The organism is Acinetobacter calcoaceticus (assembly GCF_900520355.1).
GTDB lineage: Bacteria > Pseudomonadota > Gammaproteobacteria > Pseudomonadales > Moraxellaceae > Acinetobacter > Acinetobacter calcoaceticus_C.
Genome location: NZ_LS999521.1, coordinates 1,152,418 through 1,210,088 on the forward strand (window position 1 = coordinate 1,152,418; position 57,671 = coordinate 1,210,088).

Annotated in this window: 50 protein-coding genes and 1 tRNA gene (1 of these 51 running past the window's edge); 19 read left to right on the forward strand and 32 right to left on the reverse strand. The window is 39.1% G+C overall.

Features of this window, described 5'->3' with window-relative positions; genetic code table 11:
• Positions 1-35: 35 nt before the first annotated feature.
• Entirely contained in the window at positions 36-1,211 is a 1,176-nt protein-coding gene (locus tag AC2117_RS05450; RefSeq protein ID WP_133972452.1) for a S1C family serine protease, read from the forward strand.
• 42 nt (positions 1,212-1,253) lie between these two features.
• On the opposite strand, the gene AC2117_RS05455 is transcribed toward AC2117_RS05450, so the two are convergent.
• The 6 genes from AC2117_RS05455 to ahcY all read right to left on the reverse strand — a co-directional run bounded on the left by AC2117_RS05455 (position 1,254) and on the right by ahcY (position 11,113).
• Positions 1,254-2,492 carry a multifunctional CCA addition/repair protein gene (locus AC2117_RS05455; protein WP_133972454.1) on the reverse strand — a complete coding sequence of 413 codons (1,239 nt, stop codon included), beginning with the start codon at positions 2,490-2,492 and terminating at the stop codon, positions 1,254-1,256.
• A gap of 91 nt (positions 2,493-2,583) precedes the next feature.
• Positions 2,584-4,854 carry an NADP-dependent malic enzyme gene (locus AC2117_RS05460; protein WP_042897242.1) on the reverse strand — a complete coding sequence of 757 codons (2,271 nt, stop codon included), beginning with the start codon at positions 4,852-4,854 and terminating at the stop codon, positions 2,584-2,586.
• Between the two features lie 237 nt (positions 4,855-5,091).
• On the reverse strand, positions 5,092-7,944 hold the full coding sequence (locus AC2117_RS05465) for a putative bifunctional diguanylate cyclase/phosphodiesterase (RefSeq protein ID WP_133972456.1): 2,853 nt from the start codon (positions 7,942-7,944) through the stop codon (positions 5,092-5,094).
• 134 nt (positions 7,945-8,078) lie between these two features.
• Positions 8,079-8,801 carry a 16S rRNA (uracil(1498)-N(3))-methyltransferase gene (locus AC2117_RS05470; RefSeq protein WP_075431479.1) on the reverse strand — a complete coding sequence of 241 codons (723 nt, stop codon included), beginning with the start codon at positions 8,799-8,801 and terminating at the stop codon, positions 8,079-8,081.
• An 18-nt stretch (positions 8,802-8,819) separates the two neighbouring features.
• A complete protein-coding gene (gene metF, locus AC2117_RS05475) occupies positions 8,820-9,656 on the reverse strand; it encodes a methylenetetrahydrofolate reductase [NAD(P)H] (RefSeq protein ID WP_133972458.1) in 837 nt (278 codons plus the stop codon).
• A 74-nt stretch (positions 9,657-9,730) separates the two neighbouring features.
• On the reverse strand, positions 9,731-11,113 hold the full coding sequence (ahcY, locus tag AC2117_RS05480; RefSeq protein WP_042897237.1) for an adenosylhomocysteinase: 1,383 nt from the start codon (positions 11,111-11,113) through the stop codon (positions 9,731-9,733).
• 222 nt (positions 11,114-11,335) lie between these two features.
• Between ahcY and AC2117_RS05485 the strand changes: the two genes are divergently transcribed.
• Positions 11,336-11,872, forward strand: a complete 537-nt coding sequence (locus AC2117_RS05485) for a cysteine peptidase family C39 domain-containing protein (protein ID WP_133972460.1) — start codon at positions 11,336-11,338, stop codon at positions 11,870-11,872.
• 38 nt (positions 11,873-11,910) lie between these two features.
• Here AC2117_RS05485 and AC2117_RS05490 read toward each other — a convergent pair whose 3' ends face one another.
• The 3 genes from AC2117_RS05490 to lipA form a co-directional block, all read right to left on the reverse strand.
• Positions 11,911-12,294, reverse strand: a complete 384-nt coding sequence (locus AC2117_RS05490) for a carboxymuconolactone decarboxylase family protein (RefSeq protein ID WP_133972462.1) — start codon at positions 12,292-12,294, stop codon at positions 11,911-11,913.
• A gap of 106 nt (positions 12,295-12,400) precedes the next feature.
• Positions 12,401-14,863 carry an acyl-CoA dehydrogenase gene (locus tag AC2117_RS05495; RefSeq protein ID WP_133972464.1) on the reverse strand — a complete coding sequence of 821 codons (2,463 nt, stop codon included), beginning with the start codon at positions 14,861-14,863 and terminating at the stop codon, positions 12,401-12,403.
• Positions 14,864-15,144: 281 nt separating this feature from the next.
• Positions 15,145-16,158, reverse strand: coding sequence for a lipoyl synthase (gene lipA, locus AC2117_RS05500; protein WP_004790988.1), 1,014 nt, complete (start codon positions 16,156-16,158; stop codon positions 15,145-15,147).
• Between the two features lie 196 nt (positions 16,159-16,354).
• Here lipA and sthA point away from each other — a divergent pair, with 196 nt between their 5' ends.
• Positions 16,355-17,767, forward strand: coding sequence for a Si-specific NAD(P)(+) transhydrogenase (gene sthA, locus AC2117_RS05505; RefSeq protein ID WP_017387960.1), 1,413 nt, complete (start codon positions 16,355-16,357; stop codon positions 17,765-17,767).
• A 243-nt stretch (positions 17,768-18,010) separates the two neighbouring features.
• Here the strand turns inward: sthA and AC2117_RS05510 are convergent, their stop codons facing one another.
• From AC2117_RS05510 to map, 4 genes are all read right to left on the reverse strand, one after another.
• A complete protein-coding gene (locus AC2117_RS05510; protein WP_133972466.1) occupies positions 18,011-19,225 on the reverse strand; it encodes an MFS transporter in 1,215 nt (404 codons plus the stop codon).
• A gap of 172 nt (positions 19,226-19,397) precedes the next feature.
• Positions 19,398-20,744, reverse strand: coding sequence for an MFS transporter (locus AC2117_RS05515; RefSeq protein WP_133972468.1), 1,347 nt, complete (start codon positions 20,742-20,744; stop codon positions 19,398-19,400).
• A gap of 413 nt (positions 20,745-21,157) precedes the next feature.
• Positions 21,158-22,231 carry an OmpW/AlkL family protein gene (locus tag AC2117_RS05520; protein WP_042897225.1) on the reverse strand — a complete coding sequence of 358 codons (1,074 nt, stop codon included), beginning with the start codon at positions 22,229-22,231 and terminating at the stop codon, positions 21,158-21,160.
• Positions 22,232-22,437: 206 nt separating this feature from the next.
• Positions 22,438-23,262, reverse strand: coding sequence for a type I methionyl aminopeptidase (gene map / locus AC2117_RS05525; protein ID WP_042897223.1), 825 nt, complete (start codon positions 23,260-23,262; stop codon positions 22,438-22,440).
• Between the two features lie 209 nt (positions 23,263-23,471).
• On the opposite strand from map, the gene rpsB reads away from it, so the two are divergent.
• From rpsB to AC2117_RS05555, 6 genes are all read left to right on the forward strand, one after another.
• Entirely contained in the window at positions 23,472-24,224 is a 753-nt protein-coding gene (gene rpsB / locus AC2117_RS05530) for a 30S ribosomal protein S2 (protein ID WP_003650626.1), read from the forward strand.
• A gap of 137 nt (positions 24,225-24,361) precedes the next feature.
• Positions 24,362-25,237 carry a translation elongation factor Ts gene (gene tsf / locus AC2117_RS05535; RefSeq protein WP_042897221.1) on the forward strand — a complete coding sequence of 292 codons (876 nt, stop codon included), beginning with the start codon at positions 24,362-24,364 and terminating at the stop codon, positions 25,235-25,237.
• Between the two features lie 65 nt (positions 25,238-25,302).
• Positions 25,303-25,791, forward strand: a complete 489-nt coding sequence (locus AC2117_RS05540) for a DUF3465 domain-containing protein (RefSeq protein WP_133972470.1) — start codon at positions 25,303-25,305, stop codon at positions 25,789-25,791.
• 105 nt (positions 25,792-25,896) lie between these two features.
• The gene (locus AC2117_RS05545; protein WP_133972472.1) at positions 25,897-26,721 is read left to right on the forward strand and encodes an AraC family transcriptional regulator; all 825 of its coding nucleotides are present in this window, start codon (positions 25,897-25,899) and stop codon (positions 26,719-26,721) included.
• A 93-nt stretch (positions 26,722-26,814) separates the two neighbouring features.
• Complete coding sequence (locus AC2117_RS05550) at positions 26,815-27,531, forward strand: AzlC family ABC transporter permease (protein WP_133972474.1); 717 nt, start codon at positions 26,815-26,817, stop codon at positions 27,529-27,531.
• A 1-nt stretch (position 27,532) separates the two neighbouring features.
• Complete coding sequence (locus AC2117_RS05555) at positions 27,533-27,847, forward strand: AzlD domain-containing protein (RefSeq protein ID WP_133972476.1); 315 nt, start codon at positions 27,533-27,535, stop codon at positions 27,845-27,847.
• 47 nt (positions 27,848-27,894) lie between these two features.
• Here AC2117_RS05555 and AC2117_RS05560 read toward each other — a convergent pair whose 3' ends face one another.
• From AC2117_RS05560 to AC2117_RS05610, 11 genes are all read right to left on the reverse strand, one after another.
• Entirely contained in the window at positions 27,895-28,344 is a 450-nt protein-coding gene (locus AC2117_RS05560) for a DUF962 domain-containing protein (protein ID WP_133972478.1), read from the reverse strand.
• 567 nt (positions 28,345-28,911) lie between these two features.
• Entirely contained in the window at positions 28,912-29,523 is a 612-nt protein-coding gene (locus AC2117_RS05565) for a septal ring lytic transglycosylase RlpA family protein (protein ID WP_004791014.1), read from the reverse strand.
• A 289-nt stretch (positions 29,524-29,812) separates the two neighbouring features.
• Positions 29,813-30,814: a lytic murein transglycosylase B gene (mltB, locus tag AC2117_RS05570; RefSeq protein WP_133972480.1), complete on the reverse strand. Its 1,002-nt coding sequence runs from the start codon at positions 30,812-30,814 to the stop codon at positions 29,813-29,815.
• Between the two features lie 19 nt (positions 30,815-30,833).
• A complete protein-coding gene (gene rodA / locus AC2117_RS05575; protein WP_133972482.1) occupies positions 30,834-31,976 on the reverse strand; it encodes a rod shape-determining protein RodA in 1,143 nt (380 codons plus the stop codon).
• A gap of 127 nt (positions 31,977-32,103) precedes the next feature.
• On the reverse strand, positions 32,104-32,754 hold the full coding sequence (locus tag AC2117_RS05580; protein ID WP_003650645.1) for a hypothetical protein: 651 nt from the start codon (positions 32,752-32,754) through the stop codon (positions 32,104-32,106).
• A 23-nt stretch (positions 32,755-32,777) separates the two neighbouring features.
• Positions 32,778-33,590 (reverse strand): NADPH-dependent 7-cyano-7-deazaguanine reductase QueF, encoded by an 813-nt coding sequence (queF, locus tag AC2117_RS05585; protein ID WP_133972484.1) that lies wholly within the window; start codon positions 33,588-33,590, stop codon positions 32,778-32,780.
• Positions 33,587-34,360 carry an ABC transporter permease gene (locus AC2117_RS05590; RefSeq protein ID WP_133972486.1) on the reverse strand — a complete coding sequence of 258 codons (774 nt, stop codon included), beginning with the start codon at positions 34,358-34,360 and terminating at the stop codon, positions 33,587-33,589. The genes queF and AC2117_RS05590 overlap by 4 nt, the downstream gene beginning before the upstream one ends.
• Positions 34,357-35,292 carry an ABC transporter ATP-binding protein gene (locus AC2117_RS05595; protein WP_003650650.1) on the reverse strand — a complete coding sequence of 312 codons (936 nt, stop codon included), beginning with the start codon at positions 35,290-35,292 and terminating at the stop codon, positions 34,357-34,359. The genes AC2117_RS05590 and AC2117_RS05595 overlap by 4 nt, the downstream gene beginning before the upstream one ends.
• Positions 35,293-35,408: 116 nt before the next feature.
• Positions 35,409-35,485, reverse strand: a tRNA-Arg gene (locus tag AC2117_RS05600).
• Between the two features lie 99 nt (positions 35,486-35,584).
• Positions 35,585-36,217, reverse strand: coding sequence for a hypothetical protein (locus tag AC2117_RS05605; RefSeq protein WP_133972488.1), 633 nt, complete (start codon positions 36,215-36,217; stop codon positions 35,585-35,587).
• A 148-nt stretch (positions 36,218-36,365) separates the two neighbouring features.
• Positions 36,366-37,052, reverse strand: a complete 687-nt coding sequence (locus AC2117_RS05610) for a 3'-5' exonuclease (RefSeq protein ID WP_133972490.1) — start codon at positions 37,050-37,052, stop codon at positions 36,366-36,368.
• Positions 37,053-37,299: 247 nt separating this feature from the next.
• Between AC2117_RS05610 and AC2117_RS05615 the strand changes: the two genes are divergently transcribed.
• On the forward strand, positions 37,300-38,529 hold the full coding sequence (locus AC2117_RS05615; protein ID WP_133972492.1) for an alpha/beta hydrolase: 1,230 nt from the start codon (positions 37,300-37,302) through the stop codon (positions 38,527-38,529).
• A 23-nt stretch (positions 38,530-38,552) separates the two neighbouring features.
• On the opposite strand, the gene AC2117_RS05620 is transcribed toward AC2117_RS05615, so the two are convergent.
• Complete coding sequence (locus AC2117_RS05620) at positions 38,553-38,714, reverse strand: hypothetical protein (protein ID WP_133972494.1); 162 nt, start codon at positions 38,712-38,714, stop codon at positions 38,553-38,555.
• A 59-nt stretch (positions 38,715-38,773) separates the two neighbouring features.
• On the opposite strand from AC2117_RS05620, the gene glyA reads away from it, so the two are divergent.
• Positions 38,774-40,027, forward strand: a complete 1,254-nt coding sequence (glyA, locus tag AC2117_RS05625; RefSeq protein WP_133972496.1) for a serine hydroxymethyltransferase — start codon at positions 38,774-38,776, stop codon at positions 40,025-40,027.
• 62 nt (positions 40,028-40,089) lie between these two features.
• On the opposite strand, the gene AC2117_RS05630 is transcribed toward glyA, so the two are convergent.
• Genes AC2117_RS05630 through adeF form a run of 3 tightly spaced genes read right to left on the reverse strand, consistent with a single transcriptional unit; the run spans position 40,090 to position 45,981 of the window.
• Positions 40,090-41,565 (reverse strand): efflux transporter outer membrane subunit, encoded by a 1,476-nt coding sequence (locus AC2117_RS05630; RefSeq protein WP_133972498.1) that lies wholly within the window; start codon positions 41,563-41,565, stop codon positions 40,090-40,092.
• 12 nt (positions 41,566-41,577) lie between these two features.
• Complete coding sequence (adeG, locus tag AC2117_RS05635) at positions 41,578-44,754, reverse strand: multidrug efflux RND transporter permease subunit AdeG (protein ID WP_133972500.1); 3,177 nt, start codon at positions 44,752-44,754, stop codon at positions 41,578-41,580.
• 6 nt (positions 44,755-44,760) lie between these two features.
• On the reverse strand, positions 44,761-45,981 hold the full coding sequence (gene adeF, locus AC2117_RS05640; RefSeq protein WP_133972501.1) for a multidrug efflux RND transporter periplasmic adaptor subunit AdeF: 1,221 nt from the start codon (positions 45,979-45,981) through the stop codon (positions 44,761-44,763).
• Between the two features lie 197 nt (positions 45,982-46,178).
• Here adeF and AC2117_RS05645 point away from each other — a divergent pair, with 197 nt between their 5' ends.
• The 5 genes from AC2117_RS05645 to AC2117_RS05665 all read left to right on the forward strand — a co-directional run bounded on the left by AC2117_RS05645 (position 46,179) and on the right by AC2117_RS05665 (position 50,444).
• Positions 46,179-47,207 carry a LysR family transcriptional regulator gene (locus AC2117_RS05645; RefSeq protein ID WP_133972503.1) on the forward strand — a complete coding sequence of 343 codons (1,029 nt, stop codon included), beginning with the start codon at positions 46,179-46,181 and terminating at the stop codon, positions 47,205-47,207.
• Positions 47,208-47,381: 174 nt separating this feature from the next.
• Positions 47,382-48,167 (forward strand): ABC transporter substrate-binding protein, encoded by a 786-nt coding sequence (locus AC2117_RS05650; protein ID WP_133972505.1) that lies wholly within the window; start codon positions 47,382-47,384, stop codon positions 48,165-48,167.
• Positions 48,168-48,258: 91 nt separating this feature from the next.
• Entirely contained in the window at positions 48,259-48,948 is a 690-nt protein-coding gene (locus AC2117_RS05655; RefSeq protein ID WP_133972507.1) for an ABC transporter permease, read from the forward strand.
• Positions 48,945-49,658, forward strand: coding sequence for an ABC transporter permease (locus tag AC2117_RS05660; protein ID WP_133972509.1), 714 nt, complete (start codon positions 48,945-48,947; stop codon positions 49,656-49,658). Before AC2117_RS05655 ends, AC2117_RS05660 begins: the two co-directional genes overlap by 4 nt.
• Before the next feature lie 9 nt (positions 49,659-49,667).
• Positions 49,668-50,444 (forward strand): ABC transporter ATP-binding protein, encoded by a 777-nt coding sequence (locus AC2117_RS05665; RefSeq protein ID WP_042897193.1) that lies wholly within the window; start codon positions 49,668-49,670, stop codon positions 50,442-50,444.
• A gap of 73 nt (positions 50,445-50,517) precedes the next feature.
• Here AC2117_RS05665 and abeS read toward each other — a convergent pair whose 3' ends face one another.
• Positions 50,518-50,847 (reverse strand): multidrug efflux SMR transporter AbeS, encoded by a 330-nt coding sequence (abeS, locus tag AC2117_RS05670; protein ID WP_004791191.1) that lies wholly within the window; start codon positions 50,845-50,847, stop codon positions 50,518-50,520.
• Between the two features lie 253 nt (positions 50,848-51,100).
• Entirely contained in the window at positions 51,101-52,561 is a 1,461-nt protein-coding gene (locus AC2117_RS05675; protein ID WP_133972511.1) for a PLP-dependent aminotransferase family protein, read from the reverse strand.
• A gap of 230 nt (positions 52,562-52,791) precedes the next feature.
• Here AC2117_RS05675 and AC2117_RS05680 point away from each other — a divergent pair, with 230 nt between their 5' ends.
• Entirely contained in the window at positions 52,792-53,661 is an 870-nt protein-coding gene (locus AC2117_RS05680) for a PhzF family phenazine biosynthesis protein (protein ID WP_133972513.1), read from the forward strand.
• 52 nt (positions 53,662-53,713) lie between these two features.
• Here the strand turns inward: AC2117_RS05680 and AC2117_RS05685 are convergent, their stop codons facing one another.
• Complete coding sequence (locus tag AC2117_RS05685; protein ID WP_005039353.1) at positions 53,714-54,493, reverse strand: ferredoxin--NADP reductase; 780 nt, start codon at positions 54,491-54,493, stop codon at positions 53,714-53,716.
• A gap of 101 nt (positions 54,494-54,594) precedes the next feature.
• Here AC2117_RS05685 and tsaA point away from each other — a divergent pair, with 101 nt between their 5' ends.
• Positions 54,595-55,329, forward strand: coding sequence for a tRNA (N6-threonylcarbamoyladenosine(37)-N6)-methyltransferase TrmO (tsaA, locus tag AC2117_RS05690; protein ID WP_133972515.1), 735 nt, complete (start codon positions 54,595-54,597; stop codon positions 55,327-55,329).
• Positions 55,330-55,337: 8 nt separating this feature from the next.
• On the opposite strand, the gene AC2117_RS05695 is transcribed toward tsaA, so the two are convergent.
• On the reverse strand, positions 55,338-56,609 hold the full coding sequence (locus AC2117_RS05695; protein ID WP_133972517.1) for an MgtC/SapB family protein: 1,272 nt from the start codon (positions 56,607-56,609) through the stop codon (positions 55,338-55,340).
• Between the two features lie 288 nt (positions 56,610-56,897).
• On the opposite strand from AC2117_RS05695, the gene AC2117_RS05700 reads away from it, so the two are divergent.
• Positions 56,898-57,671, forward strand: the beginning of a protein-coding gene (locus AC2117_RS05700; RefSeq protein ID WP_133972519.1) for a GspE/PulE family protein. The gene runs 984 nt beyond the window's last position; 774 of the gene's 1,758 nt are visible here — the first part of the coding sequence; its start codon is at positions 56,898-56,900; its stop codon lies off the right edge, out of view.

The window sequence follows — 57,671 nt, forward strand, 5'->3', positions numbered from 1 at the left end:
TTAATTAAAAACTTCTTTGCGTAGAGGATATGAACGTGCGCCGCACCTTTACATGGTTACCTTGGGTGTTACTTATTATTGTAATTGCCAGTTTTATTGCATGGCAAAAATACCATCAGCCGAAACCAACTGTTGCAGTTGATGGGGTGCAAATGCCTGCTGAGAAAGTTGAACCACTGGTTAATACTTCACGAACGGGTGGGGTGGTGTCTTATAGTGCAGCGGTAAAAGTTGCAGCTCCAGCAGTCGTCAATATTTTTACGACCCAGAAAGTTAAACAAAATCATCCATTGTTAAGTGATCCAGTATTCCGCGAATTTTTTGGAAATCAGGTTCCTGAACAACAACAGCAAAATGAAAATAGTCTAGGCTCTGGGGTTATTGTACGTGCTGATGGTTATATTCTTACCAATAATCATGTAATTGCTCAGGCCGACCAAATTGTAGTTGCATTACGTGATGGACGCCGTGCAGAAGCAACTATTGTTGGAACAGATCCAGATACGGATTTAGCTGTAATTAAAATCGATTTAGATAAATTACCTGTATTGCCATTTAAGTTGAGTGGGAATGAAGTGGGTGATGTTGTCTTGGCGATTGGTAACCCATTTGGAGTAGGGCAAACGGTAACTCAAGGTATTATTTCTGCTACCGAACGCTCCGATTTAGGCATCAATACCTATGAAGATTTCATTCAAACAGATGCTGCAATTAACCCAGGTAACTCAGGCGGAGCTTTAATTGATGTCGCTGGTAACCTCATTGGGGTAAACACTGCTATTTTCTCTCAGTCAGGTGGCTCTTTAGGCATTGGTTTCGCAATTCCAGCTAAAATCTGCCAACAAGTATTAAACTCGATTTTGAAAGATGGTCGCGTTGTACGTGGATGGTTAGGCATTAGTTTAGTGCCACCTACACAAGAAGATGTATTAGCACCGAAACAACAAATTGGTGTTTTGGTTGCAGATGTCTTGAAAAATGGGCCAGCAGCTTCAGCCGGTATAAAAGTCGGTGATAAGATTGTTCAGGTAAATAATCAACCAATCACTTCGGCATCTCATTTGATTAATTATGTTGCATTACAAGCGCCTAATAGCGAAATTAATGTAATGATTGAGCGAGCTGGGAAGCAAGAAAACTTTGTGGTAACAGTTGGTGAAAGAAAAAACCAAAATAGTCAATCTCAATTTATACCGTTACCTAAACAATAGAGACAAAAAAGCCTCGTAATGAGGCTTTTTTATTGGCTTAAATTAAGAATGTGTAGGGGTTTGATGTTGATGTTTGAACTCAGTTAAAGCATCAATGCGATATTGAATTAACATTTCACCAATTTCAGCACCCTTAATGTTCTCTGGTAAGTCCTGAACTTTAATAGAGCGAACCACTTGCATTGCATCTAACATATATTGAGCTTGAGGATAGGGACGATCTTCTAAGCCTAGTCTTCCTTTAGCATCGCACTCACATGCCTGCACAAAAGCTTCCACTCTCTCAGGACGACGTAATACATCAAGACGTTGTAATAAACGCCATACAGTTCCTGGTTTTAACGACATAATCTGATGACATTTTAAGTGTTCTTTACACACCGATAAAGCCAACTGTCGAGTTTGAGTTGGAACCTTTAAACGTTCACATAATTCGGTAACGGGTTTCACTCCGCGTTCTTCATGCATGATATGGCGAGGAAGTTCGTTAGCTGGAGTTAATGCTTTACCCAAATCATGTACTAAAACAGCAAACCGAACATCAAGCGAGTAGTTTGATTTACACGCTTGCTGTAAAGACATGAGGGTATGTATGCCGCAATCTACTTCGGGGTGATATTCTGGACGCTGTGGTACACCAAACAATGCATCAATTTCAGGGAAAAGATGTTTTAAAGCACCGCAATCCCGTAATGTCTGAAAATAAATATCTGCATGATCTTCTAAAAGAGCGCGTGACGTTTCTTTCCACACACGTTCTGGTGTTAAGGCGTCAAGTTCACCTGATTCCGCCATCGTTTGCATGAGTTGTAAGGTTTCAGGTGCAATATGAAAGCCATATGAAGAATATCGAGCTGCAAAACGTGCGACACGTAAAACACGTAAAGGATCTTCAGCAAAAGCTTCTGAAACATGTCGTAAGGTTTTATTTTCTAAATCAGTCTGACCGCCATAGGGATCATATAATTTGCCATCTTGATCCATTGCTATGGCATTGATGGTTAAATCACGACGAATTAAATCTTCTTCTAAACTTACTGTGGTATCAGTAAAAAACTGAAAACCGTGATAGCCCTTACCGGACTTTCGTTCAGTACGTGCAAGTGCATATTCTTCTTTAGTTTCAGGATGAAGAAACACAGGAAAATCTTTGCCTACAGGTTGAAAACCTTGGGCGAGCATATGTTCAGGTGTTGCTCCGACCACAACATAATCTTTTTCTTGATAGGGATGCCCAAGTAGAGAATCTCGGACGGCACCGCCTACTAAATACACTTGCATGAAAAAACCTCTATTCTTCAAGCAATCATGCTACAGAATAGAGGTTTTCTCAAGTCATTAGATAGGCTTTTCGTAAAAAGCTCTTTCTAAATTATTTTTCTAATTGCTGGATTTCAGCAACAGTTAAAGCAGTCATATTGATAAGACGACGAGTTGTTGCTGTCGGTGTCAAAATATGAACAGGTTTTGCTGCACCAAGCAAAATTGGACCAATAGTAACGTTATTACCAGAAGTTGCTTTTAACAAGTTAAATGAAATATTTGCTGCATCTAGATTTGGCATAATGAGCAAGTTTGCAGAACCTTTAAAACGCGAACCTGGGAACGCAAATTGACGAATATTTTCGTCTAATGCTGCATCACCATGCATTTCACCTTCAACTTCAAGCTCAGGAGCTTGCTCAGATAAAATACGGTAAACTTCACGCATTTTTTGAGCGCTTGAATCGGTTTGGTCGCTACCAAAACTTGAATGAGAAAGCAGGGCTACACGTGGAGTAATACCAAAGCGACGTACTTCTTCAGCTGCCAAAATAGTCATTTCAGCAAGTTGTTCAGCAGTCGGGTTAGTGTTTACATACGTATCTGCGATAAACAAGTTACGATCTTCAAGCATTAATGCATTTAATGTGAAGAAGTTGTTCATGCCTTCTTTAAGGCCAATAACATTGCGTACAAAGTCAAGGTGAATGTTATAGCTACTATACGTACCACATAACATACCATCTGCTTTGCCAAACTTAACGAGAAGAGCCGCGATTAAAGTCGAACGGCGACGAGCTTCACGTTGAGCATATTCAACAGTGATACCTTTGCGTTGCATTGTCTGATGGTAGTCTTTCCAGAACTCTTCATACAATGGATTTTGTTCTTGATCAACAATCTCAATATTTACGCCATGTTGTAAACGGAGGCCTAATTTTTTGATATTTGCTTCAATTACAGCAGTACGACCTACTAAAATTGGTTTAGCTAAATCTTCATCAACAGCAATTTGTACTGCACGTAATACACGTTCGTCTTCACCTTCCGCATATGCAATACGCTTTGGATCAGCTTTTGCTTGAGCAAAAATTGGTTTCATCAAGAATGCAGAGTTATATACAAACTCAGACAATTTTTGACGATATACAGCGAAATCTTCGATAGGACGAGTTGCTACACCTGAGTCCATTGCAGCTTTAGCAACCGCTGGTGCAATTTCTAAAATTAAACGTTGATCAAGTGGGCGTGGAATTAAATAGTCACGACCAAATGAAGCAGATTTTTCACCATATGTTGCTGCATCAGCTTCAATGTGAGCCATACGCGCAATTGCATGTACACATGCAATTTTCATATCTTCATTAATGGTAGTTGCACCAACGTCAAGTGCACCACGGAAAATGTATGGGAAACATAATGCGTTGTTTACTTGGTTTGGATAGTCAGAACGACCAGTTGCCATAATGACGTCAGAGCGTACTTCATGTGCATGTTCAGGTAAAATTTCTGGATCTGGGTTTGCCAAAGCAAAAATAATAGGGTTCTCAGCCATCTGTTTCACCATTTCTTTGGTGAGAATACCAGCAGCAGAAAGACCCAAGAACATATCAGCGCCAGTCATTACTTCATGAAGCTGAGATGCTGTAATATCTTGAACATAACGTTTTTTAGATTCATCAAGCCCTTCGCGAGAAGTCGTTAATAGACCACGAGAATCGGCAACAATAATATTTTCTTTTTTAGCACCAAGCGCACAAAGCAAGTCTAAACATGAAAGTGCTGCTGCACCTGCACCTGAAGCTACGATTTTGATTTCATCAATTTTCTTATTTACAAGTTGCAATGCATTGAGCAAAGCTGAACCTACAATAATACTTGTACCATGTTGATCGTCATGGAATACAGGAATTTTCATGCGTTCACGAAGTTTCTTTTCAATATAGAAACATTCTGGCGCTTTAATGTCTTCGAGGTTGATACCACCGAAAGTTGGCTCAAGAGAGGCAACAATATCGACGATTTTATCTGGATCGTTTTCTGCAATTTCGATGTCAAATACGTCAACACCAGCGAACTTCTTGAAGAGAACGCCTTTACCTTCCATTACAGGTTTAGAAGCCAATGGGCCAATATTACCTAAACCAAGAACAGCGGTACCGTTAGTGACTACAGCAACCAAGTTTCCGCGTGCTGTATATTTAGCAGCAGTTGAAGGATCACGTTCAATCTCTAAACATGGCGCAGCAACTCCGGGTGAGTAGGCTAAAGCCAAATCTCGTTGGTTGACAAGTTGCTTACTTGGGGTGACGCTGATTTTCCCTGGGTTTGGATATTCATGGTAATTTAAAGCGGCCTGTTTTAAAGATTGATCGTCCATCTGAGTCTCTATTTGATACAAAAAAGCAAACTAGTCAAATCACTCATTCAGGGGAAGGCAACTCGGTTCTTTTACTATGCTTTAATTTTTATCAATTAAGAGAATAGTAGACGAATTGCCAATAGCCCTGTAGTGAGCTAAATGCTAAAGAATATAACACTACTTCTTTATTTCTCACAGTCAAAAACGCTCATTTTTGGAAAAAGCAGCATATGTAAAAATCGACCGTTTGAACAACTAAGAAATATGCGAATTTGTTTGTAGATAAGGAATAATCTGCTCAGCAGGGATAGGGCGACTAAAGAAATAGCCTTGTAAAAAATCACATTGCTGTTTTTGTAGATAGGCAACTTGTTCCTCTGTTTCTACGCCTTCGGCAACCAGTTTAAGCCCCATACTTTTACCCATTGCAATCATGGCATTTACAATCGCTTCTTGTTTGTGATCACCGATTTTAGAAATAAAAGCGCGATCAATTTTTAATACATCAATTGGGTATTCTGTCAGATACGCTAAAGATGAATAGCCTGTACCAAAGTCATCTAGGGCGATTGAAATATCTCGTTGTTTTATCGCATGTAATAACGTTTTGACGTTATCAGTATTATCTAAGAGAGCCGACTCAGTAATTTCAAGTTCGAGATCTGCACCTTGTATATTATATTTCTGCAAAATTTCATCAATATCATTGAGTAATAAGCCTCGATGTATTTGCTGGGCAACAATATTTACAGAGACTTGAATATTTGCGTAGCCTGCGTTTTTCCATTCTTGTAATTGTTTTCCAACTTTATCTAAAACGACTTTGCCAATATCTGAAATCAGGCTACTACGCTCAGCAAAAGGTATAAACATATTAGGCATTACTAATCCTTTTTCGGGATGTTGCCAACGAATTAATGCTTCAAAACCTATAATTAATTGATCTTGTAGACTAATTTTGGGCTGGTAATAAATGACAAATTCATTATTTTGAATGGCCTTACGTAACTCTTGTTCTAAGTCAGCAGTTTTATATGGATGTTCTGCTTTATTGCAATAGTAAGAAATGGTATTGCCTCCTAAGCGTTTTGCTTCTGAAAGTGCTTGTTCTGCATGGTTGTTAAGATGATCAATTTGTCGGCCATGCTCAGGAAAGCATGCAACACCGATAGATGCCGTAATAAAATATTCGTGATTATCAATATAAAAAGGTGCGTTAAGTGCTTGTAAGATATTTTGGCAATATTGCTCAATATTTGGATGAATTGGAGAAATTTCATAAATAATTGCGAAATCGTCACTATTTAAATAAGCAACCAAAATTGCATTAATATTGATTAAGCGTAATCTTTGTGCAAACTGTTTAAGAAGTTCATCACCACTATCATTATTTAAAAACTCATTGAAGGCGCGAAAACGGTCAATGTTTACTCGTATTAATGCTAAGTTTTTAATGTTATATGAAGGATTTACAAGATATTGATGTAGTTGATTGTAATAGTAAAGGCGATTAGGCAAGTGGGTGAGACTATCGTAATTTTTCAAATAAGATAGATGCTGTTCTTGACGTTTTTGCTCAGTGAGATCACGTGCAAATCCAATATAATTAGTAATTTGATTGAACTCATCTTTGACTACATTGATGTGCAACCACAAATATACACTTTTACCAGAACTAAACTTTTCATCAAATTGGCCCATATATTCTCCAGTTTCGAGGAGCTGCTGGGTAATTGAGGTATGAAATTGTTGTTGGAGTTCTTTTTGATTAATTGTAATGCTAAACAATTCTTTATTTAGAAGTTCTGTTTTAGAAAATCCGGTTAATTTTTCATAGTAAGGATTAATATCAATATAGTTCAGGTGCTCATCTAAGATAAATATGCCTTCCGCCGCTTGTTCAAGCACAATTGCCGATAGTCGTAAGTGTTCTTGATCTTTTTTCTCTTGATGTATGTCTCGGGTCATACCAACCATTCGAAGCGCTTTTTGTGTTTTGGAATCTCTCGTAATGACACGACCCACATCCTGAATCCATCGCCATGAACCGTCTCGACGTAAAATTCTGAAATTAATATTAAAATGATCTGTAGTTCCTTCCAGATGTTGCTTTAAACGTTCTTCAAAAAGTTTTTTATCACTTGGATGTACGCGGTCTAAAATGCTATTGAGATGAATAACGGTCGTCTGTGTTTGCTTTTGTTGATCGAAAAACGTAATTTCTAATTTTTGATTTTCAATATCCCAGTCCCAAGGCCGAATGCCTGCCGTTTCATGTGCAAAAGCTAAATTGTAGTGATGGTTTTCGAGTTGCTCATTCATTTTGGTGAGATCGTAAGTGCGTTCACGTACCTTTTGTTCAAGCAAATGGTTATTAAACTGAAGCTGTGCTTCAATATCTTTAGATTTATTCACTTCTTGTTGAAGCTGTACACATAACTCTTCAGCCCACTGAGTGTGCTGATCTGAAATTTGAACAAGCTGTTTATTTTTAAATAATAGTTGAGAGATCTTTTGATAGTTACGTTGAGTTGCGTAAGCACAAAAGACCGTTGCTACAAAAGCAAAGTTGTATGCGAAATAAAAAGGTAGTTGAGTAATAGGTGTGTGTGTGAATTGAGCCATTAATAAGGGCAATGTACTTGGGATAAACAGAAAATAAAAATATCGAGGCTGTTGAGTAAGAAAAGTAAGACCAATGATATGAGCTGACGTGATAAACAACGCAATTAAAATATGCGTATCTGGTACTGAAACTAACTCGGGCGGAAGATAAAAATGAATAATTATAATGTTTATCCCAAGTAAAATACCTGAAATGAAACAAGTACCTTGCAGGATAAGATCTGTTTTTTTTATAAAATTAGTCGTACGGTAGTGCGGTAAGATGTTTGGAGTAAATAATAAACAAATAAGAGTTAAGACGGTAACGCCGATAGACCAAGTAAATATTGTTATTGCAGTTGAAAAATAATACGCAAAAATAGCATATGAAATTAGACAGAGTAGTATTAAGCTAATTAAATACCAGCGTATATGTTGAATTGAAAGTTTTAGCTGCTCAATTTTTATTTGATGCTGTAAATATTCTTCCTGAAGCCCAGACATAAGATTTTTCTATCCTATTTTTTTACATATATACAGAAAGAATCTGATTTATCAGTAATAAAGAATTTGAAATTTTATTCATACAACAAAAGTAAATTAACTTTAAATAGCGATTTAATCAATGTTCAATGAACTTAGGTGGATAAAAACCGATAATTTAAAATTGATAAAGCAACGACAGGCGCAGTTTCTGTACGTAAAACACGGTCACCAATACACCAGTTCATAAAACCAGCTTGATTCGCTTGAGTAATTTCATTTTCGCTTAAACCGCCTTCTGGTCCAATCAATAAGGCAAGTTCAGGTTGTATACCAGCTAATACATCTTTTTGTTCTTTTTCTGGGGCTAAAACAAATTTTGAAGCGGGCAGTTGAGTAGAGCTTAGCCATTCACTTAGAGAAATGGGCGCTAACACTTCTGGAACGATGTTAAGACCACATTGTTCACAAGCTGCAATTGCTACAGCTTGCCAATGATCTAATTTTTTTTGATCTCGGTCATACTTTAAGCGCATTTCACAGCGGTCGCTTGTAAGCAATTGAATTTGACTTACCCCAAGTTCAGTTGCTTTCTGAATGGCATAATCCATTCGGTCACCTTTACTCATGACCTGACCAAGAATAGCTTTAAATGGAGCGCTGCGGTTATTGGGGTTAAAATTCTCAATCGTGATAAATGCATTTTTTTTATTAATTTCGGTCAGTGTCGCGAGATATTCACCACCTTGACCATTAAAGAGAATAGCTTGTTCTTGTAATTGTGCACGTAAAACACGCACCCAATGATGAAATACTGATTCAGTTAGTTGAATTGTTGAACCAACTGTAAGTTCAGTTTCGATAAAAAAACGATTCATTGGGTACGCCTTACAAAATTAATTTAAACCAAGATCAACGACGAGTTGACGAGTTGGTTCGACTTGATTCATTGAATAGAAATGTAAGCTTGGTGCACCACCTGTAATCAGGCGTTCACATAGTTTAACAACAACTTCATGACCAAAAGCTTTAATACTCTCACTGTCATCACCATAGGCTTGTAATTGTTTACGAATCCAGCGAGGAATTTCTGCACCAGTACCATCAGCAAAACGAATTAAGTTGCTGGCATTGGTAATAGGCATGATGCCAGGAGCCACCGGAATATAAACTCCAGCTTTTTCTAAGCGCTCCATGAAATAAAAGTATGAGTCTGGATTAAAGAAGAATTGAGTAATTCCTGCATTAGCGCCAGCTTGTACTTTTTCAATAAAACGTTGGATATCTGAATCAAGGTTCTCAGCTTGAGGATGCATTTCTGGATAAGCTGCAACTTCAATATGAAAATGATCACCTGAATGCTGACGAATGAAGCGTACTAAATCCTGAGCATACGGAAGTTCGCCCAGTCCGACTTGGCCAGAAGGCAAATCACCTCGTAGAGCGACAATACGGTTAATGCCTTGCGCTTTATAGAGGTCGAGTAGCTCAGCAATACGCGCTTTATCATCACCAATACAAGAAAGGTGAGGAGCAACTGGTGTACCTTTGCCATTGAAATCGTCAATAGCAGCAAGAGTACGTTCACGAGTAGAACCACCAGCACCATAGGTAATCGAGAAGAAATCTGGATTTAAGGGTTGTAATTCTTGATGAACAATACGAAGTTTTTCAGCACCGGCATCAGTTTTCGGTGGGAAAAACTCAAAAGAAATGGGTATCCGTTTAGTCATGTCAAATCCTTGTAAACAGCGAAACAATATTTTTAGAAAAAAGGGCAGTCGGTTCACCGTCTGCCCTTAAGTTCTTAGTATTTGTAAGCGTCAGACTTGAATGGTCCCTCAACAGCAACACCTAAATAGCCAGCTTGCTCTTGAGTTAATTGAGTAAGTACACCACCAAAACCTGCAACCATTGCCGCAGCAACTTCTTCGTCAAGTTTCTTAGGAAGAACTTCTACACGAATTTTTGCAGTTTTTTCGTTTGCAGGAAGGTCAGCAAATTTCTCTTGGAATAAGTGAATTTGACCTAACACTTGGTTAGCAAAAGAACCGTCCATCACGCGTGATGGGTGACCAGTTGCATTACCTAGGTTTACAAGGCGACCTTCAGAAAGAAGAATGAGGTAGTTATTTTCATCTTCAGAACGATAAACTTGGTGAACTTGTGGCTTAACTTCAACCCACTTGTAACCACGTAAGTAAGCAGTATCAATTTCCGTGTCGAAGTGACCGATGTTACATACAACTGCACCAGCTTTTAAGCTATCTAACATTGCAGCATCACATACGTGGTAGTTACCAGTAGTAGTTACAACAAGGTCAGTGTTGCCAAGTAAGTCTTGGTTAATATCTTCTTTTTTGCCTGTTTGTACGCCATTTTTGTATGGAGATACAACTTCATAGCCGTCCATACATGCTTGCATTGCACAAATTGGGTCAACTTCAGTTACACGAACGATCATGCCTTCTTGACGTAAAGATTGAGCAGAACCTTTACCAACATCACCATAACCGATCACAAGCGCACGGCGACCAGACAAAAGCATGTCAGTTGCGCGTTTGATTGCATCATTTAATGAGTGACGGCAACCATATTTGTTGTCGTTTTTAGACTTAGTAACTGAGTCATTTACGTTGATTGCAGGTACTTTCAAAGAACCGTCTTTCCACATTTCGATAAGACGTTGAACACCTGTTGTGGTTTCTTCAGTAATACCATGAATGCGTTCTAAAAGAGCTGGATATTTGTCATGAACAAGAGCAGTTAAGTCACCGCCGTCATCCAAGATCATGTTGGCATCCCAAGGTTGACCATTAACATTAACTTGTTGTTCAAGGCACCACATATATTCTTCTTCAGTTTCACCTTTCCAAGCAAAAACTGGAATACCGCGAGCAGCAATTGCAGCAGCAGCATGGTCTTGAGTTGAGAAAATGTTACATGAAGTCCAACGAACTTCAGCACCTAATTCAATAAGCGTTTCAATAAGAACCGCTGTTTGAATGGTCATATGAATACAACCAAGGATTTTTGCACCAGCGAGTGGTTTAGACGCTGCATAACGTTTACGTAAACCAATTAAAGCTGGCATTTCTGCTTCAGCAAGTTTGATTTCTTTACGACCGTAGTCAGCAAGTGAGATGTCAGCAACTTTGTAATCTGTAAATGAAGCATTAACCGCGTTCATCAGGATCTCCTAGGGAAAAAATAGTATGGATCGTTCTGTTCGCGGATGCCGTTGTTGGTTAAAACGAGTGTTTAACCGATTGTCGAGCCTGGCAAATTGATCTTTAGTGCCGATCACTTGTCGCAGCATCCCTCGACTAGCGAAACATTGTACTTGGAAAAGCTTTTAGTGCCAATCCAGTTTTGTTTATTATCTGCTTAATTACGACTTTAGATTTAAATTATGGCCTTAAATATTCCCGAATCTTTGGCAAACCTCGAAGCGAATAGCGGTGTTTTTGCGGTTTGGATGGTACTTCGGCATCATGGGGTTCAAATTGATATTTCCGAGCTTATTCAAATTTGTCGATACGATGAAGACGGCACCTATACAATTGCCTTGGCTGTTGCTTTAAAGAAATTTGGGTTTGATGTGTCATTTTATTCGGATAAAGATCCAAATATTAGCCCAAGCGAGCGCATGAGTTATAAAGAAGCAAATGTATTGAAAATACCAACGAGCCCAGCGTTAAGCTATCAGGATATTCAAGCTGCAATTCAAAATGGAAAAATGGTCATTGTCTATTACGACACTTTAGCAGGAGTGGGGAACCAGTCACTTGTATATTCTATAGATCAAAATGAAATCTGCTTTTTTGATAGTTTTGAACCGATGTCAGCGGCAGTCTTTGAAAAGCAACGTCAAGTGGAAGGCATTTGTCGTCAGGCTATCGTGATTGATGATCGTAATTTTCAGATGCATTCAATCAAATTAAATTAGATAAAAAAGAGCCAGTAGAGTGCTGGCTCATATTAAAGTTATTTTTGTTGATATTCTTGAATTATTTCTAAAGCAGCACGAAAAGCCTCTTGTGTAGCAGGCGCACCGCAATATGGCAGGCTATGTAATAACGTTTCTTGAATTTCTTCAACTGTACAGCCATTGTTGAGCGCACCACGAACATGTCCTTTGAGTTCAGTTGGTGACTTAAGTGCAGTTAACATTGCCAAAGTAATTAATGAACGATATTTGCGCGGTAATACGCCTTCACGTTGCCAAGTTGAACCCCATGCATGTTCATTAATCCAGTCTTGCAATGGCTGGGTAAACGGAACAGTATTGTCTTGCGCACGTTTTACAAAAGTCTCTCCCATCACTTCGGTGCGAACTTTTAATCCATTTTCGTAATCTTGCTTAGACATTAATTTCTCCTAAAAATAAAAGCGTCGATTGACGCTTTTATGGCTGTTTATTAATTAATGCGAATCAAAAGTGATTGCAATAGTGAATTAGTGGAGGCATCAGTCACTAAATTTGATGAGGGTTCGATAAAGGAAGATCTTTATCTAAATTTTCATCAAAAACATCTGTAAGCATGCTGTCGAATCGAATTGCGTTGTATTGCAATAATTGTTGAGCTTCGCTTTCAGAAATGAAACCTTCTTTTGTAGCGTGTTCAATATTCTCTTCGAAAGTAAGTCCTTTAAATTTCCCTTTAGATTCAGCTTTTTTAAACTTATCCCAAAGTGGTTCAAGGGTTCGTAAAATTTGGAATGCATGTTCTAAACGACCAGTCACATCATCGGCTTTGGTTGAATAAAATACGTGATGTTTGAGTTGTTCTCTAAAAGGATGCTCTTGCATCATGAGTTCAGCAACTTGCTTTTTTAACTCATCATCGGGTTTCGAAATCACACGACCAAAAGGGAAACAGATCCATTTCACAAATGCTGCGGGAAGTTTAGCTGGGAAGTTTTCAAATAAACCCCAAAATGCTTCCTGAATATTCAAGAAAGCTTTTTGCAGAGCTAATTTAGCGTGAAGTTGTTCAGCTTCAGTCTTTTGACCAGCTTCATAAAATTTTAAAATCGCAGTAGAAATAAAGAGGTGGGCATGAATATCGGCCAAACGACCTGACAACATTTCTTTGCGTTTTAAGTCTCCGGCAAGTAAGCCAAGTGACATATCTGCAACCAAAGCAAAATTGGCGCTAAAACGGTTAATTGTTTTATAGTAAATGGCAGTAAATTGATCTACTGACTGCGGAGCATCGCTTGAGCCACCTGTCCAACCATAAGCAAATGATTTTGCTCCGCGGTTAAAGGTATAGGCTAAATGTTTAAATAACAGGTCATCGAATTTTTTAACTGAAGTGCTTTTATCTTCTGACTGAAGTAGTTGTAACTCTTCAAAAAGATAAGGATGACAACGCATTGAACCTTGACCAAAAATCATCAATGAACGAGTTAAAATATTTGCGCCTTCGACTGTAATTGCAATTGGAATAGCTTGATAGGTAAGTGCAAGGAAGTTGCGTGGTCCAAGTTGAATTGCACGTCCTCCGGCAATATCCATTCCGTGATTAACCACTTTACGCATCGTTTCAGTTGCATAGTATTTTGCCATGGCAGTCATCACGGCGGGTGTTCCCCCTTGATTTAGACCACACGTAACTAAATAACGGAATGCTTCAAGCATATAAGCATCACTTGCAATTTCACTGGTCGCTTCTTGGACACCTTCAAATTTACCAACAGAGATATTAAATTGCTGGCGAATTTTCGCAAAAGCTCCCACAGTTAAATAGCTCATTTCACCTGCAGCGGTTGCTAGGGCTGGAAGGGAAATACCACGGCCAACGCCTAAGCACTCCATCAGCATTCGCCAGCCTTTACCGGCATTTTCTTGCCCACCAATAATCCAGTCAATTGGAATAAAAACATCTTCTCCTTCTACGGTTCCATTCATAAATGGAGAACCTGGGAAATGACGTGCTCCTATTTTTACGCCTGCATGGCTTGCAGGAATTAATGCACAGGTAATACCGTATTCGGTTTTATTCTTATCGCCGAGTAATCCTTCAGGGTCATACAGTTTAAATGCAAGACCTACGACTGTGGCAATTGGGGCAAGCGTAATCCAGCGTTTAGAGAAATTCATGCGCAGGCCAAGAACTTGAGCACCTTCATATTCGCCGTAACAAACAACGCCTGAATCTGGAATGGCACCTGCATCTGAACCTGCTTCTGGACTGGTTAAACCAAAGCAAGGAATTTCTTCACCTTTGGCAAGGCCGGGCAGATACTGCTGCTTTTGTGCATCTGTACCGTAATGCATGAGCAGCTCACCCGGTCCCAACGAGTTTGGAACCATACAACTCACCGCGGTGGTGAGTGAGCGTGAAGCAATTTTGCTCATAATGCGACTTTGTGCGAATGAGCTAAATTCTTTACCACCAAACGATTTCGGAATAATGAGGCCTAAAAAACCTTTATCTTTAATAAATTGCCAAACTTCAGGAGGGAGATCTTTTAAGTGATGATGAATTTCCCATTCATTTAGCATGCTACAAAGCAATTCAACTTCATTATCAATGAAACTTTGCTCTTCTTCTGACAACGTTGGGTAGGGATACTTTTCAAATTGAGACCAATCAGGTGCTCCCATAAATAACTCTTTTTCCCACCAACTGGTACCAGCCTCTAAAGCCTCTTGTTCTGTGGTACTAATGCTCGGCATTGAATTCGCTAAAGTCTTATAAGCAGGCTTGGTAATCAGGTTAAACCGTAATGGTTCAACTAAAATAATGATGCTGAGCGCAATAATTGGAATACCTAAAAGCAGAGACCACGGTGTTAGCAAGAATGCCGAAAGTATGGCAATAATAATGGCCACACCGCTACCAAGAACTTTATTTAAGTTAAAATAGAAAATTGCCCATACTGCAATAAGCTGAATAATAATACTTAATATAAAGAGTAGGAAAATCATACTTGCTCCTTACTAGATAAGCCCTCAGGTGGATGACGTTACAAAAGCGAGGAGATATTTAAGGCTTAACTAGCTGTTTAGTTGCTGTTTAAATTTGAGTTTTTATGTCGCAAATATTGATGTATATGCTAGAGCAGGGATATATCGTACTTTTAGGTATAAGATATTTTTGAGTGAAAGTGTAAGGCGTTATTTTATTGATTTGTCAAGAAATGTTATTGATTTTCTTATACAAATAAAAAGCCCTCTGTGTTAGAGGGCTTTTATAGATATTTAATTTATTAAGCTTCGACGGTTTGAACAGCAATTTTTTTAGCTGGATCTACTTTACGACGAACTTCTGGTACTGGCTCACCATGGTATTGACGGTCAGCAAAGTAACTTGAACGAACCATTGGCGCAGACCAAATATTTCTAAAGCCAAGTTTGCGGCCATGCTCTGCATAACGTTCAAACTCTTCTGGCGTTACAAAGCGGTCAATTGGCGCGTGTTGCTTAGAAGGCTGTAAATATTGACCAATAGTGACATAGTCAACATCGTGAGCGCGTAAATCATCAAGTAATGCAATGACTTCTTCTTCAGTTTCACCAATACCAACCATCAAACCACATTTTGTTGGAATGTCTGGACAATATTCTTTAAACATTTTAAGTAAGGTTAAAGAATGTTGATAGTCTGAACCTGGACGCATTGCTTTATATAAGCGAGGTACAGTTTCAATGTTATGGTTAAATACGTCTGGCGGACATTCGGTCATAATGCGTAAAGCAATATCCATACGTCCACGGAAGTCAGGTACTAAAATTTCAAGCAATGTAGTCGGGCTAAGCGCACGAGCTTCTTTAATACAGTCCACAAAATGTTGTGCACCGCCGTCAAGCAAGTCATCACGGTCAACCGAAGTAATTACTGCGTACTTGAGTTTCAGATTGGAAATGGTTTCCGCCATGTGACGAGGTTCGTCAGCATCTAAGGCATTTGGACGACCATGTGCAACATCACAGAAAGGGCAACGACGTGTACAAATATCGCCCATAATCATGAATGTTGCCGTACCGCCACCAAAACATTCTGGGAGGTTAGGACAAGCTGCTTCTTCACAAACGGTATGGAGTTTTTGAGCACGTAAAGTCGTTTTAATACGCTGAACTTCTTCTGGTGCCGTCATCTTGACACGAATCCAGTCAGGTTTACGCGGCACTTCAACCGTAGGTACAACTTTTACAGGAATTCTTGCGACTTTTTCTGCGCCACGAAGTTTTACACCCTGTTCAGGTTTACGGTGTTCTGACATATTTAACTTTTCCACTCGTTTATAGAGACATTGACATTGTATTATAGCGAAGTTCTTCAGTTAATAGCGGAAAATAACTATTCATATAATAAATGTGGTTATTCAGAAATATAGGGTTGAGAAATACATAAATTCACCGCATATTAGTCATAATCTATTATAAAATATGGTCATTCAAGAGAGGAAGGAGCTTTCAATGCCACGTAAAAAAGAGGTCGTTAGTGGGAATTTCGTTAAATACGATGCGGTAGTTCTCGGTTCTGGACCTGCAGGTGAAGGCGCGGCAATGAAGCTTGCAAAAGCGGGTAAGCGTGTTGCAATTGTAGATGTGCGTGATCAACTTGGTGGTAACTGTGCCCACGTAGGGACAATTCCAAGTAAAGCATTACGTCAAACAGTTTCTAGTATTATTCGCTATCAACGTGATCCAATGTTTCAAAAAGTAGGTGAATGGAAACAGTTCACCATGAAACAGGTGTTGCGTAATGCTCATAAAGTGATTCAACAACAAGTTGATACACATACACGTTTTTATGACCGTAACAAGATTGGTGTCTTCCACGGGCGGGCATATATTCAAGATAAAAATACAGTTTTAGTTTTCAGTCATGAAGGCATTAAAGAAACGATTATCTGTAAACAGGTTGTGATTGCGACAGGTAGCCGTCCTTATCATCCACAAGGTCTTGATTTTGACCATCCTCGCGTATTCGATTCAGATAAAATTCTTGATCTTGATTACTCAATTCAAAAAATCATCATTTATGGCGCTGGTGTTATTGGCTGTGAATATGCCTCAATCTTTATTGGTTTAGATCATAAAGTTGACTTGATTAACACACAGCAAAAACTATTAAGCTATTTAGATGATGAAATTGCTGATGCTTTGTCTTATCACTTACGCGAACAAGGTGTATTGATTCGCCACAATGAACAAATGGACCATCTTGAAACGTTTGATGATCACGTTGTTCTACATTTACAAAGTGGTAAAAAGATTAAAGCCGATGCGATTCTTTGGTGTAATGGTCGTTCAGGTAATACAGAAGGCTTAGGTCTTGAGAACGTTGGATTAGTTCCAAACAACCGTGGTCAACTTTCAGTAAATGATCAATACCAGACTGAAGTTGAAAACATCTATGCTGCTGGTGACGTTATTGGTTGGCCTTCACTAGCTTCGGCTGCTTATGACCAAGGGCGCTGTGCTGGCGCAAACATGAGTGGTGAAGATGCTAAACCAGTACGTGATATTCCTACAGGTATTTATACCATTCCGGAAATCTCATCAATTGGTAAAAATGAACAGGAATTAACGGAAGAGAAAATTCCGTATGAAGTGGGTCAAGCTTCTTTCCGTCATTTAGCTCGTGCACAAATTACAGGTGATACGGTAGGCGAGTTAAAGATTCTTTTCCATCGTGACACTATGGAAATTTTAGGTATTCACTGTTTTGGTAATAACGCTGCTGAAATTATCCACATTGGGCAAGCAGTTATGCACAGCCCAAACAATACCTTGAAATATTTTGTTGAAACGACATTTAACTATCCAACAATGGCTGAAGCATATCGCGTAGCTGCGCTCAACGGTATGAATCGCTTATTTTGATTTTAAATAAGTTTTTAAGAAAAGAGCCCGCAAATCTGCGGGCTTTTTTCTTTTCATTAGATCATACGATTTTTATATTTTTATGACAGTTTTAGAGATTTATTTATATACTTTATATTCTAGTGAGCACAAAATGCTTGGTTAAAATATTCAAACAAATCAGGTGTCTGCTTCCATAGAATAATAGAGAGAACTAAAAAACTGCCTATTAGTGCAATCATAATTGTTTTCAAAAGTAAGGCATTATGCGTCATGGATAACGGCATCCTCATTCACAAAGAAATGTACGATTACCCCTAGTATACTTAAGGCTATAGAACATAACCAAATCGCATTGTAATTACCTGTTAAGTCATGGTTAACGCCGCCAAGCCAGCCACCAAAGAAAGAACCAACTTGATGAGTGAAAAATACAATACCACTCAGCATCGATAGATATTTTACCCCAAACATATTTGCCACAATGCCATTTGTGAGCGGAACTGTAGAGAGCCATAAAAGGCCCATAATGACCCCAAAAGCATATACCGTATAAGTGCTTAACGGTAATAATAAAAAAGCAATGATCGCGATGCCACGGCTACCGTAAAGCGCCATTAATAATTTAGGTTTTGAAAAGCGGTCGCCTAACCAACCCGCGCCATAGGTTCCCACAATATTGAATAGGCCAATTAAAGCGAGGAATACAGTACCAGTAGTTGCATCAAATCCGTGATCAATTAAATAGCCGGGTAAATGCACACCCAAGAAGACGACTTGGAATCCACACACTAAAAAGCCTAAAGCTAACCACCAGAAGGGCTTATGTCTTTTGGCAATGTTAAGAACTTGTTTAAATGTGAACTGAGGCTGTGTAATTGCTTTTGGCGTTTGATTGCTAGGCCCTTTTAACATCCATGCTAGCGGAATAATAAGAGCAATTAACAACGCACTCACCATTAAGGCTGCTGACCATCCGACATTTTTGAGTAAGAGAAGGGTAGATGGCAGCATAATAAACTGACCAAAAGAACCAGCTGCACTTGCAATCCCCATTGCCATACTTCTTTTTTCTGGTGGAGCAGCTCGACCTACTGCACTGAGTAAGACTGTAAAAGAAGTCGCTGATAAAGCTATACCAATAATCAGCCCCAGACTTAAATTTAAGATTAATACGTTTGAACTAAAGGCCATTAAGAGTAGGCCAAGGGTATAAAGGAGTCCGCCAACCGCAACCACAATTTTACTGCCATATTTGTCTGCAATTGCGCCTGTAAAAGGTTGAACGACTCCCCAGATCAGGTTTTGCATGGCAATCGCGAGACTAAAAACATGTTGGCCCCAGCCAAATTCGTGGCTCATCGGTACGAGATAAAGTCCAAAACCATGCCTAACGCCTAAAGAAAGTGCCAAAATAATTGCACTTCCAATCAACATATAAATGAGGGGCTGGGAAAAGTGATTGCCAGTTTTAGTCATGATTAATGGAAAATTATAATAATGTGATCATTTATTGTAGAAGATATATCGAGTAATATCGATATGTCTGGAAAGAATATTTAAGAAGAATTAAAAAGTTCGTAAGGGTCGTATTTTATGATGAGAAAATTAAAGAAGCAGAAATCATTTTGATCTCTGCTTCTTATAAGAATTAAGCTGCGGAATTACGTTCAAGTAATGCTTGTTCAAAAAGAACTTGTTCCTTTTCTTTATGTTCGGTTGTGAAGCGAATTAAAATTACGCTACAGCCTGCGACCATAACCAGCCCCCCTAAAATAAACAAGCAAGTTTGAACATCAAGTAAGCCTTTAAGTAGGAAACCTGCTGCGACGGCACCAACATTGCCACCTGCACCAATAATTCCTGCCACACCACCTAATGCATTACGATCAATAAATGGTACGAGTGCGTAAGTTGCTCCACACGCCATATGTGTAAAGAGTGCAAAAATAGTCATCGAGATAATTGCGAGCGCAACAGCATTCATTTGTGAGAAGAGTATTAAGAATAGACCCTCACCTACAATCATAAGTACAAGTACCTTCGTGCGACCATCTAATCCTTTCTTGAGTGCAACTTTATCGGAAATGATACCGCCAAGAGCACGAGCAAATAATGCCAGCAGACCAAAGATTCCTGCAGTTAACCCAGCCGTTTTTAAATCCATTTTAAACTGATCAACATAGTACATTGCTGCAACGTTATGGATAAAAATCTCAATACCGAAACTTGCACCATATGCCAGAAATAAAATCCAGACACGATAGTTACGAGCGGCTTGCATTAAAATGGCCGTACCGCCTTTTTTACCACTACCGACCTCAATACCTTGTGCACGAACTTCTTTAAAGTTTCCTTGAGGACAATCTTGAGTTAATTTCCAGTAAAGAATGCCAACAATAACCATCATTACGCCAGGTACGATTAGTGCCACGCGCCATCCCATAGTTTGTTCAACACCAAACATCACAATTGCACCGAGCAATAAAGGCATTAAGGCTTGTGTTGCACCACCGCCAGCATTTCCCCAACCAGCTGAAGCTGCGTTTGCTGTACCGACTATATTAGGAGCAAACATTACACTTGTATGATATTGAGTAATTACGAAGCTTGCACCAATAGCACCGATAAGTAATCGAAAGAACAGAAAAGATTCATAACTATTGGCAGCAGCTACACCAAATACTGGAATACTGCCAACTAACAGGAGAGTGGTGTACGTAATACGTGGGCCATATTTGTCACAGAGTGGTCCGACAATAAGCCGAACTAAAATCGTAATAGCAACGGCAGCAATATTAATATTGGCAATTTGATCTTTTGTTAATCCAAATTCACCTTTAATAACGGGCATTAATGGTGCACACGCAAACCATGCGAAGAAACAAACAAAGAAAGCGAGCCATGTCATGTGGAAGGCACGCATTGCTGGAGTTGAAAAACTGAATAATTTAATCTCAGTTGCTTTTTTTGCATTTAGATTTACATTTGAAGACATACGCCGTCCCCCTGAACTGAACGAAATTTTAATTTGCATGGGCAATTTATTGCCTATCTGCAGACCGATCAGAGCGGACATCGTTGGCCGTCTTGGTGTATTCATTGAATCAACATTGATTCATCATGCAATGAATAAAGCAAAGGGCGTGCCAAAAAATGAATTTTACTAAAAAGGAAAAATTACTTTCTAATTTTATTGAGTTAGTTTGTGAATATAAAATAATAAAAAGATCACGAAAAATGGAGGAGAAGTAATACGAGAGTAAGAAGGTTGGTTTATCTATAGTTTTTATAAAAAATGCTCATTTTTTTAGCATTTTGATTTAAAAAGAAGCAATTTCTAGGCGGAATAAATTGAAAGAAAGCTATAAAAACGTGCATAAGTTTTTATAGCTTTATATCTAGCTGAGTTTAGAAGCGATAACCAATACCGGCGTAACCTAGAATTGGGTTAATTTCGATATCCGCTTTTGCATTGATTAATTCGCCGTATTTAGCGTCGTTGACTGTAATGGTCGTATCTGTTTTCAAATGGGCATAAGAGACAGAGCCAACGGCATACCATTTGTCATTAAAGTCGTAAGTAAAGCCTGCGGTCGCAACAGGTGCAATCGCATCAGATGCTTCCAGTTCTACTTTAGGGTCACCAGTGCTAGTTTTTCTTTCTAAAGCAGCCCCAGCTTTACCATCTTTAATATTTACGATCATATGACCAGCATTGACTAAATCTTTCTCAATCGCTGGGTTCATTTCTAATTCGCTAAAATAGGCATACATCACACCTAGACCAACATATGGTCTAAATTTATTTACACCAGTTTTGCCGAAATGGTATTGAAACTCAAAGGCAGGTGTCCAGGCGCGTGCTGAAGCAGCGCTGCCATGTCCTTCAAGGTCTGTAATGAAAAGATTATTATTAAGCTCCATAGAACCAGCAATTCCTCCCGCTGGTGTAGCGGTAGCTGAAAAAGGAGCATAAATTTTACCTTTACCTTGTAAATCAACTTTAGGGGGGATACCAGCTTTTAACTCCAATGAAAAGTTATCTGTAAAAAAGTAATTGCTCATGAGTCCTAAAGTCGTAACATCATCCGCCTCTAAGCCAGTATTCTCGGCCTCCCATTGACTTAAACCGCGAACTTCAGCTGTTCCGCTTAACCAAGATGGAATTTCATCGGCACCTAATCCACCAAGAGTATCAATAAGTTTTTCAAGCACAATATTACTATTATCATCTGAAATATTGTCCTGAATGGTTTTGATTTTAATATCTCCAACCTTAGATTTCTCATTCTCTTTAACAGAAGTATTAATTCTGAAAGGTTGAGCTTTTCCTGTGGGCTTGACATATAAGGGACCAGCAGAGACTGAAAAACGTTTGAAGCCATCACCATCTTTTAAGCTAAAATATGGAGATGCGGCGGAGGTAACTGTTGGCAGAGCAAAAAAGGCAGCTGTCATACAAAATAATGACTTTTTCATCATAAATGGACTCCATGTCCGGCATTTGTTTACTGATTTTTATTGAGCCAACCATACCGCGTTTTATTAAAATGATTGTTTATTAAAAATTAATAATTGTAATTTTTTTGAAATAATTGTTTATATTTGGCAATATTTGTTAATTAAAAATACATAATAAATAATAAAAGGCTACATAAAGTAGCCTTTTATTAAATGTAATTAAATGATTAGTTGAAGCGAGATAAGTCTTCTTCAGGGCGCGCAGTTAAAACTTCAATGCCCGTTTGAGTCACTAAAATAGTATGTTCATATTGAGCTGAAAGTTTATGGTCTTTCGTTACAACAGTCCATTTGTCACCTAATAGTTTAGTTTGCCATACGCCTGCATTTACCATAGGTTCAATGGTAAAAGTCATACCTGCTTCCAGACGCATTCCTGTACCAGCTTGACCATAATGTAATACTTGAGGCTCATCATGGAAAACAGTTCCAATACCGTGGCCACAATATTCTCGCACTACACTAAAGCGTTCTGACTCTACATATTTTTGGATTGCGTGGCCGATATCACCTAAATATGAACCATCTCTAACTGTTGCCATCCCTCGATACATTGCTTCTTGAGCAACTTTACATAGACGATTAGCCAAAATAGAAGTTTCGCCACCGACGACATACATCATATTTGTATCGCCGTGATAGCCATCTTTAATAACAGTTACGTCAATATTAAGAATATCGCCATTTTTTAAAGTTTTATTTTCAGAAGGAATACCATGACAGACAACATGGTTAACCGAAGTACAAATAGAGTGCTGAAAAGCAGGGCGTCCAGGAGCTCCACCATAGCCGACACAGGCAGGAATAGCATGTTGCACATTTTCAATGTGATTGCGGCAAATAGTATCAAGTTCAAGTGTACTTACACCTGCCTTAATATGGGGCTTGATCATCTCTAGAACTTCAGCCGCCAGTCGTCCTGCAATGCGCATTTTTTCAATTTCATCTGGAGTTTTAATTAATCGACGTGGAGCTGTATAAGTACTGTTCATGATCTCTAAAAACTTTTGGTAATTTACAAGTGTCTATGGTATAAATAGCCGCCCATTTTATCAAATGCTTTTCGTGAATATCTTTTACGAACAATTTTGATAGATGGCGTAAAAATCCGCACATATATCGTCACATTACTCTGGGTGCCTGTAAAAGGGTGGAGAATGCGGATATATGGAGGCCTAACCCAAACTTTAAGGTATAGAAAATGGCAGATTACAACGTAAGTATGCGTGACCTTCTTCAAGCTGGCGCGCACTTTGGTCACCAAACACGTTTCTGGAACCCAAAAATGCGTCAATACATTTTTGGCGCGCGCAACAAAATTCACATCATCAACCTTGAGCATACTGTTCCTGCGTTAAATGATGCTTTGAACTTCGCTAACCAATTAGCAAGCAAAAAGAACAAAGTTTTGTTCGTTGGTACAAAACGTGCTGCTTCTAACATCATCCGTGAACAAGCGCAACGTGCGGGTCAACCATATGTTGATCACCGTTGGTTAGGTGGTATGTTGACGAACTGGAAAACTCTTCGCCAATCTATCAACCGTTTAAAAGACCTTCAAACTCAATCTCAAGATGGTACTTTTGCTAAGCTTACTAAACGTGAAGCTTTAGAGCGTACTCGTGAGATGGAAAAACTTGAACGTGCTTTAGGCGGCGTTAAAAACATGGGTGGTTTACCTGACGCATTATTCGTAATTGACGTTGATCACGAATCAATTGCGATTAAAGAAGCTAAAAACCTTGGTATTCCAGTAATCGGTATCGTTGATACAAACTCTAACCCAGACAACGTAGACTACGTTATTCCTGGTAATGACGATGCAATCCGTGCGGTTACACTTTATGCTTCTGCTATGGCTGATGCGATTCTTGCTGGTAAAGAATATGCTCAATCACAAGCAAATGCACAAGCTAAAGGCGAAGAAGCTGCTAAAGAAGCTCCAGAGGCTTAATGCGTTTTGACGCAGGCTTGTCATTTTTGCGACATGTAATGGTGGCAAATTAAGCGTCGAGAGTGCAAACGGCCCAGAGTTTCTTTGGGCCGTTTTTGTTGAAAAGATTTATTTTCTACCGTATTTAGGAGAACAACATGACTGCAGTTACTGCGAGCATGGTAAAAGAATTACGTGACCGTACTGGTCTTGCAATGATGGAATGCAAAAAAGCATTAACAGAATCTAATGGTGATGTTGAATTAGCGATTGATAACCTTCGTAAATCAGGTCAAGCAAAAGCTGCTAAAAAAGCAGGTAACATTGCTGCTGACGGTGCAATCACAATCGTTCAAGAAGGCAATAAAGCGATTCTTTTAGAAGTAAACTGTCAAACTGACTTCGTTGCTAAAGACGAAAACTTTGCTGGTTTCTCTGCTAAAGTTGCTGCTGCTGCACTTGCTGCAAATGAAACTGATGCGACTAAAATTGCTGAATTGAAACTTGAAGATGGTGCTACTGTTGAAGAAGCACGTATTGCTCTTGTTCAAAAAATCGGTGAAAACATCCAAGTTCGTCGCGCGAAAATCGTTGAAGGCGAAAGCTTGGCTATCTACAAACACGGTTTAAAAATCGGTGTTGTAGTTTCTTATACAGGTGATGCTGATACTGGTAAAGGTATTGCAATGCACGTTGCTGCATTCAACCCAGTTGCTGTAAATGCTGAAGCTGTTCCTGCTGATCTTATCGCTAAAGAAAAAGAAATTGCTGAAGCGAAAGCGTTAGAATCTGGCAAACCAGCTAATATCGTTGAAAAAATGGTAACTGGTTCTGTTGATAAATATTTGAACGAAGTTGCTCTTGACCGTCAAATGTACGTTATTGACAACGACAAAAAAGTTGCTGATGTATTAAAAGCAACTGGTACTACTGTTGTTAACTTCGTACGTTTCGAAGTTGGTGAAGGTATCGAGAAGAAAGTAGAACTTAGCTTCGCTGAAGAAGTTGCTGCTGCTCAAGCTGCTGCGAAGTAATTCGTATCACGATAAAAAAAGCCCCTTTGGGGCTTTTTTTATCTCAACTAAAATGAGGGTATATAATGATAAATAAAAAAAATCTTAGTATTGGCGGTGTCATTATTTTATTGATCGCTGCATATTTTGGTCTGGATTTATCTGGGTATAAGCAGAATCAATCGCCATTATCAACCATACCTGAAGCTCAACATACTGAAACTACACAATCAAGCAATGATAAGGTCGACACAATAAAAGCTGCTTATGCGCAGAGACAAAGTAATGTTCAAGTGCAGGGAAGTGGTCGAGTAAAAGCAATTTTAAGAGATGATAATGATGGGTCGAGACACCAGAAATTTATTCTTGTTTTAGAAAATGGCCTTTCAATTTTAGTCGCACATAATATTGATTTAGCAAATAAAATTCCTAATTTGAAAAAAGGTGACATGGTAGAGTTTTATGGCGAATATGAATATAACCCTAAAGGTGGTGTATTACACTGGACTCATCGTGATCCACAAACTCGTCATGAAAGCGGTTGGCTTAAACATGATGGGCAAATCTATCAATAAAGCCAAATAAACGAATAAAAATATTGTTCTTTATAGAGCAATTTTATTCTATTCAGTTTCTTAAAACATGCTATGGTTTTTTTATTGAATAGATGAGACGTATTTATGCAGCGGGAGCAAGCCGATTATCTGCATGTGCGGGAGCTGGGTGGTTTAGAGTTACTAAAAGCACATTATCACCAAACACAATTTTCGAAGCATACTCATGAAGGGTATTGTATCGGTGTGATTGAAGAGGGCGCACAGTCTTTTTTTCGGACGGGCCAGCTACATGTAGCTCCTAAAGGCGATATTATTTTAGTAAACGCTGATGAGATTCATACGGGCTCATCTGCTGTTGAGTCGGGTTGGCGATATCGGGCGATTTACCCCACACCTGAAATGTTGGCAGAAGTCAGCCAAGATTTCTTTGAAAATTCACGTGGGGCGCCATGGTTTCCTCAAGCTGTGATTCGTGACTTAGGTTTGGCCCAACAACTTTGTTTACTTTTTGATTTATTAGAACAAAAAGATAATTTCTTGTTAAAAGAAACAATGTATTTGTCTACTTTAGCCTGTTTAATGAAACGACATGGTAAATCAAATCACACTTTTTGTGAGTTGCCTGAGGCATATTCCAAAATATTAAAAGTTAAAGAATTACTAGTAGAAATGCCTGAAACGAATTTTTCTTTGCAAGATCTGGCTAACATGGTGGGATTGAGTGCATGGCATTTCTTAAGACAATTTAAAAAATATGTGGGCTTGCCACCTCATGCATGGCTTGTTCAAGCACGCTTACAAAAAGCAAGGCAATTATTAAAACAGGGTGACCAAATTGCCATGGTGGCGCAGCAATGTGGCTTTTCTGATCAAAGTCATTTTAATCGCCACTTTAAAAAAGCTATGGGGGTGACACCAACTCAATATGTAGCTAGTCTAAATAACTAAATTATTAAAAAATTATTTACAGCAATTTTATTCAATATAAGTCGGCCTTCATCAAGCATGTTGTAGAGATGCTTCTTATATTGGATTTTATATATGAATATTCAGCTTAATCAGACGGTTGGGTTTCCAAAAAATAAGCCATCTTATCTCTTTTTACGTGGCGCAATGGATATTTTACCATTGTCAATTTCTGTCATTCCATGGGCAATTTTAGCAGGCTCTATGGCAATTCATGCAGGTTTATCTTTTTATAAAGCACTTGCGATGTCAGGAATTATCTTTGCTGGAGCAGCTCAATTAGTTAGTTTAAGCATGGTAATGGAAGGCGCATCCGCTTTTACAATTTATGTGACTATTTTCTTTTTAACGGCTCAGCATTTTATTTATGCATTAACTTTAAGAAATGACATTTCTATTTTGCCTCTTTCGAAACGGTTAAGTTTGGGCTTTTTATTAACAGATGAATTATTTGCGGTGTGTGCATCTGGTGAAAAAAGGCAGCCAGAATATTTGTTGGGTGCAGGTCTATCTTTTTATTTATTCTGGGTAGTGTTTAGCTTGGTAGGAATACTTTTGGCAACAGTGATTCCTAATTTATTAAATTATCATTTAGATTTTTCAATTGTGGCTATTTTTATTGCCATGATAGTGCCGTTATGTAAGGGGTTGCCAGTAGTCGCTGGTATTTTAGTGACTTGTTTAAGCGGGTTTTTCTTTAAATTTTATCAAGTTGAAGGGGCGATTTTACTTTCAGGGTTAATAGGGATGTTGGTTGCTGTGTTAACTGAAAAAATAGGTAAGGAGCAGTAATATGTCTTGGTTTGTGATTTTAGGCTTGGCAGCAATCGTTTTTTTTAATCGTTACTATTTTTTAGAACCGAATGTTAAAGTTAAACTGCCCCTTGTTATGAATAAAATGCTTAATTATTCTGCGCCTTGTTTGTTAACAGCAATTTGTATTCCAGTTGTTTTCTTTGATGGCGATAATTTAAAGGGAATTGTAGATAATCCTTATATTTATGCAGCAATCTTTTGTCTTGTGATTTCCATTTATTTAAAAAGAGTACTTTTAAGTGTTATCGCTAGTTTGGTTTTTTTCTATTTTATAAATTTTCTAATAAATTAGTAAAATGTAAAAAGCTGAATCGAGATGATCCAGCTTTAATTTAACGATTAGGAAAGAGCGTGTTTTTGTCTGCTTTTCCATTTAGGTAAGACTTTTCCTAGATAGGCATCCATGCACCAAACCGGTCCAATCAGTAGAAATTGTAAGTCTTTAAAGAAAGATGGTTTTTTGCCTTCGATTTTATGTCCATAAAACTGTCCGACCCAAGCAACCACAAAAATAGCGATATAAAATCCTACTCCTACAGGTAGGGTGTAAATGAGCCACGCCATAACGACCAGTAAAGCAGCCATTGCAACAGCAAGTACAAGATCTAAACGTGCATAAAATACTAAAGTGAGTACAAGTAATAGAGCGGTAAGTAAAGTGCTGAAATGGGCAATGATTCCAATAATAGAAAATAAAATGGCGGGAACGCAGAGCCAGTGAATTTGTTTATTGGTTGGGTTTTGATGGCTTTCGCTATATTCATCAAACCATTCTGTAATGGATTTCATTAATGGCACACTCCTTGTTTTAGCTTTGATTTATTTTTTCTGAGTATATTTTATCCTGTTCTTAAGGTGGGCGACAAGAAACCGATACTATTCAACTATAGAGCTTGGTAATGGAGGCTTTTAAAAGCATGAGAAAAACGTAATGCCTTGCTTATAGAAAAAGTACTCAATGTAGTCTTGAGAATGATGCAATTTTTCAGAATATTTTTTATAGGTTACGAGATGATGAAATCATCAAAAAAAGTGTGATTTTGAGATAGGTGGGAAAATTGTATGAAAAAGCTCTGCTCATCTACTCTAAAAACGCCATAAATAGCCCTAATTTTAGAAAAATGGTACTAGGGTAGCGCGAATTTAATAAAGTTGCTCTAAACGCAATTTAGAAGCAAAATAAGCTTGGATAAAATAAACCTACTTTTTTGTGTAAAAAATATTCAAATTTAAGGTTGGGGAAGGGCTAAAAAAAGAAATTTTTTAACTTAAGTTAGAAATTATTTTTATAGTTTAAAACATAAAAAAGCCGCATAAAAAAATGCGGCTTTTTACATGAACTCTAGAGGCTATAACTTATGAAGTTGGACCATCAACACGTTCAATATTTACTTTTGCAGTTCCAGCATTGGTAATGCCAAGACGTTTAGCTGCACCGTATGATAGGTCAAGTACACGATTGCCATGGAAAGGACCACGGTCATTTACTTTTACAACCACACTTTTACCATTGTCTTTATTAGTTACACGGATGTAACAGTTCAATGGTAGGCTACGGTGAGCAGCAGTTAGAGCATTCATATCGAATGTGTCACCACTTGCTGTTTTGCGTCCATGGAATTGACGACCATACCATGAAGCCATGCCAGTTTGGCTAAACTTACGAACAGTGTTTGAAGCTACTGTGTTAAGTTTTTCAATCACTGAAGGCTCATCTTCAGGGATTTCAATTTTTGCTGCGATCGCTTGACGACGGATTTGATCGCCAGAACGTTCAGTGATTGAAAGACTGTTAATGTTAGAAAAACGAGAATTAAAATTTTGAGTATCTTTACTCAATACACGAGCTGCTAAATTAGAGCCATCTACATCACTATTTAATGATGATGATTGCACCATTTCAGCGTGCAATGGGGCTATGCTTAAACTAGCCGTCAGTGCAAGAACGTATTTCAGCGATAACTGCATTTGTATAAACTCCTGAGAACATGTACTTTTTTCTTTCAGCTATGGGCTGAAATTTAAAGTGAACATGTCTGATTATTCACTTTTGCAATTGCTACATTGGGGTGGATAATATTCATCGCTTACGGAGAGTGTCTAGTCTTTAACGAGAAATCGTTACAAAAAGGGCAAAAACTTACAGTTATGGGTTAAAAAATAATCAAAAGTGTAACAAAATATTAAATTTGTGCGTATTGTGATCTATTTAACAAAAATATTTATTGACTTTTACATAACTTATAAAAAAGCTAGCCTATCGGCTAGCCACTTCAGTGCCTAATAACCATACAGCAGTCGCATACATACGGCTCTTATTATAGGTCGTAATTACTTGGAAATTCGGGTAAGTTAAATAGTAAATTGGACCGTTATAGTCTTGTAATTGAATAACATTCACCATATCCAGATCATCAATTTTAACTAAAGGATTTAATGGTGAGACACCTAGTGTCTTTAATGCACCATATGGAAAAGGCTGAGTTAAATCTTTAGCAATAATACTTTCCGGATTTGATCCCGTGTAACGTGCCATAAAGCCGATAGGTTGATCGCGTTGCCATCCTTGTTTTGCTAAGTAGTTTGCGATTGAACCAATTGCATCTTCCGCAGAGTTTCTTAAGTCGATATGCCCATTACCGTCATAATCGACACCATATTTACTAATATTGCTCGGCATAAATTGTGGATAGCCAATTGCACCTGCGTATGAACCTACAATACTATTTGTTGGGTAGCCTTCTTTATAAGTCCATGCAATAAGGGCAGCTAGCTCATCACCAAAATATTCAGCGCGGCGAGGGTAGCCAAAAGCAAGTGTGGCTAAGGCATCACGTGTAATAAAAGAACCTTTATTCGCGCCATAACCTGTCTCAACACCCAAAATACCTAAAATGACAGCCTGAGGTACACCATATTGTTGTTCAGCACGGTTTAAAGCATCTGTATATTGGTTTTTGAAACGGACACCACGTTGAATTGTTCCTTCAACCAGAAACATAGAACGATAGTCATACCAAGGTTTACTTTCACCTGGTCGAGTCATAATATTTAGAATGTTTGGTAAATTTTTTGCACCATTCATGGCCGCATCAACCTGATCGCCACTTAACCCATAAGCGCTCATGGTTTTTTGTTTAAAATTTACATAATCAGGATGTGTTGCAAAATCGTTGGCCTGAGCGAAGTGACTTGTACTGATTAAACCAGTACACAAAGCGAGCATTTTTAAAGTTTTATTTAAGTGTTGAGACAACATATCGTTTTTAAATTCCAGATTATCGATGTGTATGAATGGACATGACTAAACCAAAAGTGGCCATTAAAGTAATAATAGCTGTTCCGCCATAACTCATAAAAGGTAAAGGAACACCTACTACAGGTAAAATACCACTGACCATTCCCGCATTTACAAATACATAAACAAAAAAAGACAAACCAAAGGCGCCAGCAACTAAACGTCCATAGTTATGGAAGCTTTGTAAACCGATTTGGAATGTTCTAAAAATAATAGCAAAATAAAGAATAACTAAAATAAGTACACCGATGAGCCCAAATTCTTCGGAATACGCAGCAATAATAAAGTCGGTATGACCTTCGGGTAAAAAGTGCAAATGTGATTGAGTCCCTTCAAGAAATCCTTTACCTGAAAAACCACCAGAACCAATTGCAGTTTTAGATTGAATAATATTCCAACCTGTACCGAGCGCATCTGCCTCTGGATCAAGCAACGTTAAAACCCTTTGGCGTTGATAGTCGTGTAAAAGAAATTCCCAAGCAATCGGAATAATGACCGCAGCGCAGGCTCCTGCGGCACCGATCATACGCCATGATAGCCCACTTAAAAATAAGACAAATATGCCGCTTGCTAGTACTAAAAGAGATGTCCCTAAATCCGGTTGTTCTGCAATTAATAAAAAAGGAATACCAATTAATATTAATGATAAAACAACTTGTGAAAAGCTAGGGGGAAGGGGTTTTCGTGCTAAAAACCATGCAACCATCATGGGCATGCCGATTTTCATGAACTCACTGGGTTGGACACTTCCGACACCGGGAATATCAATCCAGCGCTGAGCACCCATTCGGACTTCACCAAACACCATGACTGCCACAAGTGAAAATAAGCCAAACAAATAAAAATATGGTGAAAAAGCTTGATAGACCTTGGGCGGAATTTGGGCTAGACCAAACATAACTAAAAAGCCAATACCAAAACTCATGGCTTGTTTACTCACTAACCCCACATCCTGTGCAGAAGCACTATATAGTACGGTTAAACCTAATAAAGCATTTAAGAGTAGAAATAGGCATAACCAAGGGTCAACATGGAGTTGTTGCCACTTCGATGGTTGCATAGCGGTGCTAAGACCATCTCGAGGAGCTTGGCGTAAAAATTTATATTGTGGGCTAGGAGACATGCGGCGTTAACTAAGGTCAATCAGTGCTTGGCGCATGCTAACATAAACTTGGTTAATGGCAATGTATATCAATATTTTGCAATAAAAAAACCTAGCTCGCGCTAGGTTTCCGATAGTCTATTTTTTATTAGTTAAAGAATAGGCCATCATGATATTCAGCCATCGCTTTCAGTTCAGTGCGATTTAAGCTTGGAATCAGTTTATCGATTGCAATGTGAACAGCTTTTGTTACGGCTGCTGCACCAATATCGGCTGCTTTGCGCTTAATCATGCCGAGGTCTAATGTTTTATTAAAATCAGACATGAAGTGTTTGATCATGGCATCACCAAATTGCTTATATAATTCAGCTAAAGCAGCTTTATTAATATCATTGCCAGCTTCAAGCTCAGCAAAGTTATGCTTAAGGTTAGTCACTAAACCTGCATCTAAATTTACGCCTACTTTATATTGGCCTTGTGGGTCTTTAAATAAGCTTTTTTCAGAAAACTCTACTGACTGTTTAACCACATCATTTGGCGCTTTGCTTAACAATTGCTTTAAAAGAACAGCAACAGTTGATTTGACATAGCCTGCTAGTTTTTCGGCAGTATCACGTTTTTCACTTGCAGGGAAATGCTGAACTAACTTAATTAAGACATTATTAATAATTTCTTCATTCAGTTGTAAAGCAATCTTATCGCGAAGTGGATATAAAGGTTCACTAGAATTTTTATTCGCAATTCCAGTCTGCATATCGTTTAATAAGCCTTCAGAAGGGGTAAAACCAAAAAACGGCATGGTGTATCCTCAAATTATTCGTTTTATTGTCGTGCCAATCGAATCGGTTTTGGCATCCATGAAAGATCCGATACTCGGCAGGGGTTAATATCAAGTCCGCCGCGACGAGTATAAGTTGCATAAACCATCAGCTTTTCAGGCTCTAGATTTTGCCAAATATCGGCAAATATCTGCTCGACACACTGTTCGTGAAAGCCGTTATGCTGACGGTACGAGATAATATAAGCTAAAACACTACGATAACAAGGTTTTTTGCCTTTAAAACGGATAAAAACTGTACCCCAATCAGGCTGTCCAGTGACTGGGCAGTTACTTCTCAAAAGATGAGAATACAGTTCAATTTCAACTTCTTCACCCGACTCATCTCGTTTTAAAAGAGTCGCATCTGGATGTTGTTCTAAACGTTCTGGAGCAAGGTTATCAACACAAATACCTTGAGGCTTAGAAATCTCTAAATCATCTACTTGAAATAGGGTTAACTCAACTTTTGCACCAGCCGCAGCAGAGAGATCTTTTTCAACCGTTTCAATAAATGATTGTTTAGACTCAAACTGAGTGAAATTAAGACTATTAAAGTAAAGTTTTAATGACTTTGACTCAATTAAATTCGGTGAAGATGCAGGTAGCGTAATTCTGCCAATTGCAACTTGCGGAATAGCATGAGCATTTAACCATGAGATTTCAAAAACATGCCACCAATCTTTACCTTGGGTAATGCCTTCAATATGCGAGTAGCTTTCACGAGACTGAGCACGGGCAATTGGAAATAAAACATCAGGTTGATAATTAGTTGGATATTGGGTTTCTTTCCCCAATAAGGACTGTTCGACACTCATTCACGCATTCCTGAACCACGAGCAAGTAAATAGTAAGCAATTCCGTAAAGTAGAACACAGCATGATGTCACAATGATTAAAGAGAATGAAACATTCACATCGCTATGACCTAAAATGCCGAAACGGAAAGCATTAACCATGTAAACAATAGGGTTAATTAAAGAAAGTTTTTGCCAAAAAGGACTAAGTGCACTAATGGCATAAAACACACCACCTAAATAGGTTAAAGGTGTAAGAACAAAGGTTGGAATAATAGAAATATCATCAAATGATTTTGCATAGACTGCATTAATAAAACCACCTAATGAGAAAAGAACCGAAGTAATTAAGACTGTATATATAGTTACAAACCAGTTATGTATGAAAAGGTCAGTAAAGAACATGCTCATTGCAGTCACAATTGTACCAACCAATACCCCACGGCAAATACCACCAATCACGTAGCCCCATAAAATAATATGTAGTGGCACGGGACTCATAATGAGTTCTTCAATACTTTTTTGGAATTTTACACTAAAGAAACTGGAAGACACGTTGGCATAACTATTAGTAATGACAGCCATCATAATTAAGCCGGGCACAATAAATTGCATATAACTCACGCCACCCATTTGCCCAATGCGTGAACCGACCAAATTACCAAAAATGACGAAGTACAAACTCATTGTAATTGCCGGTGGTAATAAGGTTTGTGGCCAAATGCGTAGAAAACGGCGTACCTCTTTACGAACGATGGTCCAGAGAGCAATTTGCAGTTGGCTAAAATTCATTTTGCCTCTCCTTCAAGATTTTTCTCGACCATTTTGACAAATAATTCTTCTAAACGGTTCGATTTATTACGCATACTATGAACACGAATACCTTGAGATTCTAATAACTGAAATAGATCATTTAATGTATGCGCTCTATCCATCGTTACTTCTAAAGTATTGCTATCAATTAAGTTGAACTTGACACCAATAATGTTTAACTGGAGCGGCCCAATCGGTTCGGCTAAATCGAAGATAAATGATTCTTCATTGAGCTGATTAAGGAAGCTCTTCATGCTGGTATCTTCTTTAATTACACCGCGATCAATAATTGCAATGCGACGACACAACATTTCTGCTTCTTCTAAATAGTGAGTCGTTAAAATAATAGAAGTACCGCTTTCGTTCATTTCGGTCAGAAAATCCCACATAGAACGGCGCAATTCGATATCTACACCAGCAGTAGGTTCATCTAGAATAAGAAGTTTAGGCTCATGCATCATGGCACGGGCAATCATCAGACGACGCTTCATTCCACCAGACAGCATACGCGCTTGTATATTGCGTTTTTCCCACAGACCGAGTTTTTCTAAATAATGTTCGGCACGTTTTTCTGCAATCTTTTTATGGATACCGTAATAGCCAGCTTGAGTGACTAAAATATCGAATGTTTTTTCAAACTGGCCAAAGTTAAATTCTTGAGGAACGACGCCAAGCTGCTGTTTTGCTAGAGATGGGTGAGTGTCAAGATTATGCCCAAAAATCTCAACTGTTCCTGAGGTTTTTTTCGTGAGCGAGCTGATAATACCAATGGTTGTTGATTTGCCGGCACCATTTGGGCCTAACAACGCATAAAATTCACCTTCAGGCACAGTGAGGTTAATACCTTTTAACGCCTGAAAACCATTACGATATGTTTTGGACAAATCTCTTAAAACCAAAGCATCAGTCATGAAATTCTCACATTATGAAAGAGGGGTATATTTTGAGCGATAATGATTAATAAACCAAGTAAAATAGTCGGAATTTTATAAAATTAAGATAAATTTAGAAATTATTATATAAAAGCTGGTGCGCCCGGCGGGGATCGAACCCACGACCCCAGGTTTCGGAAACCTGTACTCTATCCAACTGAGCTACGAGCGCATGCTGGGGCACATCATAGGAAAAAAACACTTGCAGGTAAAGCATGAAATACATGCAAAATGAGTTTAATGCTTAATTAAACAGCATTTTCTTTAATATTTATATGCTTTGTTGAATAAGCCGAATTGAATAGTTAATTGTATGCAAGGCGTGGGCAAGTTGATTAGGAGAAATACGTGATTCCTGCAAACTGGTAATCCATTGTATTTGGCATATTTTAAGCTCTTGTATTGTTGTAATTTTCTCTATTTTTAAAATAAGCGGTTTAGTCATAAGCCCACAATGGTCGGCAAGTGTTTTTATCATTAACTGTTGTATTTCTTCGAAAGAAAGAGCCTCAGAAGATATTACTGGTTGAAAATATGTAGTACTGGGCTGATCTAAAGTTTTTTGCTCGGAAAGCTGGATTTCTCCAACAAGATGAGCGGAATGCGGCATAGAGCTATCAACAGATTCTTTTTGATTTTCTTCTACTTTATTTATGGCTGATGTTTTAAAAATAATTTCTTCACCAGTAGATGTTTCGGTAGAAGCAATTGGGGCAATAAGTTTTAATTCAATAAGCTGTTGAATCAGTTCTGGAGATGCAATACGTTTTTTAAATTCACCATTTAAGTTTTGAAAATCTTCATGGTCTATTAATAGTAATAAACGTCTTTGTTTTGCATTTAAAACAATATTGCGTTGTTGAAGCGCAACTCTTCCCAAATTGGTTCTATAAAAACCAGCCATTACTTTTCCCCAATATAAAAAATAAATCAGACTGTTCAATCTTCTGAGTCGAACAGTACTGTTTTTAATAAAATATAAATGGGGTTAACAATAAAACCTAAAAATGACAATATGATGAATAATCTATAAATATCATTTGGTTAAATTATTAAAAGGCACTTTCTAATGCTTTGCGAAGATAGACATCAAGCTCATCTTGGCGTAATAACCATTGAATATAGTCTTTAGGAAGTTCAGCAATTGCTGTGCCTTTATGTTTACCAAAGTTAACCGTAGTAGGGATACGTGCTTCTTCAGAAACTCGGTAAAGCTCTTCAATATCTTGAATATTTAAATGATAGACAATATGCATCAAAATATTAGCAGTTAAAATAATATCGGCATCGGCACGGTGAGCACCTTTAAGCATTTCCCGAGCTTTACTGCTGCCTTGAGAAATCATATAGATCAGTGCTGAGATATTATGAGCTTCTGCATCTGCCCAAACTTTGCGCGCTAAAGCTAAAGTACAAATCGGTTTAATATTCGATACATCTACGCCACAACGAGCAATCGCGGCAATATCGTAATCAATATTATGACCAATAATATAAGTCGTACTTTCTGGCAATTTAAAGGTTTTATAGTGTGGCTGGTTTTCTAAATCTGTTTCTAATATGTGGTGTACTGCCATCGCAGCATAAGAGATAGGGGCACCGACCTGATAGAGCTGATCAAACAATTTGCTTTTATCTAAGGTGAGCTTGCCTCCATTAAGTTCAATCGGGGCGTACGCAATTTCAATAGGCAAACCATTTAGTGTATGAGTTTCTGTATCTAAAATAATGGCTTGCATATTTGGCCCTTCAAACAATTACGAATAGTTATGAATGGTAACAGCTGGCTATTCACTTTAAAACCTGAAGTAATATAGAAAGCAGTCTACAAGGGTAATTTAGATTAAAAAATTAGAATATTCAGTGTATATTTTCATCAAATATAACTTGCGGAAAATAAAGATTAGGCGTAATTCTTTTTAAGACATTTAAAATGTTGATTAAAAAACTAAAGCACAACAAAAATGGAATTTAAGGGATATAGCAATGAAAATGAAACTATTAATGACGAGCGTTCTTAGCACGAGTTTATTTTTAGTCGCCTGTGGAGGAGGGAGCAGTGATGATGACTCACCAATTGTTGATCCATCAGGTACTCCAAACAATAATATTCAAAATCCAGTTGTTAAAGTTGATGCTTACACAAGTACCAATTTAGGATCAGTTGCTGCTGAAAGTAGTATTTTGACTTATAAAATGTTGGGCCAAAGTGGACAAGAAGTGCAGGCAACTAGTCTAGTATTCACACCAAATACACCGCCACCAGTAGGTGGTTGGCCAATTGTGGTTTGGGCACATGGAACCACAGGTGTTGCAGATGCTTGTGCGCCAAGTAAAGCCGCTTTAGCAGACAGTACAAAAGATTTAATTAGTAAATTACTTGCAGCAGGTTATGTTGTTGTAGCACCTGACTATGAAGGCTTGGGGACACCAGGAATCCACCCATTTTTAAATGTTAAAAGCGAGGCCTTTTCAATTACAGATGCTGTGGTTGCAGCGCGTAACTACTTAACACAACGTAATTTGTTAACGTCAAAAAAATGGATGACAGTAGGGCATTCACAAGGTGGGCATGCTGCGCTGGGTGCTGCGCAATATGCGAGTCGTGCGCAGCTAGACTATAAAGGTACGGTAGCGGTAGCGCCAGCCTCTAATTTGGGTTTTATTTTAATTGCTGGAGAGCAATCTGTTGCGAATGCAACCTTGGATAAAAAGATCCCAATGTATGCACAACTTAATACATATACAGCTTTGGTTACAGCAGGGATGCGTAACACACAGCCGAGCTTTGATTATGGGCAAGTATTTACTTCGCAAATCTCAGGTATTGCAGCACAAGCAGAAACGATTTGTTCTGGACCATTGGGGCAAGCCTTTGGAGCTGACATGACAGATTATGCTACAAAACATAATGGAACACTGGATGACTACACACGCACACAGCCTAATTTTATGGCCGTACCGTTAGTTAAAACCTTTTTAGATAAAGATTCGCAGCCGCTACAAGCCAAAGTCACTACACCAATCATTATTTATCAAGGGTTGGGCGATACCACAGTACCTAAAGTAGCAACGGATATCTTGATATCTAATGCCACAGTAGTAGGTACTAAAATTAATAGTTATGTGACGGGTAACTGGGACCATGGGACAGCAATGAGTAGTAATGTGGACAACATTGTTGGCAATGTTCAAATTTTACTAACAGCGCAATAGAGCTATTGATATTTAAAGTATTTTTAACAATGTTGTAAGATAAAGTTAATGATGGGAAATTTAAAAATATAAGCTTTAAGCGAGCTTTTTAATTGATTTATAAACAATGGCTCATTTTTTATAAAACTTGAGCCATTTTTATTTAAAACTGAGCTAACTTGATTCTGTTTAATTATAAACTTCATGCTACAATATGTCGCAATCTTAGCACGGCTTAAAAGCCCTACTTATAGGACCCCCGCTAATGTTTGCCAATATTTCCATTTCTGAATTTGATCCAGAATTAGCTCAAGCAATTGCTTCTGAAGGTGAGCGTCAAGAAGCACATATCGAGTTAATTGCATCTGAAAACTATTGCTCTCCTGCTGTGATGGAAGCGCAAGGATCAAAACTTACGAACAAATATGCAGAAGGTTATCCAGGTAAACGCTATTATGGCGGTTGCGAATATGTGGATGTCATTGAGCAAATGGCGATTGATCGTGCTAAAGAACTTTTTGGTGCAGATTACGCAAACGTTCAACCACACGCTGGCTCACAAGCTAACTCTGCTGTTTATCTAGCGCTTCTTAACCCAGGCGATACTGTTTTAGGTATGAGCTTGGCTCACGGTGGTCACTTGACTCACGGTGCAAAAGTAAGCTTCTCTGGTAAAACTTATAATGCAGTTCAATACGGTCTAAACTCTGAAACAGGTGAGATCGATTATGAAGAAGTTGAACGTTTAGCATTAGAGCACAAGCCACGTATGATCGTTGCTGGTTTCTCTGCTTACAGCCGTGTTGTGGATTGGCAACGTTTCCGTGACATCGCGGACAAAGTTGGCGCTTACCTGTTTGTTGATATGGCTCACGTTGCAGGTCTAGTTGCTGCTGGTGTATATCCAAACCCAGTGCAAATTGCTGACGTAACAACAACTACGACTCACAAAACACTTCGTGGTCCGCGTTCTGGTTTAATCCTTGCGAAAGCGAATGAAGAAATCGAGAAAAAACTTCAATCAGCTGTATTCCCTGGTAACCAAGGTGGTCCATTGATGCATGCGATTGCTGCTAAAGCAATCTGCTTCAAAGAAGCGATGTCTGATGACTTTAAAACTTACCAACAACAAGTTGTGAAAAATGCTCAAGCTATGGCTGAAGTATTAATCGCTCGTGGTTATGACGTTGTTTCTGGCGGTACTGACAATCACTTGTTCTTGTTATCTTTAATCAAACAAGACGTAACTGGTAAAGAAGCTGATGCTTGGTTAGGTGCTGCTCACATTACTGTTAACAAAAACTCAGTTCCAAATGACCCACGTTCTCCATTTGTGACTTCTGGTATCCGTATCGGTACTCCAGCGGTAACAACTCGTGGTTTCGGTGAAGCTGAAGTTCGTGAACTTGCTGGTTGGATTGCTGATGTAATCGACAGCAAAGGTGACGAAAAAGTTATTGCTGACGTAAAAGCGAAAGTTGAAACTGTTTGTGCAAAATTCCCTGTATATGCACAATAAGTTGTAGATATAAAAAAAGCGCCATATGGCGCTTTTTTTATATCAAGTTAATTATGTGAGAATTAACTTTTAGATTTTACCGATGACTCGGTATTATGCCATCCACCACCTAATGCGCGGATTAAATCTACACTGGCAATGACTCTACTACCATTAAGTTGAGCAGAAAGTTGCTCTTGTTGCAAAATAGTACGGTCAGAATCAATTACATCTAGATAGCTGATAGCGCCTTCTCGATAACGTAAATGTGAGAGTTGATTTGCGTGACGTGAAGAAGAGAGGGCTTGATTCTGAGCTTGAATTTGCTGATCAAGAATACGTTGATCGGACAAACCATTTTCAACTTCACGAAATGCATTCAGCACTGTTTGTCTATAATTTGCGATGCTTTCTTCATAAGCTGCTCGCGCTTGAGCAACTCCAGCTTTACGCTGCCCCCCGTCAAATAGCGGTAAAGATAAGATTGTACCCGCGACTGGACCAAGCAAAAATGTACGACTCGACCATTTGCCTAAATCACCTAAACTTGATGACTCATAGCCAAGAGCGCCTGTCAGATCTAACTTGGGGAAAAAAGCAGCGCGAGCAATGCCAATTCGGGCATTATCTGCTGCCATTGCGCGTTCTGCGGCGGCAATATCTGGCCTCCGCTCAAGTAAAGCAGAGGGTAAACCGGCTGGAAGGCGAATACTGTTTGTAGTTAATGGCTGAGCGGCTAAGCTGAAGTCAGCTGGTGTTTTCCCTAGCAATACTGCAAGCGCATGTTCTGCACTTGCTCGATTACGAGCAATATTTAACGCATTGGTTTGGGCTGTAGCCAGTTCAGTTTGTGCACGGAAAACATCTAGCTCGCTGACTAGACCATTACGAAAACGTGTTTGAATTAAGTCTCGTGTCTCGCCAAGCAGCTTAATAGTACGATTATAAATTGCTTGTTCAGCGTCTAACTGACGAATCAGAAAATAACCTTGAGCAACATCTGCTTGTAACGCTAAAAGTGCCGACTGATATAAAGCTTCTTGTTGCTGTACATCGGCCGTCGCTGCGTTAACGCTACTGGCAATACGACCAAATAAATCAAGTTCATATGAAACATTTGCTTGAGCACGCCATAATGTTTGTGCAGATGTATGAGCATTTTCATCTAAACCTAATGAAGCAGGAGAAGGCTTTTGTCGTGTCGGTCCAAAGCCAGCACCAATACTAGGCAAGCGTTCTGCTTGCGCAGCCGATCTTAAAGCGCGTGAAGCCTGAATATTAGCTGCTGCGGCTTTAAGGCTCTGATTCCCAGCAATTGCTTGTTGCTCTAGTTCGTTTAACTGCGCATCATTAAAAACACGCCACCATTCGCCACGAGATTGTGCATCGGCAGGTTGAGCAATTTTCCAGTTGTTATCTTCAAGTTTTTGGTCAGATTCTTTAAATTTAACAGGAACTATGACTTTTGCAGGTTGATATTCCAGAGCCAATGAGCAGCCTGCAAGGAGCAGGCTGCTCATGAGTGAGGACACTAACCATTTTTGTTTCAATGCTGTCATCAAATGTCCTCCTTAGTGATCATGTGGGTTGGCTAGTGGTGCTTCATGAACAGCGGCCGAGTGCAATTTATGTTTACTCAATGTACGAATCAGGACATAAAATGCTGGGGTCAGGAATAATCCAAACAGTGTCACGCCGATCATGCCGAAGAACACAGCAACACCCATGGCATGGCGCATTTCAGATCCGGCACCCGTAGAAGTGACTAACGGTACAACACCCATAATGAAGGCAATTGAAGTCATTAAAATTGGGCGTAAACGTAATCGACTTGCTTCAACCGCCGCTTTAAACGCAGTTGCGCCTTGCATTTCGAGTTCTCGTGCAAACTCGACAATTAAGATGGCATTTTTACAGGCCAGCCCGACCAGTACCATTAGACCAATTTGAGTAAAGATATTGTTATCTCCACCTGTCAGCCAGACACCTGTCAGAGCTGCCAAGATTCCCATTGGTACAATCAAAATCACAGCTAAAGGTAAAGTTAGACTTTCATATTGAGCCGCCAATACCAAAAATACGAGTAATACACTAATCGGGAAGACCCAAAGTCCTGCATTACCTGCCAAGATTTTTTGGTAAGTTAAATCAGTCCATTCAAATTTAATGCCACGCGGTAAGGTCTGTGTAGCAATACGTTCAGCAGCAGCCTCGGCTTGGCTAGATGAATAGCCCGGTGCAGGACCGCCGTTAATATCAGCTGAGGTATAGCCGTTATAGCGGACAACCATTTCAGGGCCGTAAGTTTGGGTCACATTTACCAATGAAGATAACGGAACCATTTGCCCAGCACTGTTACGAGTTTTAAGTTGCAAAATATCTTCAGGATTAGAACGGAAAGGTGCATCGGCTTGAGCACGAACCTGATAAACACGGCCAAAGCGGTTGAAGTCGTTAACGTACTGTGAACCTAAATAAATCTGCATGGTATTGAAGACATCGGTTACAGCGACACCTTGCTGCTTAGCTTTAACACGATCTAAATCTACATTAAGTTGAGGCACATTAATTTGATAACTTGAGAACATTGGACCAAGTTCAGGGGCTGATTGTGCTGCTTTCATAAAGTTTTGAGCAGCATCATTCAAGGCTGAATAGCCTAAGGCACCTCGGTCTTCAAGTTGAAGTTTAAAGCCGCCCATGGTACCTAAACCCATTACCGGTGGCGGTGGGAAAACTGCAATATAAGCATCTTGAATTGCTGAATATTTCTGGTTGAGAGCGCCTGCAATTGCATTCGCAGATAAGTCTTTGGCCTTACGTTCATCAAATGGTTTTAATGTCACAAAGACAATACCAGCGCTTGAACTGTTGGTAAAACCGTTAATGGATAGGCCAGGGAAGGCAACCGCACTTTCTACACCAGGTTGTTTAAGTGCAGCGTCACTCATTTTACGAATAACAGCTTCGGTACGGTCTAAAGATGCACCATTCGGTAGTTGGGCAAAGCTAATTAAATATTGTTTATCTTGTGCCGGTACGAAACCACCAGGGACAATATAAGAAATACCTATTGTTAACCCAAGAAGAGCAGCATAGACACCCATTGCTGAGGCTTTATGAGTTATGACACGGCTCACGCCCTGGCTGTAACGATCAGAAGTGCGCGAAAATACGCGGTTAAACAGTGCAAAGAAACGGCCGAACACACGGTTCATAATGCGAGTTAATGCATCAGGTTTGGCATCATGTCCTTTAAGTAACATAGCTGCCAAAGCTGGGGAAAGTGTAAGCGAGTTAAATGCCGAAATGACTGTTGAAATAGCAATAGTCATAGCAAATTGTTTATAAAACTGGCCCGTTAAACCTGTCATAAAGGCAAGCGGAACAAAAACAGCAACAAGAGTTAAAGCAATCGCAATAATTGGCCCACTTACTTCTCGCATAGCACGATAGGTTGCGTCTCTTGGGCTTAAACCAGCTTCAATATTCCTCTCGACATTTTCGACGACCACAATCGCGTCATCGACTACAATTCCGATGGCAAGTACCATCCCAAACAGTGACAGTGCATTGATGGAATAACCAAAGGCAAGCATAAGTGCAAATGTACCAATAATAGAAACCGGTACTGCAAGCAATGGAATGATAGAGGCACGCCATGTTTGTAAGAATAAAATCACAACTAAAACGACAAGTGCGATGGCTTCAAGCAGGGTATGAACAACTGCTTTAATACTTGCACGAACGAATTGAGTTGGGTCGTAAACAATGTCGTATTTAATGGAAGATGGAAAATCTTTTGAAAGTTCCTTCATTGTGCTGCGCACTTGATCAGAAACTTGTAAAGCGTTAGCACCCGGTGCTTGGAAAATTGGAATCGCAACAGCTTGCTTATTATCTAACAATGAACGCAAGCCATATTGTGAGGCTGCAAGTTCAACACGTGCAACATCACCCAATCGGGTTACTGCGCCATCGGGTGCAGTTTTTAAGATGATATCTGCGAACTCTTGTTCGGTGGTTAAACGACCTTGAGCATTGACTGAAAGTTGTACAGGTGAATTGGTTGGTGCGGCACCAATCGTACCTGCTGCAACCTGAATATTTTGTTCACGGATTGAATTTACAATTTCAGTTGCTGTAAGGTTGCGCTGAGCCACTTTTTGCGGGTCGAGCCACACACGCATGGCGTAGTCACCAGAACCGAATAAACCCACTTCACCTACGCCTTGTAAACGTGCCAGACGGTCTTTGACGTTAAGTACGGCATAGTTACGTAAGTAAGTCATGTCATAGCGGTTATCTGGTGAAGTCAGATGCACAACCATGGTTAATGTGGGGGAGCTTTTTAGGGTTGTTACCCCTAAACGCTGTACGTCTTCGGGTAAACGAGGCAATGCTTGCGACACACGGTTTTGAACCAGTTGTTGGGCTTTGTCCGGGTCGATACCAAGTTTGAAGTTCACCGTAATGGTTAAGTTACCGTCACTGTTGGCCTGTGACTGCATATATAGCATGTCTTCTACGCCATTGATCGATTCTTCAAGTGGAGAGGCAACGGTTTCAGCAATGACTTTTGGGTTTGCACCTGGATATTGAGCACGCACCACCACAGATGGCGGAACAACTTCTGGATATTCAGAAATTGGTAACTGGAATACCGAAAGTAAACCAGCAAGTAGAAGTAATACTGATAGCACACCCGCAAAGATTGGCCGATCAATAAAAAATTTAGAAATATTCATATTTTATTAACCTTTTGCCGGAGTTGATGTTTTTTCTGTTGGCTGAGGTTGAGCGGGATTGGTGTTAGCAGTAATTTGTGCATTCGGCATTGGAACGAGATGCGGTGTAACAGGGTCACCGGGTCGAATACGTTGTAGACCATTCACCACTACACGGTCACCCGCTTGTAAACCGCTATTGATAATTTGTAAGCCATCTTGCTGTGTACCAAGCTTCACTTCGCGATAAGCCGTTTGATTTTTAGCATCGACAACCACAACAAAACGTTTATCTTGATCGACCCCAATAGCTGTTGGACTAATCAGAATTGCTGAACGAGGTTGGCCTCCACCAAGACGAATTCGAGCATATAAACCAGGAAGTAAAACCCCATTTGGATTATCGAAAGTCGCACGAACACGAATCGTACCTGAGGTTGTATCTAGGTTGTTGTCGATTGAGTTGATGGTTCCCTCACGAGAAAATCCAGTTTCATTGGCAAGTCCCATATAGACAGGAACTTGTGCAGAGTTGCGCTGATTGCTGATGTATTTGAGGTAGGTTTGTTCATCAACATCGAAAGATGCATAAAGTCGGGATACAGACACTAAACTTGTTAAAACTTGTGCTCCGTTACCAGCAGAAACCACGTTGCCCACGGTCACTTCCGCACGAGAAATTCGGCCGCTGACTGGTGCAGTAATACGCGTGTACTCAAGATTTAGGTGTGCAGATTGAACAGCTGCTCTGGCTGCTTGTAGGTTAGCACTGGCTGAGCGCGCATCATTTTCTGCCAGATCAAGCTCTTGGCGTGATACAGCATTACTTTGGATTAGACGCTGAATGCGGGAAAGATTGGTTGCAGTGTAGGTGACTTGTGCTTCAGCTGAAGCGAGTTGAGCTTTGGCACGATTCAGTTCTGCTTCAAATGGGCGAGGGTCAATTATAAAAAGTAAATCGCCTTTTCTAACCAGACTGCCATCTTTGAAGTGTACAGCAATGAGTTTTCCTGAAACCTGAGGCCGAATATCGACTTGATCAATGGCTTCTAAGCGACCGGAATATTCTTGCCAATCAGTAATGGTTTTGCTGATGACATTAGAAATATCAACAGTAGCTGCTTGTTGGGCTGTGGTCGGTGCAGCTTTTGCATCGGCATTTTCATGTAAGAACATAAAACTGCCACCCGTTGCCAAAATGGCGACAAAGATGGCAGACAGCGCGAACTGTTTGCGAGAAAATGACATGAGGTGCTCCTACTTATTTGGATACCTGTTTTCAGACTTTTAGTTATGGTCCGTATGGGAGAAACAGGGTTTATGGGATGAACGGAGCATAAAAGTTTGTCAATCACGAATAAATATATTAAATTCGATAACACTATTCGTATTTTTATAACAATTGATGTGTTTGAATTAAAAAATGCATTGATAGGAGTGTGCGTGTGGATCTATTTCATGCCATGAAAGTATTTAACAAAGTTGTCGAAACAAATAGTTTCAGTTTAGCGGCTGACAGTTTAGGGCTACCGCGTGCTTCTGTGACAACAACTATTCAGGGTTTAGAGAAACATTTACAAGTTCGGTTATTGAACCGAACCACCCGTAAACTCAGTTTGACACCCGATGGCGCGGTTTATTATGAACGTACTTCGCGAATTTTAGCCGATGTTGAAGATGTTGAATCGAATTTTCATGATTCGGAACGTGGCCCACGAGGCCGACTACGCATTGATGTTAAAGCCTCGATTGGGCGGCTGATTCTCATTCCGATGCTTTGTGATTTTCATGCCAAGTATCCCGATATTGATTTGGTGATTGGAATGAGTGATCGCCCAGTCGATTTGGTGCAAGATGCGGTGGACTGTGTTATTCGTATTGGTCAGTTAAAAGATTCAAGTTTAGTTGCCCGTCGTATCGGAACAATTCAGTGTGTGACCGTTGCTGCACCTCGTTACTTGGCGGAACATGGCGAACCGGAAACTATTGATGACTTAAAAAAACATCAGGTCGTGCATTACTTTAATAGTCGTACCGGACGTAATATCGACTGGGATTTTATGGTTGATGATGAGATTCATAGCGTTGGCGTGAAAGGGCGTGTTTCTGTCAACGATGGTGATTCATATGTCGATTTGGCTGTACAGGGTTTTGGCTTAATTCAGTGCCCATATTATATGGTGGCGAAACATCTGGAGGATGGCTCGCTCAAGGAAGTGCTGACTGAATGGTTGCCAGCACCCATGCCAATTTCAGTCGTATATCTACAAAACCGTCATTTATCGCCTAAAGTTCGTGTGTTTGTTGATTGGGTTGCCGAATTATTTGCAGGTTGTCCATTGTTGAGTGGTTGCTCAATGGTATGGGATCAGAAATGTGAATTTGCCAGCGCCAAAGAACATAACCATGAATACACCATTCGGACATTGGTCGAAAATGAAAATATGGCAGAGGCTTATACACTCAAAAACTAACTTCTCAGTTTGAATGATTTTTCAACATTTAATCGGTTAATAAGATCTGCTGTTTTGACAACTTCCTGATTTTTTAACTTATGGTATAAAAATTGCAATTATTTCGGCAGAAGAGTAAGTTTGAAATACTCAAGTTTTTATCACCTTATTTGGATTTCAAGGAGAAGCTTCAAGATGGCAAGCTTTATGAAAAAAATGTTCGTTTCAACAACCTTAGTTCTGGCTGCTGTTGCGACTAATGTGCAAGCAAAGGATTGGAAGGTGATTCGTTTTGGTACTGAGTCCTCTTATGCGCCGTTTGAATATAAAACACCAGATGGCAAGTTAACTGGTTTTGATGTTGATTTAGGTAATGCCGTTTGTGCAAAACTTAAAGCCAAATGTGTTTGGGTTGAAAACTCTTTTGATGGGATGATTCCAGCACTTAAAGCGAAAAAATTTGATGGCATTCTTTCATCAATGACGGTGACTGATGAACGTGCAAAACAAATTTTGTTTAGTAGCAAAATCTACAATACGCCAACGCGCATGGTTGCAAAAAAAGGCTCGCCGTTATTGCCGACAGCTGCCTCTTTGAAAGGTAAACGTGTAGGTGTACAACAGGGCACAATTCAAGAAACTTATGCTAAAACCTATTGGGCACCAAAAGGTGTAACCGTTGTACCTTATCCAGTCCAAGATTTGATTTACCAAGACATGATGTCAGGTCGTTTAGATGCAACGTTACAAGATGCAATCATGGTTGATGGTGCTTTCTTAAAACAACCAAAAGGCAAAAACTTCAGCTTTGTGGGTGGCAATGTAGTTGATGCGAAAACACTGGGTGTAGGCGCAGCGATTGGCTTACGCAAAGAAGATGCAGATTTGAAAGCGAATATTGATAAAGCACTCGCAGCAATCATTGCGGATGGTACATACAAGAAACTAGAGAAAAAATATTTCTCCTTTAACATTTACTAATGATGTGAAAAATGTCGGCTGAGTGCCGACATTTTTAAATCTATTCTCATCTCATCAATATTAGATATTGTTTTTAAGGAGAAGATGAGTCATGTTTTTATCTGGCTATGGGCCACTCCTTCTCAGCGGGACATGGATGACCCTCCAGCTTGCGCTGTTGTCACTTTTGCTTTCTGTCATTATTGGCTTAATTGGTGCGAGCTCAAAACTCTCTAGTGTTAAAGCCTTACGTTATATTGCGACCGCCTATACCACGCTCATTCGTAGTGTGCCTGACTTGGTGATTATGCTGCTGTTATTTTATAGCTTGCAGTTGGGTCTAAACCAAATTACTGAATCACTGCAAATGGACCAAATTGATATCAACCCATTTGTGGCTGGGGTGATTACTTTAGCGTTCATTTATGGTGCATATTTTACCGAGACCTTTCGTGGTGCATTTCAATCGGTTCCAACAGGGCAAATTGAAGCAGCAATGGCCTATGGTATGACCCCTTGGCAGGTTTTTCGCCGTGTATTATTCCCTCAAATGATGCGTTTTGCATTGCCAGGCATCGGTAACAACTGGCAGGTCTTGATTAAGGCAACTGCACTGGTTTCAATTATTGGCCTGACTGACATTGTAAAAATTACACAAGATGCAGGTAGAGGTACCATGCAGCTGTTCTTTTTCAGCATCGTGGCTGCTGCGATTTATTTGGCAATTACCACAGTGTCGAACCTGATTTTAATGTGGCTTGAACGTCGTTATTCTGCTGGTGTGAGGAAGGGACAATTATGATTGAAATCCTTCAACAATATTGGCAGGCATACCTTTGGACAGATGGTTTACAAATAACCGGAGTAGCGATGACTGCTTGGTTATTGGTGCTTTCTATTGGTATTGGTTTTGTGCTTGCTGTGCCTTTGTCACTTGCACGAGTATCAGAAAATCTTTGGTTGCGTGGTCCAGTTTGGTTGTTCACATATGTTTTTCGTGGCACACCACTGTACATCCAATTGCTGATTATTTACTCAGGTATCTACAGCTTTGATTACATCCATGAACATCAGACGCTTGATGCGTTTTTTCGAGAGGGTATAAATTGCACCATTTTGGCATTCGCGCTCAATACTGGTGCATATACGACTGAAATCTTCGCTGGGGCGATTCGTTCTATTCCACATGGCGAGATTGAAGCTGCACAAGCTTTTGGAATGTCAAAATGGAAACGTTATACCCGCATTATTATTCCGTCGATGTTGCGCCGTGCTTTACCATTTTATGGGAATGAAGTCATTTTGATGTTGCACGCGACAACCATTGCATTTACAGCAACTGTTCCTGACATTTTAAAAATTGCACGTGATGTGAATGCGGCAACCTATAACACCTTCAATGCTTTTGGAATTGCCGCAGTGTTGTATGCGATGCTGGCATTTATTTTGATTTGGCTGTTTCGTCGGCTTGAAAAACGTTGGTTGGCATTTTTAAAGCCATCGAATCATTAGGAGACATAAATGGAACACGTTGCAAAACTAGTGATTCGCGATTTACATAAGACATTTGGTGATCATGAAGTACTTAAAGGAATATCACTTGATGCAAATGCTGGTGATGTGATTAGTATCATCGGTTCATCTGGTTCAGGTAAAAGTACCTTACTGCGCTGTATCAACTTTTTAGAACAACCGAGCAATGGCACCATTAAGCTTAATGGTGAAAAACTACGCACAGTCTTTGATAAAAAAGGCAATTTAAAAGTGGTTGACCCAAAGCAACTACAAAAAATGCGTACCCAGCTCATGATGGTATTCCAGCATTTTAATTTATGGTCGCACATGACGGTGCTGGAAAATATCATTGAAGGGCCAATTCATGTACTTGGGGTAAAACGTGCTGAGGCAGAAGAACGAGCACGGAAATATCTACGTAAAGTTGGATTGCCTGAAAACGTTGAAAGTAAATATCCTGCATTTTTATCTGGTGGTCAGCAGCAGCGTGTAGCGATTGCTCGTGCTTTGGCGATGGAACCGGAAGTCATGTTGTTTGATGAACCAACCAGCGCGCTTGACCCAGAGTTGGTGGGTGAAGTACTAAAAGTAATGCAGGGTTTGGCTGAAGAAGGACGTACTATGATTGTGGTAACACATGAAATGGGCTTTGCACGTCATGTGTCTAATCAAGTGATTTTTTTGCATCAAGGGAAAATTGAAGAACAGGGCCATCCTGATGAAGTACTCAATAACCCGAAAAGTGAACGTTTAAAGCAATTTTTAACGGGTAGTTTAAAATAAGCTGTTCATACCGAGTATGGTGAAATTTTTTACAAAGGATTCTCACCGTACTCGGTTGCTTTTTAATTATATTTTATAAATGAGTATTTTTAGAAAATACATTAATAATCACGATACCTGCAATCATTAGAGTTAAACCAATGCAGGCTGCTAAGTCTAAATGCTGTTTATAGAATATCCAGCCAATGGCTGAAATTAAAATAATACCTGCACCAGACCAAATGGCATATGCAATTCCGATTGGAATCGTTTTTAGCGTAAGGGACAATAAATAAAAAGCAATTGCATAGCCTACAACTGTAATGATAGATGGAATCGGAACAGTAAAACCTTGAGATGCTTTTAAGGCTGAAGTTGCAATGACTTCACAAGCAATCGCAATTGCTAAATAAAGATAAGACATGGAGAGCTGCGCCAGAATGAGTTTTAATCAATCTATATGAAATGTTGAAATGGTTTGACCAGTTTTAACGATTATTTAATTTTTTTGGTACAAAAATATTAGTAAATCAAACTGAACTGATAAATTGATTTTATCACTAGCAAAGCAATATAAACCATTAATAAAAACTAATCGCCAATGGTTAAAGCGCCATGTTTAATCGACAGCATAAGCTAGGATTGATGCTCTCATATCTCTCTTCGCATGCTGTAAATTATGAATGAGTAGCGATTTTTCCTATATTGTTTTGGGTGGCAAGCATATTTTTTGCTAGCTCTCCTAAGCGCATCAAAGCGTTTAACATTTTTGGGTTCAACTCAAAACACGCTGCAATACGTAAACAATGACTAAAACGCTTATCAGCCGAACATAAAATTCCTGGCATACATAAGATTGTTTCATCCATTGCCTGATGAAACAATTCTAATGTGTCGATAGATTCAGGTAGTTCTAGCCATAAAATAAATCCAGCTTGTGGGCGACTGACTCGAGTACCGAGCGGGAAATAACGACAAATATAAGACTTGATGGTGTCAATTTGTTGTTGATAGCGTTTTTTGAGTTGACGTAAATGTAGGTCATAACCGCCATTTTCTAAGAAAAGTCCTAAAGTTTCGGTGAGTAAAACTGGTTCTGCAACAGTTGACGTAAATTTTAGTTGCTGCACAATATTACGGAAGCGCCCAGCTTCTAACCAACCAATTCGATAGTCAGGTGCCACAGTCTTGGTATAGCTACTACATACTAGTACCCATCCATTTTGATCAAATGCCTTAATGTTGGGTAAGAGGGGTTCGGCTAGTTGCAATTCGGCATACATCGCATCTTCAATAACAGGAACTTGAAACTGATTAGCGAGCTCTGCCAAGCGACGGCGGCTACTTTCGGGCATACTAAAACCGAGAGGATTATGTCCTGTCGGAATCGTTAATATGGCTTGTACACTTTGTGATTTTAAGAGCTCCTCAAGCGTATCTAGACACATGCCTGTATGTGGCGAAGTCGGTACTTCTACAATTTTTCGGCCTAAATTATAAAGGAGCGGGTACAAATTATGAAAAGTAGGAATCTCAAGGGCTACGGTGTCACCAGCTTGAGTGGTGGCCATAATTGCGAGACTTAAAGCTTCCATCGTGCCGTGAGTCAGCACAATATCATCTGCTGAAAGAAACATACCGAGTTGTAAGCTTCGTCTAGCAATTTGTGTACGTAGTCGTGTTGACCCAGGTGGTAAGGTATAGCTTTTAAAAATATCTGGTTGTGTTCGTAAAACCTGTGCAGTTAAGCGTTTTAAACGTTCAATTGGGTAGAAATTTTCCCCTGAGGGGCAAGCTAGGGCCAGATTAATATAGGCTGGGTCCATTTGCTTTTTAACGATTTGTGCGAGAAAACAGCTAATTCCTGAAAGTGGCACTTTTTCTTCACTCACATAACGCTCTTCGAGTTCTGGCAAATTTGAAGGTGCATGACAAACATAGTAACCAGATTGAGGTCGAACGGAAATCAAACCTTGATCTTCAAGCTGACGATACGCTTCTTTTACGGTATTAATGCTGACCTGATAATGGTTTGCACAGTCTCGTATTGAAGGTAGACGCGAACCAATAGGTTGCCGCCCATTCTGAATTTGAAGGGTTAAGTCATCACTTACTTTTTTATATTTGTACATATCAATTCATTAAAAAGCCAAAGCAATGGGTACACTTTATAGTGATCTGTTATTTATCTCAAATATTGTGATTACTTTAGATTGGTCTGTTTAATCGAGTTCTGAACTTAAAAACTGTGTCTATTATTTTTCATATTAACTGATACTGTAACCATTAAAAATAAATCAGTAAGATCAAAAAATGGTAAGGAATTAAAACCATAATTTTTTAATATCAAAATGAGTAGGAGTGGTCTATGTCCGTTGTAGCATTTAAACAAGTTGATGTTTTTACTTCACAAGTATTTAAAGGAAATCCTGTCGCGGTGATTATGGACGCTAGTACCTTAACATCTGAACAAATGCAGGCGATTGCCAATTGGACCAATCTCTCTGAAACTACATTTGTATTGCCTGCTACAGATTCGCAAGCCGATTATCAGGTTCGAATTTTTACTCCGCAAAGTGAATTACCATTTGCAGGCCATCCTACAATCGGCACAGCCCATGCTTTACTTGAAGCTGGTCTAATTTCGGCTAAAGAAGGGAAATTGGTACAGCAATGTGGTGCAGGTTTAGTTGCTCTTACGGTAAGTGAATTAAATCATATTTCCTTTGAACTACCACAACCTAAAATTACACCTTTAGATCAAACCCAGACTGAAAAACTAGCAGCGATTTTAAAATGTGAAATTAATACGCAATGGAATGCCACATTAGTTGATGTAGGCGCACGCTGGGTTGTCTTGCAAGCTGTAAACGCGCAAGCTGTTTTAGATAGCCAACCAGACTTCGCTGCTCTAAAAGAACATGATTTAGAAATGAAAGTTGGGGGAGCGACGGTTTATGGTTTTTATGAAAATAATGATGAGCAAAAATATATAGAAGTTCGCTCATTTGCTCCTTCAATTGGAGTAAATGAAGATCCAGTTTGTGGTAGTGGTAATGGCAGCGTAGCGTCTTTTATTCGTTACCATGGTATTTTGCCAGCACAGAACGATGTAGTTCTTTCTTCACAAGGTCGCGTTTTAGGACGTGACGGACAGCTTCAACTAAATTTATATCAAGATAAAATTTTAGTAGGTGGAACTGCTGTTACCTGTATCGATGGCACGATTAACCTATAAAACAGATATAAAAAAACCGAGGTAAAGTCCTCGGTTTTTTAATTAGAAAATCTTATTTTTCTACGAAAGCACGTTCAATTACGTAGTCGCCCATTACACCCATACGAGGTGATTCAACTAAACCATGTTCGTCAAGTAACGCAGCAACGTCTTTCAAGAAAGCAGGGCTACCGCAAAGCATTGCACGGTCAGTTTCACGGTTAAAGCGTGGTAAACCAACTTTTTCAAATAAAGCACCAGTTTCAATTGCAGTGGTAACACGGCCTTGAGTGTGGAAAGGTTCACGAGTTACAGTAGGGTAGTAAACAAGTTTGTCTTTAATGCCTAATTCTTCAAAGAATTCATGGTTTGGAAGTTCATTCAAGATAAGGTCTTGATAAGCTAATTCAGAAATATAACGTGTGCCATGAACAACAATTACTTTTTCAAAGCGTTCGTAAGTTTCTGGGTCACGAATAATTGACAAGAATGGAGCAAGACCAGTACCAGAAGATAAAAGGTACAAGTTTTTACCCGGTAAAAGGTCATCATGAACCAAAGTACCTGTCGGTTTTTTAGAAATTAAAATTTCATCACCAACTTGTACTTTTTGCAAAATCGAAGTTAAAGGACCATCTTGTACTTTAATTGAGAAGAATTCTAACTCTTCTTCGTAGTTTGCACTTGCAATCGAATACGCACGCATTAACGGTTTGCCATTCACTTCAAGTCCGATCATTACGAACTGACCATTTTTAAAACGTAAGCTAGTGTCGCGTGTAGTTTTAAAACTGAAAAGGGTGTCATTCCAGTGGTGAACATGAGTAATGCGTTCGACGTTAAAAGCAGCCATTAAAGGTCTCGATCACGATTAAAAGAAAACAGATTGCTATTCTAATCTAATTTCATTCCCGATAAACTGAATATATTTAATTGTGTTTATAAGAAAAAGTGATGATCAACTCTGTCACCTTCCCCCTAATCGGCCACATGTGCTCTCCATATCGAGAAAAATTCGGTATTCCACGCCAGCCTAATTTGGTAAATATCGAATCATATATCGACATGATAGAACCTTATAATGACTTGTTGGCTTTTGAAGGAATTGAACAATTTAGTCATCTCTGGCTAGTCTGGCAGTTTCATGACAATAAGAATCAGGGCAGTGTAGATAAATTCCGTCCACAGGTTCGTCCACCACGATTAGGGGGCAATGAAAAAATTGGCGTATTTGCTACACGTAGCATGTATCGACCCTCTCCAATTGGGCTGTCAGTGGTAAAGCTGAATAAAGTTGAAAAAGTCGGTAAGTCAGTTCGTGTATATGTCACAGGAAGTGATTTATTAAATGGCACTCCTATTTTAGACATCAAACCCTATATTCAATATTCCGATGCGATTGCTGATGCACAAAGTGGTTATGCACATGCAGAACCAGAGCGTAAATCAGTCATTTGGTCTGAATCTGCTCTCATTGCTCAAAAATATTTTCTACAAAATAAAGAAATGAATTCTCAATATCTTGATGAGCTTGAGCAGGTATTGGCTTTAGACCCTCGACCTGCTTATCAAGAAGACCCTGAACGAATTTATAAAATGAAATTCTCAGACTTTGATATTCATTTTAAAGTTGATCAATTTGTAATTACAGTTGTTGATGTAATGAAGGCTTCTTCAGTCACTCAATAAAGATATTTTTAAAACCAATGTATGTTGAGCCAAAGTAAAGCAATGAATATAGCCATATGAATAAGCTGGGCGGGAACGAAAGCCAGTGCATAGAGCAGCCCGCCCGAAATTGCAGAGTTCACGCTTTTGGCAAGTGCATGCACTGCAAAGCCTCCTAAAAAGGCAATTAATAAAGGCGTCATATGTGTGCTATCAGGTTCACCTTGTACAATGACTGCCGCAATAGCTGCATGTATTTCAAATAAAGAAGCGAGCAGGGTTCCAGCGATTAATCCTGCATCGCCTAAAGATATACTTAAACCATAAACACCTGCCTGAATGAGGGTGAGTGTTCCGGCAATAATAATGGCTTCTTTTAAGCTGAACATTCTTGAGTCGAGTTCGGGTGAACTAGTGCTAGGCTCTGCTTTACGTAATAAAATAAAGGCCCATATTGCTAAAACAACTAATGCAATAAGTGTAGGAAATATAATCAACTTAAACCAAGCAAAACTAATACCGATCACAATAATTAAGGTCTGAATGAGCGTTGAAACACAAGACATTAATGCAGCACCTGCATTTGTGGTGGCATTCGCACGACCAGAGCGTACTTCTAAACCCAGACTGGCAATAGCTGCTGTACTGGAAACAAAACCTGAAGCTAAAGAAGAAAGTAATAATGCATTTTTAGAGGAGAGTAACCGCTTCGCAATATGCGCGAGTGCTTGCACAAATAAAATTAAAGTAAGTAATTTTAAAATGACATGTGGATTTAAAACAGGCCCCCAGAAAGGCTTATTAGGAACTAAAGGCAACGCAATTAAGAGCAAGGCGAGTAGGAAAATACCATCACGCAATTCTGATTCGGTAATCCACTGACTAGCAATGCCATGCATAGATTGCTTAGCCAATAAAATAATTGTCATGATGACGGCTAGTCCAGCAGCCAATGAGATATTCCAAATACAAAGTGCCCCAATGAAGTAGGTCATAATAAAGGCAAGTTCAGTGGTCACACCAGGGTCATTTGGCTGATTTTTGAGAGATACAATACTGATTGCCCCAATGATTAAAGCTCCAACAATCCCAATTTCAGTGCCAAATAAAAAACAGATTGCTCCTAATAGCGCACTAATTGCAAAAGATCTGAAACCAGCGAAAGTTTTATATTCATGTTTGAGCTTACTTCGTTCACGTTCTAGACCAATTAATAAGCCACAACCGAGAGCCGCAGCAATGACTGTAATGAATTCTTCAAAAGATGTTGTTTGTAATGACGTTGTCATTGGAAGTTCCATATTACTTCCTCTTTGGTTTATTGTTATATGTAGATTTTAATCATTTTAAAATCAGATGTTCGCCTTCAGTTTATGCTTTTTATTATGGTGAGCATAGTGTCTTTTTTAGACAAAGCAACGTACAAAATATTTTTATAAACATGACCTGTGACGCAAAAAAATATTAAGCTGAGAATTGGTTTAATTAATTGAAGTTGAATGATATTTTAAAATTGGATTTAAATAAATTGGGATAAGTTAAATCAAAAATATCTCTGCTATATTGTAAAAATATATTGGGGATAACGCATGAATGCACATGTAGACGTGGATACGTATTGGTGTCTAGAACAACTATTACAAGAAGGCCGTATTACAGAACGAGATAAATTACTGGTACAGTCAAGCCAGCGCCAAAAAGACCAGTTGAAATGGCATCCTTTACAGTGGATCGCATATTTTAATTTAAAAGATCAGCAGCACACACAGGCCCATTTAAGTTTAAATCGTTTGTGCTTATGGTTTGCAGATCGGGTTCAACTTCCTCTATTTGTGATTGATCCTTTAAAGGCAGATGTGAGTGCTTTAACTCAAGTCATGTCACAAGAATTTGCTATTCGCAATCATATTTTAGCTGTCGAAATTCATGCCGATCGAATTGTGATTGGAACAGACCAGCCATTTCAAACAGATTGGCTCAATAATCTTGAACGAAGTCTAGCTCCTAAAAAAATTGAGCGGGTATTACTCAATCCCGAACAGTTACAACGTTATTTGCGAGAATATTATCAGGTCAGTCGGGCGGTAAACTCAGCTCAAAAAGATGCAGCTCATGACCGTGAAAATAAAAATGTTGAAGCTCTTTTACAACTTGGGGATAGCCAAAACCCAGATGCGAATGATCAGCATATTGTGAAATTAGTTGATTGGATTTTACAGTTTGCATTCGAGCAGAGCGCCAGTGACATTCATATGGAACCGCGCAAAGATAATGGTAAAGTCAGGTTTCGTATTGATGGGGTTTTGCACACCATTTATAACATGCCTTCAAATACGCTGACCGCCGTGATTGCACGTATTAAG

Bases quoted from the DNA above. Each gene is read 5' to 3' on its own strand.
- mltB (WP_133972480.1), bottom strand. From the start codon at position 30,814: ATGTTGTCTCAACACTTAAATAAAACTTTAAAAATGCTCGCTTTGTGT.
- AC2117_RS05580 (WP_003650645.1), bottom strand. From the start codon at position 32,754: ATGCCGTTTTTTGGTTTTACCCCTTCTGAAGGCTTATTAAACGATATG.
- AC2117_RS05685 (WP_005039353.1), bottom strand. From the start codon at position 54,493: ATGGCTGCTTTTAACGTCGAACGCATTACTCATGTTCACCACTGGAAT.
- AC2117_RS05660 (WP_133972509.1), top strand. From the start codon at position 48,945: ATGATTGAAATCCTTCAACAATATTGGCAGGCATACCTTTGGACAGAT.
- AC2117_RS05615 (WP_133972492.1), top strand. From the start codon at position 37,300: ATGAAAATGAAACTATTAATGACGAGCGTTCTTAGCACGAGTTTATTT.
- AC2117_RS05665 (WP_042897193.1), top strand. From the start codon at position 49,668: ATGGAACACGTTGCAAAACTAGTGATTCGCGATTTACATAAGACATTT.
- glyA (WP_133972496.1), top strand. From the start codon at position 38,774: ATGTTTGCCAATATTTCCATTTCTGAATTTGATCCAGAATTAGCTCAA.
- ahcY (WP_042897237.1), bottom strand. From the start codon at position 11,113: ATGAACGCGGTTAATGCTTCATTTACAGATTACAAAGTTGCTGACATC.
- AC2117_RS05650 (WP_133972505.1), top strand. From the start codon at position 47,382: ATGGCAAGCTTTATGAAAAAAATGTTCGTTTCAACAACCTTAGTTCTG.
- AC2117_RS05465 (WP_133972456.1), bottom strand. From the start codon at position 7,944: ATGTCTGGGCTTCAGGAAGAATATTTACAGCATCAAATAAAAATTGAG.
- AC2117_RS05460 (WP_042897242.1), bottom strand. From the start codon at position 4,854: ATGGACGATCAATCTTTAAAACAGGCCGCTTTAAATTACCATGAATAT.
- AC2117_RS05515 (WP_133972468.1), bottom strand. From the start codon at position 20,744: ATGTCTTCAAATGTAAATCTAAATGCAAAAAAAGCAACTGAGATTAAA.
- AC2117_RS05565 (WP_004791014.1), bottom strand. From the start codon at position 29,523: ATGCAGTTATCGCTGAAATACGTTCTTGCACTGACGGCTAGTTTAAGC.
- AC2117_RS05470 (WP_075431479.1), bottom strand. From the start codon at position 8,801: ATGAATCGTTTTTTTATCGAAACTGAACTTACAGTTGGTTCAACAATT.
- AC2117_RS05630 (WP_133972498.1), bottom strand. From the start codon at position 41,565: ATGACAGCATTGAAACAAAAATGGTTAGTGTCCTCACTCATGAGCAGC.
- AC2117_RS05555 (WP_133972476.1), top strand. From the start codon at position 27,533: ATGTCTTGGTTTGTGATTTTAGGCTTGGCAGCAATCGTTTTTTTTAAT.
- AC2117_RS05540 (WP_133972470.1), top strand. From the start codon at position 25,303: ATGATAAATAAAAAAAATCTTAGTATTGGCGGTGTCATTATTTTATTG.
- AC2117_RS05680 (WP_133972513.1), top strand. From the start codon at position 52,792: ATGTCCGTTGTAGCATTTAAACAAGTTGATGTTTTTACTTCACAAGTA.
- tsf (WP_042897221.1), top strand. From the start codon at position 24,362: ATGACTGCAGTTACTGCGAGCATGGTAAAAGAATTACGTGACCGTACT.
- AC2117_RS05490 (WP_133972462.1), bottom strand. From the start codon at position 12,294: ATGTCTAAGCAAGATTACGAAAATGGATTAAAAGTTCGCACCGAAGTG.
- lipA (WP_004790988.1), bottom strand. From the start codon at position 16,158: ATGTCAGAACACCGTAAACCTGAACAGGGTGTAAAACTTCGTGGCGCA.
- abeS (WP_004791191.1), bottom strand. From the start codon at position 50,847: ATGTCTTATCTTTATTTAGCAATTGCGATTGCTTGTGAAGTCATTGCA.
- AC2117_RS05605 (WP_133972488.1), bottom strand. From the start codon at position 36,217: ATGGCTGGTTTTTATAGAACCAATTTGGGAAGAGTTGCGCTTCAACAA.
- queF (WP_133972484.1), bottom strand. From the start codon at position 33,590: ATGAGTGTCGAACAGTCCTTATTGGGGAAAGAAACCCAATATCCAACT.
- adeF (WP_133972501.1), bottom strand. From the start codon at position 45,981: ATGTCATTTTCTCGCAAACAGTTCGCGCTGTCTGCCATCTTTGTCGCC.
- AC2117_RS05595 (WP_003650650.1), bottom strand. From the start codon at position 35,292: ATGACTGATGCTTTGGTTTTAAGAGATTTGTCCAAAACATATCGTAAT.
- AC2117_RS05590 (WP_133972486.1), bottom strand. From the start codon at position 34,360: ATGAATTTTAGCCAACTGCAAATTGCTCTCTGGACCATCGTTCGTAAA.
- AC2117_RS05485 (WP_133972460.1), top strand. From the start codon at position 11,336: ATGGCCTTAAATATTCCCGAATCTTTGGCAAACCTCGAAGCGAATAGC.
- adeG (WP_133972500.1), bottom strand. From the start codon at position 44,754: ATGAATATTTCTAAATTTTTTATTGATCGGCCAATCTTTGCGGGTGTG.
- AC2117_RS05545 (WP_133972472.1), top strand. From the start codon at position 25,897: ATGCAGCGGGAGCAAGCCGATTATCTGCATGTGCGGGAGCTGGGTGGT.
- AC2117_RS05495 (WP_133972464.1), bottom strand. From the start codon at position 14,863: ATGATTTTCCTACTCTTTATATTAAGTATTATTATTCAGCTTATTGCA.
- AC2117_RS05550 (WP_133972474.1), top strand. From the start codon at position 26,815: ATGAATATTCAGCTTAATCAGACGGTTGGGTTTCCAAAAAATAAGCCA.
- AC2117_RS05655 (WP_133972507.1), top strand. From the start codon at position 48,259: ATGTTTTTATCTGGCTATGGGCCACTCCTTCTCAGCGGGACATGGATG.
- AC2117_RS05610 (WP_133972490.1), bottom strand. From the start codon at position 37,052: ATGCAAGCCATTATTTTAGATACAGAAACTCATACACTAAATGGTTTG.
- AC2117_RS05455 (WP_133972454.1), bottom strand. From the start codon at position 2,492: ATGCAAGTGTATTTAGTAGGCGGTGCCGTCCGAGATTCTCTACTTGGG.
- AC2117_RS05695 (WP_133972517.1), bottom strand. From the start codon at position 56,609: ATGGAACTTCCAATGACAACGTCATTACAAACAACATCTTTTGAAGAA.
- tsaA (WP_133972515.1), top strand. From the start codon at position 54,595: ATGATCAACTCTGTCACCTTCCCCCTAATCGGCCACATGTGCTCTCCA.
- AC2117_RS05510 (WP_133972466.1), bottom strand. From the start codon at position 19,225: ATGACTAAAACTGGCAATCACTTTTCCCAGCCCCTCATTTATATGTTG.
- AC2117_RS05560 (WP_133972478.1), bottom strand. From the start codon at position 28,344: ATGAAATCCATTACAGAATGGTTTGATGAATATAGCGAAAGCCATCAA.
- metF (WP_133972458.1), bottom strand. From the start codon at position 9,656: ATGACTAAACGGATACCCATTTCTTTTGAGTTTTTCCCACCGAAAACT.
- map (WP_042897223.1), bottom strand. From the start codon at position 23,262: ATGAACAGTACTTATACAGCTCCACGTCGATTAATTAAAACTCCAGAT.
- AC2117_RS05620 (WP_133972494.1), bottom strand. From the start codon at position 38,714: ATGAAGTTTATAATTAAACAGAATCAAGTTAGCTCAGTTTTAAATAAA.
- sthA (WP_017387960.1), top strand. From the start codon at position 16,355: ATGCCACGTAAAAAAGAGGTCGTTAGTGGGAATTTCGTTAAATACGAT.
- rpsB (WP_003650626.1), top strand. From the start codon at position 23,472: ATGGCAGATTACAACGTAAGTATGCGTGACCTTCTTCAAGCTGGCGCG.
- AC2117_RS05520 (WP_042897225.1), bottom strand. From the start codon at position 22,231: ATGATGAAAAAGTCATTATTTTGTATGACAGCTGCCTTTTTTGCTCTG.
- rodA (WP_133972482.1), bottom strand. From the start codon at position 31,976: ATGTCTCCTAGCCCACAATATAAATTTTTACGCCAAGCTCCTCGAGAT.